The sequence below is a fragment of the Burkholderia sp. AU39826 genome, from assembly GCF_020419965.1.
Lineage (GTDB): Bacteria > Pseudomonadota > Gammaproteobacteria > Burkholderiales > Burkholderiaceae > Burkholderia > Burkholderia semiarida.
In genome coordinates this window covers 1-57,671 of sequence record NZ_JAIZQG010000032.1, presented here as the reverse complement: position 1 = coordinate 57,671, position 57,671 = coordinate 1, and the positions used below count along the sequence as shown (strand labels likewise).

At 67.7% G+C, this 57,671-nt stretch carries 50 protein-coding genes (1 of these 50 running past the window's edge); 32 read left to right on the top strand and 18 right to left on the bottom strand.

Translation table 11 applies throughout. The features are described 5' to 3' along the window. On the top strand, positions 1-12 hold the 3' portion of the coding sequence (locus LGM42_RS31590) for a 3-hydroxyacyl-CoA dehydrogenase (protein ID WP_059578885.1). Its footprint begins 756 nt before the window's first position; the window shows 12 of its 768 coding nt (coding positions 757-768); its start codon lies off the left edge, out of view; the stop codon is at positions 10-12. Between the two features lie 18 nt (positions 13-30). Then, a complete protein-coding gene (locus LGM42_RS31585; RefSeq protein ID WP_226234275.1) occupies positions 31-1,221 on the top strand; it encodes an acetyl-CoA C-acetyltransferase in 1,191 nt (396 codons plus the stop codon). Positions 1,222-1,348: 127 nt separating this feature from the next. On the opposite strand, the gene LGM42_RS31580 is transcribed toward LGM42_RS31585, so the two are convergent. After that, on the bottom strand, positions 1,349-2,041 hold the full coding sequence (locus tag LGM42_RS31580) for a TetR/AcrR family transcriptional regulator (RefSeq protein WP_059644942.1): 693 nt from the start codon (positions 2,039-2,041) through the stop codon (positions 1,349-1,351). A 321-nt stretch (positions 2,042-2,362) separates the two neighbouring features. Between LGM42_RS31580 and LGM42_RS31575 the strand changes: the two genes are divergently transcribed. The 8 genes from LGM42_RS31575 to LGM42_RS31540 all read left to right on the top strand — a co-directional run bounded on the left by LGM42_RS31575 (position 2,363) and on the right by LGM42_RS31540 (position 12,941). Continuing rightward, the gene (locus LGM42_RS31575) at positions 2,363-3,643 is read left to right on the top strand and encodes a Zn-dependent hydrolase (RefSeq protein WP_226234274.1); all 1,281 of its coding nucleotides are present in this window, start codon (positions 2,363-2,365) and stop codon (positions 3,641-3,643) included. Between the two features lie 127 nt (positions 3,644-3,770). Continuing rightward, a complete protein-coding gene (locus LGM42_RS31570; RefSeq protein WP_226234273.1) occupies positions 3,771-5,108 on the top strand; it encodes an NAD(P)-dependent oxidoreductase in 1,338 nt (445 codons plus the stop codon). 53 nt (positions 5,109-5,161) lie between these two features. Next, positions 5,162-6,478, top strand: a complete 1,317-nt coding sequence (preA, locus tag LGM42_RS31565) for an NAD-dependent dihydropyrimidine dehydrogenase subunit PreA (RefSeq protein ID WP_226234272.1) — start codon at positions 5,162-5,164, stop codon at positions 6,476-6,478. Between the two features lie 100 nt (positions 6,479-6,578). Beyond that, entirely contained in the window at positions 6,579-8,087 is a 1,509-nt protein-coding gene (locus tag LGM42_RS31560; protein WP_059578868.1) for an NCS1 family nucleobase:cation symporter-1, read from the top strand. Positions 8,088-8,150: 63 nt separating this feature from the next. Continuing rightward, positions 8,151-9,608 carry a dihydropyrimidinase gene (hydA, locus tag LGM42_RS31555; protein WP_226234271.1) on the top strand — a complete coding sequence of 486 codons (1,458 nt, stop codon included), beginning with the start codon at positions 8,151-8,153 and terminating at the stop codon, positions 9,606-9,608. A 248-nt stretch (positions 9,609-9,856) separates the two neighbouring features. Next, positions 9,857-11,131: a NupC/NupG family nucleoside CNT transporter gene (locus tag LGM42_RS31550; protein WP_059578863.1), complete on the top strand. Its 1,275-nt coding sequence runs from the start codon at positions 9,857-9,859 to the stop codon at positions 11,129-11,131. Between the two features lie 78 nt (positions 11,132-11,209). Then, positions 11,210-12,526, top strand: a complete 1,317-nt coding sequence (gene deoA / locus LGM42_RS31545) for a thymidine phosphorylase (protein ID WP_226234270.1) — start codon at positions 11,210-11,212, stop codon at positions 12,524-12,526. 25 nt (positions 12,527-12,551) lie between these two features. Further along, a complete protein-coding gene (locus LGM42_RS31540) occupies positions 12,552-12,941 on the top strand; it encodes a cytidine deaminase (protein WP_059578857.1) in 390 nt (129 codons plus the stop codon). A 34-nt stretch (positions 12,942-12,975) separates the two neighbouring features. On the opposite strand, the gene LGM42_RS31535 is transcribed toward LGM42_RS31540, so the two are convergent. The 4 genes from LGM42_RS31535 to msrB form a co-directional block, all read right to left on the bottom strand. Continuing rightward, complete coding sequence (locus LGM42_RS31535) at positions 12,976-14,091, bottom strand: aromatic ring-hydroxylating oxygenase subunit alpha (RefSeq protein WP_226234269.1); 1,116 nt, start codon at positions 14,089-14,091, stop codon at positions 12,976-12,978. Between the two features lie 247 nt (positions 14,092-14,338). Further along, positions 14,339-15,082, bottom strand: coding sequence for a peptide-methionine (S)-S-oxide reductase MsrA (msrA, locus tag LGM42_RS31530; RefSeq protein WP_226234268.1), 744 nt, complete (start codon positions 15,080-15,082; stop codon positions 14,339-14,341). A gap of 59 nt (positions 15,083-15,141) precedes the next feature. Then, positions 15,142-17,028: a cytochrome c biogenesis protein DipZ gene (locus tag LGM42_RS31525; RefSeq protein ID WP_226234267.1), complete on the bottom strand. Its 1,887-nt coding sequence runs from the start codon at positions 17,026-17,028 to the stop codon at positions 15,142-15,144. 35 nt (positions 17,029-17,063) lie between these two features. After that, entirely contained in the window at positions 17,064-17,594 is a 531-nt protein-coding gene (gene msrB / locus LGM42_RS31520) for a peptide-methionine (R)-S-oxide reductase MsrB (RefSeq protein ID WP_059578848.1), read from the bottom strand. Positions 17,595-18,093: 499 nt separating this feature from the next. On the opposite strand from msrB, the gene LGM42_RS31515 reads away from it, so the two are divergent. Beyond that, positions 18,094-18,522, top strand: a complete 429-nt coding sequence (locus LGM42_RS31515; RefSeq protein ID WP_060314544.1) for an antitoxin Xre/MbcA/ParS toxin-binding domain-containing protein — start codon at positions 18,094-18,096, stop codon at positions 18,520-18,522. Continuing rightward, positions 18,519-18,992 carry an RES family NAD+ phosphorylase gene (locus LGM42_RS31510; RefSeq protein WP_059578842.1) on the top strand — a complete coding sequence of 158 codons (474 nt, stop codon included), beginning with the start codon at positions 18,519-18,521 and terminating at the stop codon, positions 18,990-18,992. Before LGM42_RS31515 ends, LGM42_RS31510 begins: the two co-directional genes overlap by 4 nt. A gap of 224 nt (positions 18,993-19,216) precedes the next feature. On the opposite strand, the gene LGM42_RS31505 is transcribed toward LGM42_RS31510, so the two are convergent. Genes LGM42_RS31505 through LGM42_RS31495 form a run of 3 tightly spaced genes read right to left on the bottom strand, consistent with a single transcriptional unit; the run spans position 19,217 to position 22,559 of the window. After that, positions 19,217-20,611, bottom strand: a complete 1,395-nt coding sequence (locus tag LGM42_RS31505; RefSeq protein WP_413227436.1) for an aspartate aminotransferase family protein — start codon at positions 20,609-20,611, stop codon at positions 19,217-19,219. Between the two features lie 41 nt (positions 20,612-20,652). Then, on the bottom strand, positions 20,653-21,894 hold the full coding sequence (locus tag LGM42_RS31500; protein ID WP_155644563.1) for a phosphotransferase: 1,242 nt from the start codon (positions 21,892-21,894) through the stop codon (positions 20,653-20,655). Next, a complete protein-coding gene (locus LGM42_RS31495) occupies positions 21,891-22,559 on the bottom strand; it encodes a haloacid dehalogenase type II (RefSeq protein ID WP_060314546.1) in 669 nt (222 codons plus the stop codon). The genes LGM42_RS31500 and LGM42_RS31495 overlap by 4 nt, the downstream gene beginning before the upstream one ends. Positions 22,560-22,903: 344 nt before the next feature. Between LGM42_RS31495 and LGM42_RS31490 the strand changes: the two genes are divergently transcribed. Further along, positions 22,904-23,395, top strand: a complete 492-nt coding sequence (locus LGM42_RS31490) for an Lrp/AsnC family transcriptional regulator (protein ID WP_060314550.1) — start codon at positions 22,904-22,906, stop codon at positions 23,393-23,395. Positions 23,396-23,570: 175 nt separating this feature from the next. On the opposite strand, the gene LGM42_RS31485 is transcribed toward LGM42_RS31490, so the two are convergent. Continuing rightward, the gene (locus tag LGM42_RS31485) at positions 23,571-23,849 is read right to left on the bottom strand and encodes a hypothetical protein (RefSeq protein WP_059578833.1); all 279 of its coding nucleotides are present in this window, start codon (positions 23,847-23,849) and stop codon (positions 23,571-23,573) included. Next, entirely contained in the window at positions 23,843-24,166 is a 324-nt protein-coding gene (locus LGM42_RS31480; protein ID WP_059644908.1) for a hypothetical protein, read from the bottom strand. The genes LGM42_RS31485 and LGM42_RS31480 overlap by 7 nt, the downstream gene beginning before the upstream one ends. A gap of 444 nt (positions 24,167-24,610) precedes the next feature. Between LGM42_RS31480 and groES the strand changes: the two genes are divergently transcribed. The 3 genes from groES (at position 24,611) to LGM42_RS31465 (ending at position 27,035) form a co-directional block, all read left to right on the top strand. After that, positions 24,611-24,928, top strand: a complete 318-nt coding sequence (gene groES / locus LGM42_RS31475; protein WP_034209415.1) for a co-chaperone GroES — start codon at positions 24,611-24,613, stop codon at positions 24,926-24,928. Between the two features lie 80 nt (positions 24,929-25,008). Continuing rightward, positions 25,009-26,631 carry a chaperonin GroEL gene (gene groL / locus LGM42_RS31470; RefSeq protein ID WP_060967312.1) on the top strand — a complete coding sequence of 541 codons (1,623 nt, stop codon included), beginning with the start codon at positions 25,009-25,011 and terminating at the stop codon, positions 26,629-26,631. Between the two features lie 116 nt (positions 26,632-26,747). Beyond that, on the top strand, positions 26,748-27,035 hold the full coding sequence (locus LGM42_RS31465; protein WP_059644964.1) for a hypothetical protein: 288 nt from the start codon (positions 26,748-26,750) through the stop codon (positions 27,033-27,035). Between the two features lie 106 nt (positions 27,036-27,141). Here the strand turns inward: LGM42_RS31465 and LGM42_RS31460 are convergent, their stop codons facing one another. Beyond that, positions 27,142-28,047, bottom strand: a complete 906-nt coding sequence (locus tag LGM42_RS31460; protein ID WP_059578827.1) for a manganese catalase family protein — start codon at positions 28,045-28,047, stop codon at positions 27,142-27,144. A gap of 248 nt (positions 28,048-28,295) precedes the next feature. Here LGM42_RS31460 and LGM42_RS33410 point away from each other — a divergent pair, with 248 nt between their 5' ends. Next, complete coding sequence (locus LGM42_RS33410; RefSeq protein ID WP_413227435.1) at positions 28,296-28,520, top strand: hypothetical protein; 225 nt, start codon at positions 28,296-28,298, stop codon at positions 28,518-28,520. Here LGM42_RS33410 and LGM42_RS31450 read toward each other — a convergent pair. Both LGM42_RS31450 and LGM42_RS31445 read right to left on the bottom strand, forming a co-directional pair. Beyond that, the gene (locus LGM42_RS31450) at positions 28,484-28,765 is read right to left on the bottom strand and encodes a hypothetical protein (RefSeq protein ID WP_059578822.1); all 282 of its coding nucleotides are present in this window, start codon (positions 28,763-28,765) and stop codon (positions 28,484-28,486) included. The two genes, LGM42_RS33410 and LGM42_RS31450, sit on opposite strands and share 37 nt — an antisense overlap. A 538-nt stretch (positions 28,766-29,303) precedes the next feature. Continuing rightward, positions 29,304-29,906, bottom strand: coding sequence for a TetR/AcrR family transcriptional regulator (locus LGM42_RS31445; RefSeq protein ID WP_226234266.1), 603 nt, complete (start codon positions 29,904-29,906; stop codon positions 29,304-29,306). A gap of 415 nt (positions 29,907-30,321) precedes the next feature. Here LGM42_RS31445 and LGM42_RS31440 point away from each other — a divergent pair, with 415 nt between their 5' ends. Both LGM42_RS31440 and LGM42_RS31435 read left to right on the top strand, forming a co-directional pair. Next, positions 30,322-30,909 (top strand): tetratricopeptide repeat protein, encoded by a 588-nt coding sequence (locus tag LGM42_RS31440; RefSeq protein ID WP_226234265.1) that lies wholly within the window; start codon positions 30,322-30,324, stop codon positions 30,907-30,909. Between the two features lie 129 nt (positions 30,910-31,038). Next, on the top strand, positions 31,039-31,866 hold the full coding sequence (locus LGM42_RS31435) for a penicillin-binding protein activator LpoB (protein ID WP_226234264.1): 828 nt from the start codon (positions 31,039-31,041) through the stop codon (positions 31,864-31,866). A 195-nt stretch (positions 31,867-32,061) separates the two neighbouring features. Here the strand turns inward: LGM42_RS31435 and ansP are convergent, their stop codons facing one another. Then, on the bottom strand, positions 32,062-33,552 hold the full coding sequence (ansP, locus tag LGM42_RS31430; protein ID WP_059578910.1) for an L-asparagine permease: 1,491 nt from the start codon (positions 33,550-33,552) through the stop codon (positions 32,062-32,064). Between the two features lie 460 nt (positions 33,553-34,012). On the opposite strand from ansP, the gene LGM42_RS31425 reads away from it, so the two are divergent. The 4 genes from LGM42_RS31425 to LGM42_RS31410 all read left to right on the top strand — a co-directional run bounded on the left by LGM42_RS31425 (position 34,013) and on the right by LGM42_RS31410 (position 36,978). Beyond that, positions 34,013-34,819 (top strand): transporter substrate-binding domain-containing protein, encoded by an 807-nt coding sequence (locus tag LGM42_RS31425; RefSeq protein ID WP_059578913.1) that lies wholly within the window; start codon positions 34,013-34,015, stop codon positions 34,817-34,819. Positions 34,820-34,908: 89 nt separating this feature from the next. After that, positions 34,909-35,595: an amino acid ABC transporter permease gene (locus LGM42_RS31420; protein ID WP_059578916.1), complete on the top strand. Its 687-nt coding sequence runs from the start codon at positions 34,909-34,911 to the stop codon at positions 35,593-35,595. Beyond that, positions 35,592-36,242 carry an amino acid ABC transporter permease gene (locus LGM42_RS31415; protein WP_226234263.1) on the top strand — a complete coding sequence of 217 codons (651 nt, stop codon included), beginning with the start codon at positions 35,592-35,594 and terminating at the stop codon, positions 36,240-36,242. The genes LGM42_RS31420 and LGM42_RS31415 overlap by 4 nt, the downstream gene beginning before the upstream one ends. Then, positions 36,229-36,978: an amino acid ABC transporter ATP-binding protein gene (locus LGM42_RS31410; protein WP_226234262.1), complete on the top strand. Its 750-nt coding sequence runs from the start codon at positions 36,229-36,231 to the stop codon at positions 36,976-36,978. Before LGM42_RS31415 ends, LGM42_RS31410 begins: the two co-directional genes overlap by 14 nt. 200 nt (positions 36,979-37,178) lie before the next feature. Here the strand turns inward: LGM42_RS31410 and LGM42_RS31405 are convergent, their stop codons facing one another. Then, the gene (locus LGM42_RS31405) at positions 37,179-37,715 is read right to left on the bottom strand and encodes a carboxymuconolactone decarboxylase family protein (protein WP_060315345.1); all 537 of its coding nucleotides are present in this window, start codon (positions 37,713-37,715) and stop codon (positions 37,179-37,181) included. A 129-nt stretch (positions 37,716-37,844) separates the two neighbouring features. Here LGM42_RS31405 and LGM42_RS31400 point away from each other — a divergent pair, with 129 nt between their 5' ends. Beyond that, positions 37,845-38,825, top strand: coding sequence for an AraC family transcriptional regulator (locus tag LGM42_RS31400; protein ID WP_059638618.1), 981 nt, complete (start codon positions 37,845-37,847; stop codon positions 38,823-38,825). A gap of 292 nt (positions 38,826-39,117) precedes the next feature. Further along, positions 39,118-40,023, top strand: coding sequence for a LysR family transcriptional regulator (locus LGM42_RS31395; protein ID WP_226234281.1), 906 nt, complete (start codon positions 39,118-39,120; stop codon positions 40,021-40,023). A 211-nt stretch (positions 40,024-40,234) separates the two neighbouring features. Here LGM42_RS31395 and LGM42_RS31390 read toward each other — a convergent pair whose 3' ends face one another. After that, on the bottom strand, positions 40,235-42,304 hold the full coding sequence (locus LGM42_RS31390) for a pyridoxamine 5'-phosphate oxidase family protein (RefSeq protein ID WP_226234261.1): 2,070 nt from the start codon (positions 42,302-42,304) through the stop codon (positions 40,235-40,237). Positions 42,305-42,393: 89 nt separating this feature from the next. Further along, entirely contained in the window at positions 42,394-43,011 is a 618-nt protein-coding gene (locus LGM42_RS31385) for a glutathione S-transferase family protein (protein WP_226234260.1), read from the bottom strand. Positions 43,012-43,562: 551 nt separating this feature from the next. On the opposite strand from LGM42_RS31385, the gene LGM42_RS31380 reads away from it, so the two are divergent. The 3 genes from LGM42_RS31380 to LGM42_RS31370 all read left to right on the top strand — a co-directional run bounded on the left by LGM42_RS31380 (position 43,563) and on the right by LGM42_RS31370 (position 51,051). Continuing rightward, positions 43,563-48,512, top strand: a complete 4,950-nt coding sequence (locus LGM42_RS31380; RefSeq protein WP_226234259.1) for an autotransporter-associated beta strand repeat-containing protein — start codon at positions 43,563-43,565, stop codon at positions 48,510-48,512. A gap of 299 nt (positions 48,513-48,811) precedes the next feature. Then, positions 48,812-49,531 carry a response regulator transcription factor gene (locus tag LGM42_RS31375; protein ID WP_059578940.1) on the top strand — a complete coding sequence of 240 codons (720 nt, stop codon included), beginning with the start codon at positions 48,812-48,814 and terminating at the stop codon, positions 49,529-49,531. After that, positions 49,531-51,051: a sensor histidine kinase gene (locus LGM42_RS31370; RefSeq protein ID WP_060315351.1), complete on the top strand. Its 1,521-nt coding sequence runs from the start codon at positions 49,531-49,533 to the stop codon at positions 51,049-51,051. Before LGM42_RS31375 ends, LGM42_RS31370 begins: the two co-directional genes overlap by 1 nt. A gap of 15 nt (positions 51,052-51,066) precedes the next feature. On the opposite strand, the gene LGM42_RS31365 is transcribed toward LGM42_RS31370, so the two are convergent. Continuing rightward, positions 51,067-52,167 (bottom strand): AraC family transcriptional regulator, encoded by a 1,101-nt coding sequence (locus tag LGM42_RS31365; RefSeq protein WP_060315331.1) that lies wholly within the window; start codon positions 52,165-52,167, stop codon positions 51,067-51,069. A 311-nt stretch (positions 52,168-52,478) separates the two neighbouring features. On the opposite strand from LGM42_RS31365, the gene LGM42_RS31360 reads away from it, so the two are divergent. From LGM42_RS31360 to LGM42_RS31345, 4 genes are all read left to right on the top strand, one after another. Continuing rightward, on the top strand, positions 52,479-54,113 hold the full coding sequence (locus LGM42_RS31360; RefSeq protein WP_060315328.1) for an AMP-binding protein: 1,635 nt from the start codon (positions 52,479-52,481) through the stop codon (positions 54,111-54,113). A 118-nt stretch (positions 54,114-54,231) separates the two neighbouring features. Continuing rightward, positions 54,232-55,278, top strand: coding sequence for an AraC family transcriptional regulator (locus LGM42_RS31355; protein ID WP_059578948.1), 1,047 nt, complete (start codon positions 54,232-54,234; stop codon positions 55,276-55,278). A gap of 417 nt (positions 55,279-55,695) precedes the next feature. After that, positions 55,696-57,486, top strand: a complete 1,791-nt coding sequence (locus LGM42_RS31350) for an acyl-CoA dehydrogenase (protein WP_059638624.1) — start codon at positions 55,696-55,698, stop codon at positions 57,484-57,486. Positions 57,487-57,521: 35 nt separating this feature from the next. Then, the coding region (locus LGM42_RS31345) for an FAD-dependent oxidoreductase (RefSeq protein ID WP_141718724.1) at positions 57,522-57,671 on the top strand (150 nt) is incomplete at its 3' end.

Sequence of the window (57,671 nt, the reverse complement as noted above, 5' to 3'; positions counted from 1 at the left end):
GCACCGCGCTGACACTGGAGGAAGCGAATCATGACGACTCAGGATCCGATCGTAATCGTGGGTGCGGCCCGTACGCCGATGGGCGGTTTTCAGGGCGACCTGGCGGCGGCCAGCGCGAGCGACCTTGGCGCGGTGGCGATTCGTGCGGCGCTCGAGCGCGCGAACGTGCCGGCCGAACGTATCGACGAAATCGTGTTCGGCTGCGTGCTGCCGGCCGGCCAAGGGCAGGCGCCCGCGCGGCAGGCCGCGCTGAAGGCCGGGCTGCCGCTCGCGGCGGGCGCGACCACGGTCAACAAGATGTGCGGTTCGGGCATGAAGGCGGCGATGTTCGCGCACGACCTGCTGCTGGCGGGGTCCGCGGGCGTGGCCGTCGCGGGCGGGATGGAGAGCATGACGAATGCGCCGTACCTGCTGCCGAAGGCGCGCGCGGGCATGCGCATGGGGCACGGGCAGGTGCTCGACCACATGTTCCTCGACGGGCTCGAGGACGCATATGAAAAAGGCCGCCTGATGGGCACGTTCGCGGAGGATTGCGCGCAGGCCTACCAGTTCACGCGCGAAGCGCAGGATGCGTTCGCGATTGCGTCGCTGACGCGGGCGCAGCGCGCGATCGCGGATGGGCGTTTCGCATCGGAGATCGCGCCGGTGACCGTGAAGGCCGGCAAGACGGAAAGCGTCGTGTCGATCGACGAGCAGCCGGGCAAGGCGAAACTCGACAAGATCCCGACGCTGAAGCCGGCGTTTCGCGACGGCGGCACGGTGACGGCTGCGAACGCATCGTCGATCTCGGACGGCGCGGCCGCGCTCGTGATGATGCGCCGCTCGGAAGCCGAGCGCCTCGGCCTCACGCCGAAGGCCGTGATCGTCGGGCATTCGACTTATGCGGACAAGCCCGGCCTGTTCGCGACCGCGCCGATCGGCGCACTGCGCAAGCTGTCGGAGAAAACCGGCTGGAACCTGCGCGACGTCGACCTGTTCGAGATCAACGAAGCGTTCGCGGTGGTGCCGATGGCCGCGATGCGCGACCTCGACCTGCCGCACGAGAAGGTGAACGTGCACGGCGGCGCGTGCGCGCTCGGGCATCCGATCGGCGCATCGGGTGCGCGCGTGATGGTGACGCTGCTGGCCGCGCTCGAGACGCACGGGGTGACGCGCGGTATCGCCTCGCTGTGCATCGGCGGCGGCGAAGCGACCGCGGTTGCAATCGAGCGGATCGCTTGACACGACGCATGACGCGTTGCGTCGTACCCGCGCACGCAAGTGGCAACACGGGCGGCGCGTATCGCACGGGACATCTCCGGGTGATGCGCGCCGCCCGTCTTTTTATTCGGCGGCTCGCCGTGTCGCGCTACGGCTTCGCGTTCGGCGACACCGCGCCGCACGCACGGATCACGAGCTGCACGACCTGCTCGGTCTTTTCGTCGAACGCCTTCTTCGTGAACGCGCGCTTGCCGCTCAGCGCGCGAATCTGCGCATCGAAATCCGCATAGTGTTGCGTGGTCGACCAGATCAGGTACATCAGCGCATGCGGGTCGATCGGCGCGAGCAGCCCGCGTGCGATCCAGCCTTCGATCACCTCGACGCGCGTGTCGAACCACGGCTTCACACGTTGCGACAGGATGTCCTGCATGTGCTCCGCGCCGTGGATGATCTCGTTGGCCCAGACCTTCGAGCCGAGCGGGCGCCGCCGCGACAGCGCCATCTTCGCGCGCACGTAGCTGCCGATCGCGTCCACCGGATCGTCGCCGGCCTCGAACGAACCGGCCGCGCGATGCCAATCTTCGAACAGGTCGTCGAGCACGCGCCGGTACAACGCGAGCTTGGTCGGGAAGTAGTAGTGCACGTTCGCCTTCGGCAGGCCGGCGCGCTCCGCGATCATCGCGGTGCTGGCGCCGGCGAGCCCGCGTTCCGCGAATACGGCTTCCGCGCACGCGAGCAGATGTGCTTCGTTGGACTCGCGTATGTGCGCCTTGCGTCGCCGCAAAGGCGCCGGCGTTTCGTCCCGGTCGGTGGCTTCGATCGTCGCCTCGTCATGTCTCATCGTTACCCTCGCACGGCGGTCATGCCGCGTTGGGCTTCATTCTAGCCGCTGATTCGCGTCGCACGCACAGACAGGAATGTCGTGATGCCACGGCGATGCTGCGTTGCGGTGGCACGGTTCTCGCTCTGCCGCGTCACGCAAGAAAGACGTTGCGCTGGTCATTTTGATCGTCTAAAACCTGTCCAATCGGACAGGATTTGACGTGTTTCGCGAACCGGCGGGCACCTGCACCGCATCCGTGCGGCGTGCCCCGAAAGAGGTCTTGCACGCATCGGCACAGACCGGGCCGACGACATCACCGACCCCACAGGAGCGATACGAATGAACGCGGTATCGGAAACAGTGAAGCGGGCAGCTTTCGACACGTCGATCAAGGTCGACGGCAAGCGGTTGTGGGACAGCCTGATGGAAGTCGCGAAAATCGGCGCGACGCCGAAAGGCGGCGTGTGTCGGCTCGCGCTGACCGATCTCGACAAGGCCGGCCGCGACCTGATCGTCGGCTGGGCGAAGGCCGCCGGCTGCACGGTGACGGTCGATACGATGGGCAACGTGTTCATGCGCCGTGCGGGCCGCGTGGCCGACGCGGCGCCGGTCGTCACCGGCTCGCATGCGGATTCGCAGCCCACCGGCGGGCGCTTCGACGGCATCTACGGCGTGCTCGGCGGTCTCGAAGTGATTCGCAGTCTGAACGATCACGGCATCGAGACCGAGCATCCGGTCGAGGTCGTGATCTGGACCAACGAGGAGGGCTCGCGCTTCGCGCCGGCGATGGTCGCGTCGGGCGTATTCGCGGGCGTGTTCACGCTCGACTACGGGCTGTCGCGCAAGGATGTGGACGGCAAGACGATCGGCGAGGAACTCGCGCGCATCGGCTACGCGGGCGACGTACCGTGCGGCGGGCGCAAGCTGCACGCGGCGTTCGAACTGCATATCGAGCAGGGGCCGATTCTCGAAGCGGAATGCAAGACGATCGGCGTCGTGACCGACGCGCAGGGGCAGCGCTGGTACGAGATCACGTTCACCGGCCAGGAAGCGCACGCGGGACCGACGCCGATGCCGCGCCGCCGCGACGCGCTGCTCGGCGCGGCGCGCGTGGTCGATCTCGTCAACCGGATCGGCCTCGATCATGCGCCGTTCGGCTGCGCGACGGTGGGCATGATGCAGGTCCACCCGAACTCGCGCAACGTGATTCCCGGCCGCGTGTTCTTCACGGTCGATTTCCGTCATCCGGACGACGCCGTGCTCGCGAAGATGGACGCGGCGCTGCGCGACGGCGTCGCGCGCATCGCGGGCGACATCGGGCTCGACACCGAACTCGAGCAGATTTTCTATTACAAGCCGGTCGCGTTCGACCCGGCATGCGTGGCGGCCGTGCGCGACGCGGCCGATCGCTTCGGCTACTCGCATCGCGACATCGTGTCGGGTGCGGGCCACGATGCGTGCTATCTGGCGCAGGTCGCGCCGACGTCGATGGTATTCGTGCCCTGTATCGACGGCATCAGCCACAACGAGATCGAGGACGCGACGCCCGCATGGATCGAGGCCGGCGCGAACGTATTGCTGCACGCGATGCTGTCGCGTGCGTGCGAGCCGGCTTCATGACGGATCGACCGTAGCGGCCGCTAGGCGGCCTAGCATCTGATATTTGCATGCCTAAGCATGACCGCCCCGACTGTGCATCCGCAGCCGGCGGGGACGGCTTTGTCTCCACCCAGTCGAAGGAACGCGTATGACCACTCAGCCAACCGGCGATATCGCCGCGCATCGCCTGTCGTCCACGCAACTCTCGTGCGAATTCGCCGATATCGCGCCGCTGCTCGATCCGACCGCGGCGGCGGCCGCCGCAAGTCGCTGCCACTACTGCTACGACGCGCCGTGCGTGCACGCGTGTCCGACGCAGATCGACATCCCGAGCTTCATCCGCAAGATCGGCAACGGCAACCTGAAAGGCGCCGCGACCGACATCCTGTCCGCGAATCCGCTCGGCGGGATGTGCGCACGCGTGTGCCCGACCGAGATCCTGTGCGAAGGCGCGTGCGTGCGCAATCATCAGGATGCGCAGCCGGTCGCGATCGGCGCACTGCAGCGGCATGCGACCGACTGGGCGATGCAGACCGGTGCGGTGCAGTTCCGGTGCGCGCCCGACACGGGCCGCCATGTCGCGGTGGTCGGCGCGGGGCCGGCCGGGCTCGCATGCGCGCACCGGCTCGCGCTCGCCGGGCATCGCGTGACGCTGTTCGACGCGCGGCCGAAGGCCGGCGGCCTCAACGAATACGGGATCGCTGCGTACAAGACCGTCGACGATTTCGCGCAGCGTGAAGTCGAGTGGCTGCTGTCGGTGGGCGGCATCACGCTGGAAACGGGTATGGCGCTCGGTCGCGACGTCACGCTCGACGCATTGCGTGAGCAGCACGACGCGGTATTCCTCGCGATGGGGCTCGGCGGTGTGCGCACGCTCGCGATCGACGGCGAGCAACTGGTCGGCGTGATGGACGCGGTCGACTTCATCGAGCAGGTGCGGCAGGCCGACACACTGGAGAACGTGCCGGTCGGGCGGCGCGTGGTCGTGATCGGCGGCGGCAATACGGCGATCGATGCGGCGGTGCAGAGCCGCAAGCTCGGCGCCGAACGCGTGACGATGGTGTACCGGCGCGGCGTGGACGCGATGAGCGCGACGTGGGCCGAGCGCGAGTTCGCGCAGAAGTGCGGTGTCGCGCTCGTCACGCACGCGAAGCCGGTGCGCATCGCGGGCGTGAACGGGCAGGTGACGGGCGTCGAATTCGAGGCCGCATCGGGTGAGCGCTTCACCGTCGACGCGGACATGGTGCTGAAGGCGATCGGCCAGACGCTCGTGCCTCGCGGCGTCGCGGCCGAATTGCTGACCGCGGACGGCACGCGTATCGCGGTGGATGCGGACGGGCGTACGGCGCTGCCCGACGTATGGGCCGGCGGCGACTGCGCGGCGACCGACGGCATCGACCTCACGGTGCAGGCCGTGCAGGACGGCAAGCGCGCGGCCGCGTCGATCGACGCGACGCTCGCCGCGCGCGACGCGAAGGCGGCCTGAACGCGCGTCGCATCGTCAGCACACCGAACACGACCCTTCTCACGGAGCCGAACATGGCCGATCTTCGCTGCACCATCGCAGGCATCACCTCGCCGAATCCGTTCTGGCTGGCGTCCGCGCCGCCGACCGACAAGGCGTACAACGTCAATCGCGCGTTCGAGGCAGGCTGGGGCGGCGTCGTCTGGAAGACGCTGGGGCTCGATCCGCACGTCGTCAACGTCAGTTCGCGCTACGGCGCGGTGCAGTGGAACGGCCAGCGCATCGCGGGGCTGAACAACATCGAGCTGATCACCGACCGCCCGCTCGACGTGAACCTGACAGAGATCGCGCAGGTGAAGCGCGACTGGCCGGACCGCGCGCTGATCGTGTCGCTGATGGTGCCGTGCAACGAGCGCGACTGGAAATGGATTCTCCCGCTCGTCGAGGATACCGGCGCCGATGCGGTCGAACTCAACTTCGGCTGTCCGCACGGGATGAGCGAGCGCGGGATGGGCGCGGCGGTCGGGCAGGTGCCCGAATACGTGGAGATGGTCACGCGCTGGGTGAAGGAGGGCACGAAGCTGCCGTGCCTCGTGAAGCTCACGCCGAACATCAGCGACATCCGGATGGGGTCGCGCGCCGCGTACAAGGGAGGCGCGGACGGCGTGTCGCTGATCAACACGATCAACTCGATCGTCGCGGTGGATCTCGACCAGATGGCGCCGATGCCGACCGTCGACGGCAAGGGCACGCACGGCGGTTATTGCGGGCCGGCGGTCAAGCCGATCGCGCTGAACATGGTCGCGGAGATCGCGCGCGACCCGGAAACGCCGAATCTGCCGATCTCGGGCATCGGCGGCATCTCGTCGTGGCGCGACGCGGCCGAATTCATGGTGCTCGGCGCCGGCAGCGTGCAGGTGTGCACCGCCGCGATGCATTACGGATTCCGGATCGTGTCGGATCTCGCCGACGGGCTGTCGAACTGGATGGACGAGAAGGGCTACGCGACGCTCGACGACATCCGCGGCCGCGCGGTGCCGAACGTGACCGACTGGAAATACCTGAACCTGAAATACGACATCAAGGCGCGCATCGACCAGGACCGCTGCATCCAGTGCGGGCTGTGCCACATCGCGTGCGAGGATACGTCGCATCAGGCGATCACGGCGACGAAGGATGGCGTGCGGCATTTCGAAGTGATCGATTCGGAATGCGTCGGGTGCAATCTTTGCATGCATGTGTGTCCGGTCGAGCAATGCATCACGATGGCGCGCGTCGATTCGGGCGGCTACGCGAACTGGACCACGCATCCGAACAATCCGGCGAGCGCGGATGCCGGTGCGAACGGCGGCCCGGCCGCCGCGCCCGAGAAGCACGCGAAGGCGGTCTGACCGGCGTCCGGCGGCGCGGGATGGACTGCGCCGCCGCTTTTCGTTTCACCGGGCCGGCATCGTACGATGCCGGCGCCGACGTTTTCGTGGAGCGCGTTCAATGAAACCAGCAGCGATTCCCGCCGATGCCGACAGCGCCGCGGCGCACGGCGGCAGCCTGTACAACGACGACCTCGCGCCGACGACGCCGGCGCAGCGCACGTGGAAGTGGTACCACTTCGCGGCGCTGTGGGTCGGGATGGTGATGAACATCGCGTCGTACATGCTTGCGGCCGGGCTGATCCAGGAAGGCATGTCGCCGTGGCAGGCGGTGATGACGGTGCTGCTCGGCAACCTGATCGTGCTCGTGCCGATGCTGCTGATCGGCCATGCGGGCGCGAAGCACGGGATTCCGTACGCGGTGCTGGTGCGCGCGTCGTTCGGCACGCAGGGCGCGAAGCTGCCGGCGCTGCTGCGCGCGATCGTCGCGTGCGGCTGGTACGGCATCCAGACCTGGCTCGGCGGCAGCGCGATCTACACGCTGCTGAACATCCTGACCGGCAACGCGCTGCACGGCGCGGCGCTGCCGCTCGTCGGCATCTCGTTCGGGCAGCTCGCGTGCTTTCTCGTGTTCTGGGCGCTGCAGCTGTACTTCATCCTGCACGGCACCGATTCGATCCGCTGGCTCGAAAGCTGGTCCGCGCCGATCAAGGTCGTGATGTGCGTGGCGCTCGTGTGGTGGGCGACATCGCGGGCGGGCGGTGTCGGCTCGATGCTGTCGGCGCCGTCGCAGTTCGTCGCGGGCGGCAAGAAGGCGGGGCTCTTCTGGGCGACGTTCTGGCCGGGCCTGACCGCGATGGTCGGCTTCTGGGCGACGCTCGCGCTGAACATTCCCGACTTCACGCGCTTCGCGCATTCGCAGCGCGACCAGATGATTGGCCAGTCGATCGGGCTGCCGCTGCCGATGGCGCTGCTGTCGGTGGTGTCGGTCGTCGTGACGTCGGCGACCGTCGTGATCTACGGCAACGCGATCTGGGATCCGATCGACCTGACGAGCCGGATGACCGGCATCGGCGTGGGCATCGCGCTCGTGATCCTCACGCTCGACACGATGTGCTGCAACCTCGCCGCGAATCTCGTCGGGCCTGCCTACGATTTTTCGAGCCTGTGGCCGAAGGCGATCTCGTACCGCGCGGGCGGGATGATCACCGCGACGATCGCGATCGTGATGATGCCGTGGAAGATCCTCGCGACGACGGACGGCTATATCTTCACCTGGCTCGTCGGCTATTCGGCGCTGCTCGGGCCCGTCGCGGGCATCCTGATGGTCGACTATTTCCTGATTCGCGGCACGCGGCTCGACACGCGCGCGCTGTTCGACGAGCGCGGCGGCTTCAGCTACGCGCGCGGCTGGAACCCGGCCGCGCTGGCCGCGCTCGCGATCGGCGTGCTGCCGAACCTGCCGGGCTTCCTGCATACGGCGTTTCCGGCGTCGTTCCCGAACGTGCCGGCATTTTTCAACACGCTTTACACGTATGCGTGGTTCGTCGGCCTCGTGCTGGCGTCCGGCGTGTACGGCACCTGGATGAAGTGGCGCGCCGGACAGCGCGCGCAGATCGCGAGCGCATGACGCGCGAGCCGGATGCGACCCGCGCGGCATGCGGCACCCGACAGTCAACGAGGAGGCAACGAAATGGCAATCCTGATTCGTGGCGGCACCGTGGTCGATGCGGACCGCTCCTATCGCGCGGACGTGCTCTGCGCGGACCCGCAGGACGGCGGCACGATCCTGCAGATCGCGGAGCAGATCGACGCGCCGGCCGGCGCAACCGTCGTCGATGCGCACGACCAGTACGTGATGCCGGGCGGGATCGACCCGCATACGCACATGGAACTGCCGTTCATGGGCACGACCGCGAGCGACGATTTCTACTCGGGCACCGCTGCCGGGCTGTCGGGCGGCACGACGAGCATCATCGATTTCGTGATTCCGAGCCCGAAGCAGCCGCTGATGGATGCGTTCCGGGAATGGCGCGGCTGGGCCGAGAAGTCGGCTTCCGATTACGGTTTTCACGTGGCCGTGACGTGGTGGGACGACAGCGTGCACCGCGACATGGGCACGCTCGTGCGCGAGCATGGCGTGTCGAGCTTCAAGCATTTCATGGCGTACAAGAACGCGATCATGGCCGACGACGAGATTCTCGTGAACAGCTTCACGCGTTCGCTCGAGCTCGGCGCGCTGCCGACCGTGCACGCGGAGAACGGCGAGCTCGTGTTCCAGCTGCAAAAGGCGTTGCTCGCGCGCGGGATCACGGGGCCGGAGGCGCATCCGCTGTCGCGGCCGCCGGAAGTGGAGGGCGAGGCCGCGAACCGCGCGATCCGCATCGCGCAGGTGCTCGGCGTGCCCGTGTATATCGTGCACGTGTCGGCGAAGGACGCGGTGGACGTGATCACGCGCGCGCGCAGCGAGGGGCTGCGCGTGTTCGGCGAAGTGTTGCCGGGCCATCTCGTGATCGACGAGGCCGTCTATCGCGATCCCGACTGGACGCGTGCGGCGGCCCACGTGATGAGCCCGCCGTTCCGCTCGGCCGAGCATCGCGAGGCGCTGTGGCGCGGGCTGCAGTCGGGGCAGTTGCATACGACGGCGACCGATCACTGCGTATTCTGCGCATCGCAGAAGGCGATGGGCCGCGACGATTTCACGAAGATCCCGAACGGCTGCGGCGGCGTCGAGGACCGCATGTCGGTGCTGTGGCATCACGGCGTGAATCATGGCCGCATCACGCCGAACGAGTTCGTGCGGATCACGTCGACGAACGCCGCGCAGATCTTCAACCTGTATCCGCGCAAGGGCGCCGTGCAGGTCGGCGCCGATGCCGACCTCGTCGTGTGGGACCCGGTCGCGACGAAGACGATCTCGGTGAAGACGCATCACCAGCAGGTCGACTTCAACGTGTTCGAGGGGATGACGGTGCAGGGTGTCGCGACGCATACGCTCACGCGCGGCGCACTCGCGTGGGCCGACGGCGAGTTGCGCGCGGTGCGCGGCGCGGGCCGCTACCTGAAGCGCCCGCCGGCGGCCGGCTACTACGAGGCCGCGCGGATCGCGAACCGGCTGCGCGAGCCGCATCCGGTCGAACGCGCGGGTTGAACGGCGCGTGTCAGGCGGGACGTGTCCGTTCGAACGGCGCGCCCCGCGCGTGTTTTCGAAGAGTAGGTAGAACAACTGATCAAGCCGGCGAAGGGCAAGAAAGGAAACGATCGATGCCATTGATCGCGGCGATTTTGGCGACGTTGCCTGAGCGCACGTCGACCGAGTAACATCCACCCACCCGATCACGCGGGTCGCGGGCAAGGGCCGCCCGCCGGACAGTTCAAATAGTGAGAAAGGAGCACAAGGTGGATATTCTGCGCAGTCTCCTCGGTATGCTGTTTCTGTTGCTGGTCGCGTATCTGCTGTCGAACAACCGCCGCGCGGTCAGCGGCCGGACCATGATCGCCGCGCTCTTCACGCAGTTCGCGATCGGCGCGCTGGTGCTGTTCGTGCCGTCGGGCCGCGCAGCGCTGGCCGCGGCCGCGAACGGCGTCAATCGCGTGCTCGACATGGGCAACCACGGCATCGCGTTCGTGTTCGGCGGGCTCGTCGATGCACGCATGTTCCAGTTGTTCGGCGACGGCGGGTTCGTGTTCGGCCTGCGCGTGCTGCCGATGATCATCTTCGTCACCGCGCTGATCTCGGTGCTGTACTACATCGGCGTGATGAAATGGATCGTCGCGATCCTCGGCGCGGGATTGGCGAAAGTGCTCGGCGTGAGCCGCATCGAGGCGTGCTCGGCCGTCGCGACGATCTTCCTCGGGCAGAGCGAGATGCCCGCGCTCGTGAAGCCGTTCGTGCGCAACATGACGAGCGCCGAGATCTTCACGGTGATGGCGAGCGGCATGGCGTCGGTCGCGGGCTCGGTGCTGGTCGGCTATGCCGGCCTCGGCGTGAAGATGGAGTACCTGCTCGCCGCGTCGTTCATGGCGGTGCCGGGCGGGCTGCTGTTCGGCAAGCTGCTGTTTCCGACCGTCGAGCCGAGCCGCGTGGTGGTCGACGGGCTCGACTTCGACGACAAGCGCGCCGCCAACGTGATCGAGGCGGCCGCGTCCGGCGCGTCGGTCGGGCTGCGCATCGCGATCAACGTCGGCGCGATGCTGATCGCGTTCGTCGGGCTCATCGCGCTGATGAACCTGATCGTCGGCGGCGCGGCCGCGTTCGCGGGCTTTCCGCAGGTCACGCTGGTCGGCATCATCGGCCATCTGTTCGCGCCGCTCGCGTGGATCATCGGCGTGCCGTGGCACGATGCGACGCTGGCCGGCAACTTCATCGGCGAGAAGCTGATCTTCAACGAATTCGTCGCGTACGGCGACCTGTCGCCGTACCTGAAAGGCGGCGCGCACGCGGCGGCGGCCGGCCTGCAGGTGCTCGACCCGAAGACGCTCGCGATCGTGTCGTTCGCGCTGTGCGGCTTCGCGAACTTCTCGTCGATCGCGATTCTCGCGGGCGGCTTCAGCGCGGTCGCGCCCGAGCGCCGCTCGGACGTCGCGCGGCTCGGCTTGCGCGCGCTGACGGCCGCGACGCTGTCGAACCTGATGAGCGCGGCGATTGCCGGCCTGTTTTTCTCGCTGCATTAGGGCCAGCGCAAGTCCATTATGAGCGTGAACAGGCCTTGAGCCGTGCAGCCAACTCCGACCGATCGAAGCGAGGCAACGATGTTTCTACCGCAGGAATTCATTCGCAGGAAGCGCGACGGGCAGCCGCTCGATCGCGACGGGATGGCCGCGTTCGTGCGCGGCGTGACCGATGGCAGCGTGACGGAAGGCCAGGTGGCCGCGTTCGCGATGGCCGTGTATTTCAACGACCTGAGCACGGACGAGCGCGTCGCGCTGACACTCGCGCAGCGCGATTCCGGCGACGTGCTCGACTGGCGCGCGCTCGATCTCGGCGGGCCGGTGATCGACAAGCATTCGACGGGCGGCGTCGGCGATGTCGTGTCGCTGATGCTCGGGCCGATGGTGGCCGCGTGCGGCGGCTACGTGCCGATGATCTCGGGGCGCGGCCTCGGCCATACCGGCGGCACCCTCGACAAGTTGAGCGCGATTCCCGGCTACGACGTGATGCCCGAGACGGACGCGTTTCGCCGCACGGTGCGCGAGGTCGGCGTCGCGATCATCGGGCAGACCGCGCGGCTCGCGCCGGCCGACAAGCGCATCTACGCGATCCGCGACGTGACGGCGACCGTCGAATCGGTCGCGATGATCACCGCGTCGATCCTGTCGAAGAAGCTCGCGGCGGGGCTCGACGGGCTCGTGATGGACGTCAAGGTCGGCTCCGGCGCATTCATGCCGACGGCGGAGAAATCGGCGGAGCTGGCTCGCAGCATCGTCGACGTCGGCAACGGCGCCGGCATGAAGACGACCGCGATCCTCACCAACATGAACCAGTCGCTCGCGCCATGCGCGGGCAATGCGCTCGAGGTCGCATGCGCGATCGATTACCTGACGGGCAAGTCGCGTCCCGCACGGTTGCATGACGTGACGATGGCGCTGTCGGCTGAACTGCTCGTGACCGGCGGGTTGGCGCGCGATGCCGCCCATGCGCGCGAGAAGTTGCAGCACGCGCTCGATTCCGGCACGGCGGCCGAGCGTTTCGCGCGGATGGTCGTCGCGCTCGGCGGTCCCGCCGACCTGCTCGACGCGCCCGCGCGGCATCTGGCGCGGGCGGCGGTGATCGTGCCGGTTCCGGCGCCTGCGAGCGGCGTGGTGCGGCGCGTCGATTGCCGCGCGCTCGGGCTGGCGGTGGTCGCGCTCGGCGGCGGCCGCACCCGCGCGGAGGACGCGATCGACGTCAGCGTCGGCCTGACGGCGCTCGCGGAGATCGGGCAGCGCATCGAGGCCGGCGAGCCGCTCGGCTTCGTGCACGCCCGCGACGAAGCAACGGCGGCCCATGCGGCGGATGCGATTCGCCGCAGCTATGTGCTCGGCGAGACCGGCGAAGCGCCGCCGACCCTTTACCAGCAGATCGGCTGACCTCTGCTCCGGGAGACATCACACGATGGAACGAGACGAACTGATCGAACAGGCAAAGGCGGCGCGCGAACGCGCGTATGCGCCGTATTCGCGCTTCAAGGTCGGCGCGGCGCTGCTGGCGCAAGACGGAACGGTTTTCCACGGCTGCAACGTCGAGAACGCGTCGTACGGCCTGTGCAATTGCGCGGAACGCACGGCGATGTTCGCCGCGATCGCCGCCGGCTATCGGCCGGGGGATTTCGCGCGGCTCGCGGTCGTCGGCGACACCGACGGCCCGATCGCGCCGTGCGGCGCATGCCGTCAGGTAATCGTCGAGATCGGCAAGCCCGACATCGAGGTGATCCTCGCCAACCTGAAAGGCGCCGTCGAGATCACGACGGCCCGCGCATTGCTGCCGGGCGCGTTCACGCTTTAACGGTGCGCGCGCCGCGGCGAGACCATGCGACGCCTCACGCGCCGTCGCGCGCGTCGCGGATCGGGATCACGGTGCGCGCGCCGCATTGGCGCAGCAGGTCGCGCAGCTCGTTGATGACCGGAAACACCTCGTGGTTCCAGTCGGCGCCTTGGGCGTCGTGCGCTTCCTGCTCGCGCTCGACGATCCAGCGATCCTCGCGGAAGATGCGTTCGGTGAACCACACGAGCAGCGGCCACGCGAGATCGAGCGCGAACGGGATGCCGGGCTTGTGGATCGACAGCAGCCCGAACGTGCGGTTGGTGCGCTGCTCGGCGTCGAGCGGCACGTAGACGATCCACAGATCCATCACGAGCGTGCCTTCGCTCGAGCGGATCTGTAGCGTCTGGTACGGATACTCGGTGCGCACCGTCATCACGCTCTTGTTGGCCTGGTCGCCGGGCTTCTTGCTCGAACCGAACACGAGCGCCTCGCCGACCGGCTGCTTGCCTTCCATCCGCGCGAACGTGTAATCGACCTCGACCCAGTCGTCGCCGCGGCGGCGGCCCACCGAGCGCGCGCGCATCTGGCCCATCTGCTTGCGATGCAGGAACTGATGGTTCATGTCCATCAGGTTCTCGTGCATGAACGAGTAGTGACACTTGACCTCGCGGCCGAAGCGGCGCGTCTTGTACGCGGGATTGTCCGCCGATTCGAGCGCGGGGAACGGCCGTTCCTCGGCGAGCGTGGCGTCGCCCGGGAACACGAAGATCAGCCCGTGCGCCTCGCGGCACGGATACGCGCGCACGCCGTTGGGCAAGCGCTCGCGGCCGAGGTAGGGCACGTCGACGCAGCGGCCGCTGTCGCACGCGTAGGTCCAGCCGTGATAGCAGCAGCGCAGCGTTTCGCCGCTCACGACGCCCGCGTGCAGCGGCACCTGGCGGTGCGCGCAACGATCTTCGAGCGCATACACGGCGCCCGATTCGGTGCGCACGAGCACGATTGGATCGCCGGCGAAGCGCACGCCGAGCGTCTTGCCGCGCTTGAGCTCGCGCGACCACGCGAGCGGGTACCAGTGATCCGGGTGAATGGGCACGCGGCGCAGATCGCGCACGAGCGCGCCGGTGGACGGTTCTTCGAGGGTACTGCTGTCAGGCAAAGGCACTGCGCGCATGCGTGACGCCTCCTGGCTGGGCGGTTGGTCCGGGTGCCGCATGGTGCGGCGAGGATCAGGAGAAGTCTACGCGAAGTTGCCGGCCACCGCGGACGCGATGCGGGTTTGCCCCGGCATCGGGCTCGCCGATTCGTTGACGTGGCGCAAGGCGGCCGCCGCCGATGCATGGCGGCCGGGGCGCCGCCGTGCGGCGGGCGGCGCCGCGTCACACGCAGCCGCGCGGGTCGGCAAGCGGCTCACGAGCGGCTCACGAGCGCGCTTCGCGCCACAGCACCGCGTCGGCACGGTACAGCGCCGGGAAGCGCTGCTTCAGCCCGGCGACCTTCGGCAGGTCGTTGAATGCGATATACGGCGCATCGGGATGCAGTTCGAGGTAGTTCTGATGATAGGCCTCGGCCGGATAGAAGCCCTTGTAGGCTTCGACACGCGTGACCACGGGCGCCGGAAACACATGCGCGCTGCCGAGCTGCGCGATGTACGCGGTCGCGACCGCGCGTTGCTGCGCGGTGGTCGGGAAGATCGCGGACCGGTACTGCGACCCTTCGTCGGGGCCCTGCCGGTTCAACTCGGTCGGGTCGTGCGCGACCGAGAAGAACACCTGCAGCAGCCGGCCGTAGGTGATCTGCGTCGGATCGTAGACGATGCGCACCGATTCCGCGTGCCCCGTCAGCCCCGAGCCGACGAGCGCGTAGTGCGCGGTTTCGGACGCGCCGCCCGCATAGCCGGCGGTGACCTGGTTCACGCCTTTCACGTGCTCGAATACGCCCTGCACGCCCCAGAAGCAGCCGCCGGCGAGCACGGCCGTCTCGTCGTGCGACGCGCCGGGCGTTTCGTCGAGCGTGGGGGCAGGCACGGTGCGCATCGGTTCGGCGGAATTGACGATGCGCTGGTAGCCGAACACGGCGGCCGCCGCGACGGCGACGGCGCCGATGCGGCGCAGCAAGGTCGCGCGCCGTCGCGCCGCGGCTTCGCGGGTGGAGATCGGGTTCATCTTTTGCTCCTGTTCAAGGGTGAGAAAACACGGCGGCCGAATGGCGGCGGCGCGCGCGATCAACCGAAAGTGAATGCATACGCATCGACGCCCGGATCGAGAAATTCGATCGAGAACGTGCGGTCCGCAATCGCGCCGGGCTGCCGGACGAGCTGGTACAGGCGCTGGCCGGTGACGGTGCCGTAGCCCTGCGCGTCGACGTCGGCGCCATGCGCGGCACCGGGTGCCGCGCCGTCGAGCGTCACGCGAAAGCGCACGGGCCGGCCGTTCGCGCCCGGGCCGAGCACGAGGTGCAGATCGCGCGCATGGAAGCGGTAGACGATCCGGCCGTCCGGCGCGGCGAGCGACGCGCGCTCGGCGCCGACGTTCCACGTGCCCGCGAGGCCCCAGTCGTTGAGATCCGGGCGGGTCGGTGCGTCGTAACGGTGCGTCGCATCGCGGACGGCGCCGCCCGGCGACGCGAAGCTCTCCGCGCGTGCATAGCCGACATAGGTTTCGGGCGAACGGACGTCCGCGCTGTCGGCCGCCGCGAGCGCGCCCTTCGCGGGCGCGCCGGCGAGCCCGAGCGGCACGTTCAGCGCGTCCGGATGGCCGGCTTCGGCCAACAGCGACTGGATCGCGCGTTCCGATTGCGCGTATTCGCCTTCGCCGAAGTGGTGATGGCGGATCCGCCCTTGCGCATCGATGAAGTAGTGCGCGGGCCAGTATTGGTTGTCGAAGGCGCGCCAGATCGAATAGCCGTTGTCGATCGCGACCGGGTAGTCGATGCCGAGGTCGTGCACGGCCTTCCTGACGTTGCCGATGTCGCGCTCGAACGCGAACTCCGGCGCGTGCACGCCGATCACGACGAGCCCGTACGGCGCGTACTTGCGTGCCCAGGCGGTCGTGTACGGCAGCGTGCGCAGGCAGTTGATGCACGAATACGTCCAGAAATCGACCAGCACGACCTTGCCGCGCAGCCCGGCCGCCGTCAGCGGCGGCGAATTCAGCCACTGCACCGCGCCGTCGAGCGACGGCAACGTGCCTTCGACCGGCAGTGCGGCTGCGGTGGCGCCGGCCGTCCGCATCATCGCGCCGCCGGCCAGCGCACCGCCCCCGGTCTGCGCGCCATTGGCTGCCGCGGCCATCATCGCGCCGCCCGCCGTGATGTCGGTGGTGTCGGCGGCGCCGGTCGCGGCCGCTGCTGTCACCGTTGCCGTTGCAGCCGGCGCGCCGTTCGCGCGCCCGCCGAGACGGTCGACGAGCTTCGTTTCGAGCCCACCCGTGGTGACGGTCGACAACTGCGCGAGGGCGCCCGTGTCGAGGCCGAGCGCGATCGCGCCGACGCCGGCCAGGAGCGTCGCGCCGATCCCGCGCCGGATCCATTCGCCGGCGCCGAGCGAGCGCTTCATCGCGGCGAACACCTTGCCGCCGATCACGAGCGCGACGCCGAGCGAGGTCGCCGCGCCGGCCGCATACGCGACGAGCAGCAGCGTCGTGCCGACGCTCGCGCCGCGCAGCGCGGCGCCGGTCAGCACGAGGCCGAGGATCGGGCCGGCGCACGGCGCCCACAGCAGGCCCGTCGCGACGCCGAGCAGCAGCGACGACGCCGGGCCGGCCGGGCGGCCGTCGCGTTGTGCGAACCCGGTGAGCCGGTTGCCGGCGGCGACGAGCGGGCGCGTCAGGTGTTCCGCGAAACGCGGCATCAGCAGCGTCAGGCCGAACACCGCGAGCAGCACGATCGCGATCCAGCGGCCGGCCTGGTTGGCCTGCGCGACCCAGCCGCCGCCGACGGCGGCGAGCGTCGCGACGACGGCAAACGTGAGCGCCATGCCGGCGAGCAGCGGCAGGCCGGTGCGTACGAACGGCTGGTCGGCGCGCGCGAACACGAACGGCAGCACGGGCAGGATGCACGGGCTCAGGATCGTGAGCACGCCGCCGAGATAGGCAAGGACGATGAGCAGCATGATGCGTTCTCCAGTCGGACGGGAGCGGGGCCGGATCAGGCGGCGGCCGGGTGGAAGACGAGCGCGACGCCGTTCATGCAGTAGCGCAGCCCGGTGGGCGCCGGGCCGTCGTCGAACACGTGGCCGAGATGGCCGCCGCAGCGGCGGCAGTGCACTTCGGTGCGGACCATCCCGAACGACGCGTCGGTGTCGGTGCCGACCGCGTGGTCGAGCGGTTTCCAGAAGCTCGGCCAGCCCGTATGGCTGTCGAACTTGGTGGCCGACGAGAACAGCGCGAGGCCGCAGCCGGCGCACGAAAACGTGCCGTGCCGGTGCTCGTCGTTCAGCGGGCTGGTGAACGGCCGCTCGGTGCCGGCCTCGCGCAGGACCGTGTATTGGGCCGGTGTGAGGCGGCGATGCCATTCGGCGTCGCTGTGCGTGATCTCGAACGGGGCGGCCTTCGGCGAGCCGGCCGGCGGCGCGGCGAATGCGCGGCCTATCAGCGCGCGGCGGCCGGCGGACGACAGCGCCGCGAGCGCGGCGAGGCCGGTGGCGCCGGCGAACAGCAGATGTCTGCGGGTGGGCATGATGGGCTCCTGGAAGCAGGTCCTGAAAACATGCGCCCATCGTAGGCGGCGGCCGGTGTCGAAGTCCTCACGGAAAGTTAAATGAATCGTGATGTTTTCCGGGTGATCCGGGAAGATCCGATGAAATCCGTCCAAGCCCTGTCTGACAAGGGTTTGCCGAGAGCTGGCGGTTCGCCAAGTTCCACGGAAATCCGCCACGAGCCGCAACTTTTTAGTGTTCGCGATGTGGGGTAGGCTCTGCGTACCAAGGTGCGGGCCGACCTAGTTGCGATATCAAAGGAGGGTGATCAGGCGGGAGCCGTTGACCGTGTGTCCGTAGTCCGCGTGCAGCCGGCGCGCGAACCATGCCTCCGTGCAAAATCCATAGCGAGAGGCCACTACAGCAGGGTCGCACTGGGCTTCAAGTGCCTCAATTCAACCCACCGTCGGGGAATTCGCCTCGGTCTGGTATCAAATGGACTATAATCACGTATCATCTGATACCAGATTGGGAGCTGCCATGTCACTCGTTACCCCTGAAGCCGTGGCTGCGGTCATGGGACTGCGACCGGTCCCGCACACACTGGCGGAATTAGAGGCGCTCGTGCGCGACGGCCTCCCGAAGTCTGCGCTGCGTGCCGGCGTCGAACATGCGACGCAAGGTGCCGACGCCCGCCGCGCACTGCTTGCACGCATCATCCCCGAGGCGACCTACAAGCGGCGCCGCGATCGGCTGACGCAAGACGAATCGGAGAAAACCGAGCGCCTGGCCCGGATCGTTGCGACGACCACCTACGTCTGGAACGACGAAGAGGATGCACGGGAATTTCTGTCGGCGCCCCACCCTGAGCTGGAGGGACGGGCACCGCTCGATGTCGCGCTGACCGAACTCGGTGCGCGCCGGGTCGAAGAACTGCTCTGGAAGCTGTTCTACGGGCTGCCGGCATGAAGTTGTTTCGCATTGCTGATACGCGACACACGATCTGGAGCGGCACCGGCGCGATGCTTGTCGGTGGCCGCTTTAACAGTCCGGGGCGGCCCGTCATCTACGCGGCGTCGACCTTCGCAGGTGCAATGCTCGAGGTACTCGTGCATGCGCGAATCGGGAAGGTGCCGAAAACACACGGTTGGGTGGAAGCAACTGTACCCGACGATGTCAGCGTCGAACGCCACACGGCAGAAACGTTGCCGAGAGCATGGGATGCGGCGGCACTGCAGGTAGCACGGCACTTCGGCGACGCATGGCTGACCGAATCGAGGACAGCGCTCCTGATCATCCCTTCAGTCGTCGTCCGGGCAGAATTCAACGTGCTGGTGAATCCGGCGCATCCTGACGCGGCGCGAATCGTCGTGACAGATCCTCAACCCGTGGTGTGGGACGAACGCCTCTTTATCATGCCACCAGCCGGGCAGTCATAGCGCCTCGATGGAGGTCCGCTTGCGGATCATCTCAACACCCGACTCACTGGCTTCGCACAGAACTTGAGCCGCCCGTCGCGGTTCCTCACTTGCTCACTGCACAGCCACGATTCAAAGTTAAATGATTCGTGATGTCTCGCCGGTGGCGGACGGCCAGGAGGCGCCTGAGCGATTTCATGCGCCGCCCGGAGCGACCCCCTGCATCGAGTGCCGAATACGACCGACTACAGCGTGGAGAGCACCGCATCCAGCTCCGTCAGCAGACGGTCGGCGTCGTTGGCGCCAAATACCAGCGGCGGCCGGATCTTCAGCACGCTCGCGTCCGGTCCGGTTGCCGAAATCAGCACGCGACGCTGGCGCAAGCCATTGACGATCTCCAGTGCGGTCGCGATGTCGGTGTCCTTTTTCGCGCGGTCGCGTACGATCTCGACGCCGAAATACAGGCCCGTGCCACGCACGTCGCCGATACATTCGTATTTCCGTGCCAGCGCGTTCAACCCCTCCAGCAGGATCGCACCGACCCGCTGCACGTTGTCCAGCACCCGTTCGTCGCGCAGCACGTCGAGCGTGGCCTGCGCGGCGGCGATGGCCACCGAATTGCCGCCGAACGTGTTGAAGTAGCGCATGTCCTGGCCGAATCCCGCGACGATCTCGGGGCGCACCACCAGCCCGGCCACCGGATAGCCGTTGCCCATCGGTTTGCCCAGCGTGACGATGTCGGGCTCGACCGCGTGACGCTCGTGCCCCCACATATGCGTACCGCTGCGCCCGAAACCCGACTGCACCTCGTCCGCGATGAACAGGCCGCCGGCGCGGCGTACGACTTCTGCCACCGGCGCCAGCACGTCGGTCGGGTACGCGAATACGCCATCCGACGAGAAGAACGAGTCGGCGATGAACGCTGCCAGACCGCCGCCGTGGCGGCGGATGTCCTCGATCTGCAACGCGACCTGCTCGGCCATGCGCCGGCCGATCTCGGGCAGCGGGACACGGTAGGAATCCGGAGCAGGCACCGTTCGCACATAGGGGCCGAGCAGCGCCTTGCGACCCAGCGACGGCGAAAAGCCCGAGGTGAGATGCGAGTTGCCGTGATACGCCTCGCTGGTCACGATGACGCCCGTCTTGCCGGTGTAGTGCATCGCGATGCGCATGGCCAGGTCGTTGGCTTCGGAGCCCGTGCAGGTGAACATCATCTGGCCGTCGCGAATCGACGTATTGAACGTCGCGCGCAGGGCCTCGGCGTAGTCGAGGATCGGCTCCTGCATGTAGCGGGTATGCGTGCAGAGCGTCGAGAGCTGACGGGCAATGGCGTCGACGATGCGCGGGTTGGCATGCCCGACGCAGACGACGTTGTTGTAGGCATCGAGATAGTCGTTGCCTCGATCGTCGTACAGATAGACCTTCTCGCCGCGCACGATCTTCACCGGCTCGGCGTAGAACAGTCGATACGACGGGCTGAGCAGCCGTAGCCGGCGAGCGATGTGCGCCTGCGTGGCGGCGTCGAGGTGAGAGATCGCCGACGGATTGAAGCCGTTCGGCATGTCGCCGCGCAGCGCGTCGGGGGCTTTGCTCGTATCGGCGGCTTCGGCCGGCGTGGTCGGTGTCGATGTCGTGTTCATAGGTCGATCAGGGCGGGTGAGGTGAGTGGGCGAAGGAAAAACTAGAGCAACGCACGCGAAACGGTTTCGTGGTCGCGCTGCATGAACCAGCGCAGATGCTCCCATCCGGGACGAGTGAAACGCAGGATGTACGCTTCGTTTTCCGGAAACAGCATCGCACGCCATGAAGTGAGCAACGCGCGCGCCGCGACGCGCGCCATGGCCAGGTGTGGAATCAGAGCCAGTTCTTCCGCACTCAGTTGAGTGTGCGCGAGATAGCCACGCAGAAGCTCGCGTGCCTGAATGAACAGGTCATGCGGCGCGTCGGCGTCGAAGTCGAGCGGAAACTGGTTCATGACCGCGGTGGCGACGTCGATGGCGACCGCGGTGTGCACGGTGTCGCCGAAGTCGATGATCCCGTTGACGAATTGCGGGCCGCCCGGGTTTGCGACGATGTTCGAGCGGTTGAAGTCGTTATGTACGACCTGCGTGCGACAACGCCGAAGGGCAGGCTCGATCATCGCGAAGCGGGCGAATGCCTGCTCGATCAGCGAGCGATGCAACGGGTCGGCGATATGGGTTTGCAGCCCTTTCAGGCTCGACAAGTGCTTGACGTCCCACGCCAGTACCCGATGCTCGTTTGGATGACGAAAACTGGAGAGCGCCCGTTGCAACTGCGCCAGCACTTCACCGATTTCGTAATAGTCGACCGTGTCGGCATGCAGCTTGTCGAGCGGCATGCCCTCGAGGTAGCTGTAGAGCCTCGCCGTTCGATGCGGATGCGCCGGTAACGCGAGCGGGACGACAAGCTGCCCCGCCGTACCGGGTATCACGCGCGGCACCGGCAACCGCGGCGCGACCGCGCCGACGTGCCGCATCGCGGCGACCTGCAAATCCAGCTCGTCGGCTGTCTCGCCCGGATTGGAGACCTTCAGTACGTACCGCGCGCCGTCGCGGGCATCGATGCGAAAAGTGTCGTCCTTCTCGGTCGAGAACCGTGTGGCCGATCCGTCGATGCCATAAATGCGGCGTGTGATCGCGACCGCGTCCGATTCGTCCAGACGGGTGAAGCCCACCGACAGGCCGCTGCCCGGCAGTGTGTCGGCGGCAGCCGAAGCAGCGGGATGCGTGCCGCCGGAAGCAGGGGACGTGGACAACGGCGGCTCCGTGCGAGAGAAGTGGACGACACTGGTGCGGGACATTTTTGACGAGCGATCGGCCTGGGGAACGGCATCATTGGAAACGTGCGAGGCGAGCCCGCGGCAACCGTCGGAGACGGCGCCGGGGCGGTGCGACTTGCTCACAGGCCGAGATGCTCGGCCAGTTCGATGATGCTTTTGACGGGCGTGTAACCGTATTCCGGCGCTTCCGGCTCATGGCCGCGCAGCACATGGGCCTTGTGGACGATACCGAGATCGTGCGCGGTCATCAGGTCGTAGCGCGGGCTGGACGAGACATGCAGGATTTCGTGAGGCTGCACGTCGAGCTTCCTGAACATGTATTCGAATCCTTGCATTCGCGGTTTGTAAGCGCCGGCGTCTTCCGCCGTGATGACCGCATGAAACGGCGCCCCGAGCTTCTCGATGTTGCTCATGATCTGCGAGTTGTCCGCGTTGCTCAGACCGACCAGCCTGTATTTCTTCGCGAGGCGCGCGAGCCCTTCGGGCACGTCCGGATGCGGTCCCCAGGATGGCACGGCCAGATAGAACTGCTCGGCCTCCCGTTCGACGAAGGCGACGCCGGTGCGCTCGCACGTGCGGCGCACCGAATTGACGACGACGTCGCGAAACGGTTTCCATGCGCCGAGCACTTCGTCGCGACGATAGGCGGCGAACAGCTTGACGAAGTTTTCCATGGCGTCGCCGTGCAGACGATCGCCATAGATTTCCCGAGCCGTGTCGGCCATTCGGAAGTTGACGAGGGTGCCGTAGCAATCGAAAGTTATGAACTTCGGCTCGAAGTCGATCATGTCGTCAATCTCGATGAGTGGCGAATCCCCATGAGGAATTCTTGAGTGAGGAGGATTGCCGCGAGCCGCTTCGGGCAAGCGTCGGTGGCAACGTCGATACGTGAAATTTAAACGGGGGCGACTGCGCTATTCAGCCGAATTGCGCGGCGAGAAAAACAAGATTCCACGCGTTTTCGACGCGATCGACGGCAGCTTCTGCGGTGTGAAACGGCGCGCTGCCGGGTGCCGGGGACAGAACGCAAGATCGTAATTTCGTCATGCCGGCCGGTCGGCTACTATCCGTCTTGGCGCGAGTGCGCAGGCACTCGTCCGGAGGCACCCGACTGAACGAACGCAGGGCGGAGATGAAAGCGGATTGCACACTTGACCGGCTGGACTTGCGCATTCTGGCCGAGTTGCAGGATCACGGTCGCATGACCAACGTCGAGCTGGCCGACGCCGTCGGGCTTTCGCCCAGCCCGTGCCTGACGCGCATCAAGCGGCTCGAGAACGCGGGATTCATTACGGGCTACGGCGCAACGGTGCGGATCGAGAAGATCGGCGCGTTTCAGATCGTGTTCGCCAAGATCACCCTCACCGACCATCGTCGCGAAGACTTCGTGCGTTTTATCGACGCCATCAGCGACATCGACGAGATCATGGAGTGCCATCACGCGACGGGCGGCTACGATTATCTGCTCAAGTTCGTCACACGCGACGTCGACCACTTCCGTGAGCTGATGGAAGGGCTGGTGAAACGCGATATCGGTATCGAAAAGTATTTCAGCTACGTGATCATTGCGTCGCCGATCGTAAAGAGCGGCTTTCGTCTGGACGCGATCTCCGCCGCGGAGTGAAGCAAGCGGTGCACGATCCGTGGCTGAACTGAACGGCAGCGCGGGTTTGCTTCGAGCGAAGTAGCGTGGGGGCGGCCGGTTGCCGGATCGCGTGCCGCTCGTGTCGAGCGGCACGTGTCGACCGGAACCGCGTTCGGGCGCCGCCATGCTACCCGTCTGCCATCCGGGCACCGCATCATCCGGCCTCGTCCGATAGGGCGACAGGCGTTTCGCCTTGACCGCCGCGCTGCGCGGTAGGCCCGTGGCCCCGGCGCGAATGGATGTCGGCCCCGAGCGCGTGGAGAATCGATCGGCCTTTCTTCGTCAGATACGCGCGTCGGCGGCCGGGGGCGCCGTGCTCGAGCATGACGAGTTGCCGTTCGAGCAACGCATCGAGTTCGGCGCGATTCATGTCGAGCTGATCCGGCGCCTGGCACACCAGCATCAGCGTCGCGAATTCGTGCGGGCTCAGCATGGCCGCCCCCCGTCGCGCGCGGAGCCGCCCCCGGCGAGCGTGACGCGGAAAAACGAAACAGGGTGCAGCAGGCGTCCGGGCGCGGCGACCCGACGGCGCGGCGGCTTCGGCCGGCCGATCGCGGCGGGTTGGCCCGCGCCGCGCAACACGAATGGCTTGCGTGTCAAACGTATGCGGGCGCCCGTCGGCGCGAAGCGACCGGTGCCGTTGCGCGCTATCCGCAGGCCGGCCGGCAGACCTGTGACGACGCGGGCGGCGCGTCGCGGTCGGCGGCCGACCCCCGGCAGCCGATCGAAGATGAAGAAAGGATCGTTCATGATTCGCTCCCGGTTGGACCCCGCACGGAGGACGAACCGGACCACGCGCTCCAGTTCGTCGATCCGCGAGCGGTCTCGCTGACAAACAAATCGAAACACGCAGCGCGTAAGCCGCGGCTGCTTGAGCGATACCAAAATAGGACGGGACGCGCGGATTTCAAGCGCCGTCGCGCGACGATTCGCGTGGCCCGGAGCGCCGACCGTCGACGCCGTGTCGACGCTCGTGACGGGGGCGTCGCGGGAACCCCGACCGTTGCGCGAACGTCGCTTTCGTCATGAAACATTTTGTTACATATGCGCGTTCATCGCCCTCTTGAAGCGCGCCGGCCACGCCACTATTTCGCTTTTCGCCAATCGACGGCACGCCGGCGCAGCGCAGCCGTTGCGCGTGCGGGCGCCGGCGGATTCCCTTTTTCAGGTGATCTCATCGCTCAGGAGATGAAAATGCAGATTCGTCCCCTCTACGACCGGGTTATCGTCAAGCGAATCGAACAGCAGCGGACGACGGCCTCGGGCATCGTGATTCCCGATTCGGCCGCCGAACGGCCCGAGCAGGGTGAAGTGATTGCGGTCGGCAGCGGCAGGCTGCTCCAGGACGGCTCGCAGCGCCCGCTGCAGCTCCAGGTCGGCGACCAGGTTCTCTTCGGCAAGTACGCAGGCCAGACCGTGAAGGTGAACGGCGAGGAACTGCTCGTGATGCGCGAAGAGGACGTCATGGGCGTACTCGAACCCGAATCGCAGGCCGCCAGGAAAGCGGCCTGAATGCCGATTCGACCGCGTCGCACGGGTGTCTGCCCGATGCGCGCGGCATCCCGTTCAACGACTGTATCCGGAGCAAGAAAATGAGTGCAAAAGACGTGAAATTCCGCGACGGCGCCCGCCAGCAGATCGTCAAGGGCGTGAACGTGCTGGCCGACGCGGTGAAGGTGACGCTGGGCCCGAAGGGCCGCAACGTCGTGATCGAACGCGGCTTCGGCGCGCCCGTGATCACGAAGGACGGCGTGTCGGTCGCGAAGGAAATCGAGCTGAAGGACCGCTTCGAGAACATGGGCGCGCAGATCGTCAAGCAGGTCGCGTCCAAGACGGCCGACGTGGCCGGCGACGGGACGACCACCGCCACCGTGCTCGCGCAGGCGATCGTGCAGGAAGGCATGAAGCACGTCGCGGCCGGCATGAACCCGATGGATCTGAAGCGCGGCATCGACAAGGCCGTCGGCGCGGTGCTCGACGAGTTGCGCAAGCTGTCGCGGCCGATTTCGACGCACAAGGAAATCGCGCAGGTCGGCGCGATTTCCGCGAACTCCGACGACGCGATCGGCAAGATCATCGCCGATGCGATGGAGAAAGTCGGCAAGGACGGCGTGATCACCGTCGAGGACGGCAAGTCGTTGGAGAACGAACTCGACGTGGTCGAAGGCATGCAGTTCGATCGCGGCTACGTGAGCCCGTATTTCATCAACGACCCGGCGAAGCAGGCGGCCTATCTCGACGACGCGCTGATTCTGCTGCACGACAAGAAGATCTCCAGCGTCCGCGACCTCCTGCCGATCCTCGAAGCGGCGTCCAAGGCCGGCAAGCCGCTGCTGATCGTGGCCGAGGATGTCGAGGCCGAAGCGCTCGCGACGCTCGTCGTGAATTCGATGCGCGGCATTCTGAAGGTCGCCGCCGTCAAGGCGCCCGGTTTCGGCGACCGACGCAAGGCGATGCTCGAGGATCTCGCGATCCTGACCGGTGCGACGGTGATCTCGGAGGAAACCGGCAAGCAGCTCGACAAGGCCACGCTCGAGGATCTTGGCAGTGCGAAGCGTGTCGAGGTGCGCAAGGACGATACGATCATCATCGACGGCGCGGGCGATGCGGCGCGCATCGAGGCGCGCGTGAAGTCGATTCGCGTGCAGATCGACGAAGCGACGAGCGACTACGATCGCGAGAAGCTGCAGGAGCGCGTCGCGAAGCTCGCGGGCGGCGTGGCGGTGATCAAGGTCGGCGCGGTCACCGAGGTCGAGATGAAGGAGAAGAAGGATCGCGTCGACGATGCGCTGCATGCGACGCGCGCCGCGGTCGAGGAGGGCATCGTGCCGGGCGGCGGCGTCGCGCTGCTGCGCGCGCGTGCGGCGCTGTCGGACATCCGCGGCGCGAATGCGGACCAGGACGCCGGCATCCGGATCGTGCTGCGCGCGCTGGAGGCGCCGCTGCGCGTCATCGCGGCCAATGCGGGCGACGAACCGTCGGTCGTGATCTCGAAGGTGCTCGAGGGCAAGGGGAACTTCGGCTACAACGCGGCGACCGGCGAGTACGGCGATCTGGTCGAGGCAGGCGTGGTCGATCCGACCAAGGTCACGCGTACCGCGCTGCAGAACGCCGCGTCGATCGCGAGCCTGGTGCTGACGACCGATGCGACCGTCGCGCAAGCGCCGAAAGAGGACAGCGCCGAGCCGGCCTCCGCGCCCGAACTCGGCTACTGACCTGCGTCGCAGGCCCGCCTGCGATGGTCGAACAGCCGCTGGCCGGAGCGGCTTTTGCCGGCGCGCGCGACAGCGGGGGCGCGTCGCGCCGTTTTTTCATGTTTGCGAGACCGACGATGAAGCTCGAACTTTCGATCGATTCCAGGCCGCTGAACGTCGAGATCGACGACGTGATCGCGGGCCTGCTCGCCGCGCGGCTCGGCCTGCCTCCGGACGGCGACCATCGCGGCGCGATCGGCCGCTACCTCGGCGACGCGGCGGGGCCGTGGACGCTCGACGACGACCATATGCGCAAGCGCGTGATGCGCCGCCTGATTCTCGACATCGCCGATCCGACGCTGGTCATCCAGTATCTGATGGCGGACCAGGGCGACCAGAGCCGGTCGGGCGAAACGGGCGCGTGATGCGCGCCGAACGCGCCCGCCCGTTCGGCGAGGCGTCGGGCGCGCCGTTGTTCCTGCCGCTTCGCCGGCGCGTCGGCGTCCTCGTCGTACGGCCGGACACATCCGTTCAGGCACTGTCCGGCTTGCCCGGCTTGCGGCCCTGAGGGGCCGGCTGCCCCGCGCCGAGCTCGGCGCCCGTCACCGGGTCGCTGTCCGGATCGGACGCGAGCCGCTGCGCCATCGCCTCGATGGCCTCCGCTTGCTGCGCGTCGAGCATGCCCTCGGCAATTCCGCTGCCGCCGTCGACCGCCGGTTCCGCGGGACGGATTTCCAGTTCGCCGCCGTGGTTCCACGGGCCGACCAGCGGCGCGGCATCCGGCTGCATCCGGAAGTACACGTGATCGTACGGCGCCTTCGGCGGCAGCTTGCCCGGCGGGAAATTCGCGGTGATCGCATACAGCGCCTTCTCGAACGACATCTGGTGCGACACCTCGCGTGTCATCAGGAAGCCCAGCGCGTCGCGAATGTCCGGATCGTCGGTCACGTTGATCAGCCGCTCGTAGATGATCTTCGCGCGTGCTTCGGCCGCGATGTTCGAGCGCAGGTCGGCCGTCGGTTCGCCGATCGTGTCGATGTAGGCGGCCGACCATGGCACGCCGCCCGAATTGGTCAGCGGCGCGCCCGCGCCGTACAGCACCTGCGTCACGTGGCTGTCGTTGCCCGCGCCGTGCAGCTTGCGGTACAGCTCGGCCTGTTCGTCGACCGCTTCGGCGAGTTCGCCCTTGGCGCCGCGGTTCAGCATCGCGGCCATCGAGCCGATCACTTCGAGGTGGCTCAGCTCCTCGGTGGCGATGTCGAGCAGCATGTCCTTGCGGCCCGGGTCTTCCTCGGTGATCGCCTGCGTGAAATAACGCATCGCGGCGGCGAGTTCGCCCTGCGGGCCGCCGAACTGCTCGAGCAGCAGATTGGCGAGGCCGGGATTCGGCGCGCCGACGCGCACCGTGTACTGAAGCCGTGTGTTGTGGATGAACATGGCATCTCCGTGGAAAGGATTGCGCGGGATTCGCCGAGTCCAACCAGCACGAACCGATCCCGTTGCCGGCCGGAAGTCCCCGGTATGCGCGATGCCGGCCGGTGCGGGCGGTGGAATGGGAGCGGGGGAGCGGCTTCCGGCGGGCGCTGCTGGCGCTCGTTGCGCGACACGCGCGCATCGCGTGACCTGCACCTTTCGTTGCCGGATTTTCAAGCGGTTGTCATTTGTCTGCGCGACGGCCCCGGCAGATGATCGTGCAGGGCTTCGTGGGACCCGGGATTCCGGTCTGGTTGCGCACGTTCGTCACGATGTCGCCCGCGTTGGTCGTCGGGACGGGCATCGATTCGGTGCGGGCGCTGGCGATCAGCCAGGTCGTGCTGTCCGCCGTCGCCGCGCTGAAAGCCGTTTGCAGGCGGGGGCCGACCGGCGTGCCGGTTCATCGCGCTTTCAGCATTTCGTCGGCGAGCCGATAGGCGCTCACCGCGCGCTTCGATTCGTAGTCGGCGATCGTCGACACGTTGCGCCCGGCGTCGCGCGACAGCAGTCCTTGCAGCGCGGCGGCGGCGAAGAAATCGCGCAGGTCCGGCGTTGCGGATTTCGGCTCGGGCGGCGCGGCTTCGACGAGCGGCCCCGCTTTCCAGAACACGGGCGACGGAGTGGCCGCCTTGGAGACGGCGGCGGTTTGCTTGATGCTCACATCCTGGGAAAACGGCGTCATTTCTTCCCCTTCGATCACGTATCTGTTGGCGAAACAGCGTAACGTCCCCGACTGCATGAGCGAGCATCGTCTCGTGTTGTTTTTGAGCGGTACTAACTGCTTGATCGACGCGAATATTCGCTGGTAATACGGTATCCGTCAAAGAAAATAAATTGGATCCGGGTGGCTGGCGTGCGAGCACGATTCGTTCCTGCGCGCGAGCGATGGGAGGCGGTGCGTTTCGCGAACCGAGGTGGATGGTAGGGCAGCGACAATGACGTTCCGGTGAAACGAAAAGCGGGCGACGCATCGATCGGGACGCGAACGCGCAGCCGCCTGGCCGTTTATGTTTCCGCTGCCCGCTGCCCGCTGCCCGCTGCCCGTGAGGCCGTTCCGATTCCGCTGCCGGATGTCATATCGATCGACATGCACCCGGTTTGCATTCGGCGCATGCGATTACCGCACTCGCGCGAAACCGGTCAGCGCATCCGGTCATGCACGTCGTGCCCCGGCGCCCCCGACCGCGGTTGGCGCGCCACACGGCGGTGTGCGGCGGGCGTTACGTCGGGCTGCTCGCACTGTCCGCGGACGAGCCGGCCGCGTGAATCGCCTGTTCGAGAAGGGCATGCGCGGCCTGCCACGCGCGGCCGGCCGCCGCGGAGTCGTTGAACGCCCGGGCTTCGACCGTGGCGCCGTCCAGCAGCATCATGAAGACGGTCGCCAGCTGGTTTGCCGTTTCGGGCGGCACGAGCGCGGCGATCAGTTCTCCGATCCATTCGACCATCTTGCGGCGATAGCGAATCGCGACGTCCGAGATCGGCGCGTAAGCGGTGCCGAATTCGGCCAGCGCCCGCTCGAACAGGCAGCCGGCGAATTCGGGCGTCCTGAACCACGCCGCGTACCAGTCGAAGATGGTCTTGACGCGTTCGACCGGATCGACGACGTGCTGCAACTGCGCGTCGATGCTGCCGACGATCAGGTCGTAGCGCTGGACCAGCACTTCGCGGATAAGCTCGTCCTTGCTCGCGAAATGCCGGTACAGCGTCATGCGGGCGACACCGGAATCGTCGATGATCCAGTCGACGCCCACCGGGTGGAATCCGTGCCTCGAGAACAGTTCGGTCGCTTTGTCTACCACCAGCTGGCGTTTGTTGGCTCGCACGAACGGCTTCCTCCTCGATGTTTCAGCAGCATAGACCGATTATTCTAGCATCATGCTGCTCGATGAAATCGCCTCCCGCTCCTGTCCGACGGTACTTCCGGCTCGGCATGCTTCACGCGGCAAACGTGTTATCGAGTCGTCTTGATTATTGGATAGACCGATATGTATCATTTGAACCGAGTGAGCCGTGGTCGATATTGCGTGGATCGAAGAGACGGAACCGGGGTGGATTTCCGTTTGCGCTTTCCGCCCCATCCCACGCTGCAACGATGCGTCAAGCCGAAAAGAGAACCTGAGAGAGCCTTGGCATGGGGCCCGCGGACGATCTTCACCGCGCCCCGCACCGGCCGGGGGCATGCTCGCGGGGCGAGCGCGCAAAGCAATACGGCGCCAATAAAACTTGAGGATGGTACCCATGTATCGCCGTTTACTCGCACCGGGGCTGCTGTTGCTGTTGGCCGCCTGCGCGCAGGATCCGTCCGTCACCAGCAGTACGGTACGGATCTGCGACGACACGGGGTGTTCCGATCGCCCTAAAGATCAGGTCTCCTATCAAAAAAGGGACGATGCGGACGACCGCGAAGATCCGCGCATCGCCGCGCTCAAGCAAACCGCGAAGACCCAGCCGAAGGCCGCCTACGACCTCGGCCTGCGCTATTTCCGCGGCGACGGCGTGCGCCAGGACAGCTACCAGGCGCTCAAGTGGATGCGCGAGGCCGCCGAACGCGGCGACCTGAACGCGCAGAAGGCGCTCGGCAGTTTCTACCTGTTCGGCCTCGAGGAAATGGGCTCGGATGCGCGCGAAGCGGAGAAGTGGCTGTCGATCGCGGCCGGCCGCGGCGACAAGGAATCGAAAAAGCTGCTCGATCTCGCGCGCAAGGCGAAGAAGGAAGACGAAGAAGACTGGAAATGGCGCACGCAGTGGCGTGACGTCTATTACGGCTACTGGTACTCGGGCTATCCGTACTACGGCGTCTGGCAGCAGACGTACTGGTACTACTGACCGGGCATCGGGCCTGAAGCAACGGGGGCAGCCGCGGGGAGACCACCATCGCGCGCCACGCCGGGGGGGCTTATCGAAGTTCGCACGGACCCATAAGCCGAACAACGACTCTAATCGATCGACAACGACATGAAGACCAACTTTTCGCAACGTCTGATTCAAGGTGCGCTGGTTGCAGCGCTTGGCGCGTCCGTCGCGGGGTGCGGCGGCATGGTGACGCCCGGCGGGCAGAACGCCGGGGTGACGGGCGCAGCGGCCGGCGGCGCGAGCGCCGGCGCCGATTCGCAGTTGCAGCGCTGCGCGTCGCCGCTGGGCACGATCGCGGTCGACGACGGCCGCAACGCCGACTGGTGGGGCCCGTTCGGCAGCGCGACGAAGGTGACGAGCATCGACCCGCTGCTGCGGCTGGCCGTGCAGCAGTCGAACTGCTTCGTGATCACGTCGATCGGCAACCAGAAGAGTGACGCGCGCCTGTCGCGCATCACGCAGCTGCAACGCAACTCGGGCGAATATCGCGCGGGCTCGAAGCAGCAGAAGGGCCAGCGTGTGGCGGCCGACTACTACATGGAGCCGCAGATCGTGATCAACGATTCGCCGATCGGCGGGATCGGCAGCATGATCGGCGGGCTGATCGGCAACAGCGCGGTGGCGGCGGTGGCGGGGCACCTGCAGACGAAGGCGTCGGTGGTGACGCTGACGCTGTTCGACGTGCGCTCGGCGGTGCAGATCGCGGCGTCGGAAGGCAGCTCGACGGCGACGAACTACGGCGCGGCGCTGGGCGGCCTCGGCGGCGGGGTGGGCGGCGGGCTGGCCGGTTTCTCGACGACGCCGGAAGGCAAGGCGACGGTCGTCGCGTTCATCGATGCGTGGAACAAGATGGTCGTCGCGCTGCGCAGCTACAAGGCGCAGGACGTGAAGGGCGGGCTGGGCCGCGGTGGCCAGCTTCAGGTCAACTGACGCCGACGGGCCGGCGGGATGCCGCCGGCCGCTTGTCGCGTGCGTCCCACTCATTGCGAGCGCCTTGCCGGTCGGTGAGCCATGCCGTGCGGACGTGGCGTCCCGGGTGCTCATCCCCGATCGTTGCCACACGGCGTCGTCGGACACCCGGCACGACTCGGCGGGAACGGTCGCCGAGTCGCGCCGGGCCGGGATTCAGTCGTCTCCTTTCTCCAGTACGTTCTGCGTGAGCGTGACCGACGGAATCGTCGGCTTGAGCAACGCGCGGCGCGCGCGACGGCTCAGCCACTTCCAGCCGGCCACGAGCAGCAGCGCGACCAGCGGGATCGATGCGATCGTCCACGTGCCGTTCGGGTAGTCGAACGCCATCAACACCAGCACGCCGAGCAGGAACAGCAGCGTGAGCCACGACGTCACGGGTGCGCCCGGCATCCTGAACGATACGTCGTCCACCTCGCCGCGCCTGACCGCGGCGCGGAACTTCATCTGGCACACGACGATGAAGCCCCATGTGCTGACGATGCCGAGCGACGCGATGTTCAGCACGATCTCGAACACGCTCGACGGCACGAGATAGTTGAGCAGCACGCCGACCACATAGATCGCGACCGTCACCAGAATGCCCGCGTACGGCACGGATTGCGCGCTCATTCGCGCGAGGAACGCGGGAGCAGAGCCGCCCATCGACAGCGAACGCAACACGCGCCCCGTCGAATACAGGCCGGAGTTGAGGCTCGACAGCGCGGCCGTCAGCACAACGAGGTTCATCACCGAGCCGATGCCCGGCACGCCGAGCGCGCCGAAGAACGTGACGAACGGGCTCTGGCCCGCCTTGTACGCGCTCCACGGCAGCAGGCACACCAGCAGCACCACCGACGCGACGTAGAAAATCGCGATGCGCCAGATCACGTTGTTGATCGCGCGCGGCAGCACCTTGCGTGCATCCTTGCATTCGCCGGCGGCCGTGCCGACGAGTTCGACGCCCGCGAACGCGAATACCACGCCCTGTACCAGCACCAGCGCCGGCATCAGTCCGTGCGGAAAGAACCCGCCGTTGTCGGTGATCAGATGCATGCCGGTGTCATGGCCGGCGACCGGCATGCCCGTGCCGAGGATGACCGAACCGATCACGAGAAACAGCACGATCGCGGCGACCTTGATCAGCGCGAACCAGAACTCCATCTCGGCGAACCACTTCACGCCGATCAGGTTCATCGTCGCGACGATGCAGAGCGCGACGAGCGCGAAGATCCACTGCGGCACGGCCGCGAACGGCGCCCAGTAATGCATGTAGAGCGCGACGGCGGTGATGTCGACGATGCCGGTCATCGCCCAGTTCAGGAAGTACATCCAGCCGGCGACGAACGATGCCTTCTCGCCGAGGAATTCGCGCGCGTACGACACGAAGCTGCCGCTGCTGGGGCGATGCATCACGAGCTCGCCGAGCGCGCGCAGGATCAGGAACGAAAACGCGCCGCATACCAGATAGACGATCGCGAGCGACGGGCCGGCGGCCTGCAGCCGGCCGCCCGCCCCGAGAAACAGCCCGGTGCCGATGGCCCCGCCAATCGCGATCATCTGCACCTGTCGATTGCCGAGGGTCTTGTGATAGCCGGCTTCGTGCGATTCGAGCCAGCTGCGTTTGTCGGTTTCGCCGGTTGTCGACGGTTCGGGAATCGATGCCATGACGGTATCCTCGCGCACGGATGGGATTGAATTCATCCCGATCGCGAGGCGATCGGGACCACCGGTACCGGCGGACGAGGGCGCGGAATCAAGCGCACCTGTCCTGATTGCGATTCGCCGGGCGTGGCGAACGGCACGGTACGTCGCGAACGTATTCAGCCGTAATTCCCGTCACAAACGGAATGCAAATTTCGACTGGGCCTGTTCGAATCCGTGCATAGGGGCCGGGCGGCGGGTGAACCGGTCAGTTAATTTGGTGCGCCGGCGCGCCCTGTGAGGGCAACCGCCGCCGCCGGCGCCGGCTCATGCACCGAAATGAGGAATGCGGATCGACGGGTCGCCCGGCTGGGTCGGTGCGGCAAGCGTTGCACGGGGCGTGGCCCGGTTCTTGCTGGAGTCGTGTCGGGCCGCGCAACGGTTGCGCGCGCCCCGACGACATACCAGACAAGGAAGATTCACCGTGAGCCCGACGACCCGACCGTTCCCCCGACGCACCTGGCTGGCTGCGTTGATCGCCGCACCCGTGATGGCGCTGTTCGCCGCCGCGCCGGCCCATGCCGATGCGCTCGACACCATCGCGAAAAACGGCACGCTGCGCGTCGCGGTGCCCGAGGACTATCCGCCTTTCGGCTCGGTCGGCACGGACATGCAGCCGCAGGGCTACGACATCGACATGGCCGGCCTGCTCGCCAAGGCGCTCGGCGTCAAGCTGAAGCTGGTGCCCGTGAACAGCGCGAACCGGATTCCGTACCTGACGACCAACAAGGTCGACATGGTGATCTCGTCGCTCGGCAAGACGCCGGAGCGCGAGAAGGTCATCGATTTCTCGAGCGCGTACGCACCGTATTTCCAGGGCGTGTTCGGCCCGTCCGACGTGAAGGTGAGCGCGCCCGCCGACCTGACCGGCAAGACGGTCGGCGCCACGCGCGGCGCGCTCGAGGAGATCGCGCTGTCGCAGCTCGCGCCGAACGCGACGATCAAGCGCTTCGAGGACAACAACGCGACGATCCAGGCGTTCCTGTCGGGGCAAGTGCAACTGATCGCGGCCGGCAACATCGTCGCGGCGGCGATTCTCGCGAAGAATCCGCCGCGCCGCCCCGAGGTCAAGTTCGTGATCAAGAATTCGCCATGCTTCGTCGGCGTCAACAAGAACGAACCGCGCCTGCTCGCGAAGATCGACGATGCGATCGCGCATGCGAAGCAGGACGGCACGCTGGGCGAGATGTCGCGGAAGTGGCTCGGCCAGCCGCTGCCGGCCGGACTGTGACGAATCGTCGTGTCGCCTGATACGTCGCCGCTGCCGGCATGCCGGGCGCGGCGCGTGTCGTTGTCCGAACCCGAATTCATTCCGTTCCCATGAGCTACCAGCTTCAATTCGGCGAGCTCGCCGAATACGTCGGCGTGTTCGCGAGCGGCGCGGCGATCACGCTCGCGCTGACCGCGGTCGCGACCGTGCTCGGCGTGGCGGTCGGCGTGCTCGGCGCGGCCGCGTACAGCGCCGACGCGCGCGCGGCCGTACGATTGCGCCCGCTGATCGGCGCGTACGTCGAGGCGATCCGCAATACGCCGTTCGTCGTCCAGCTTTTCTTCATCTTCTTCGGCTTGCCGGCGCTCGGCGTGCACATCGACGAATACACGGCCGCGATCCTCGCGATGACGCTCAATCTCGGTGCGTACTCGGTCGAGATCGTGCGCGCGGGCGTGGCCGCCGTGCCGAAAGGGCATCTGGAGGCCGCGTCGGCACTGGCGATGTCGCGCGCGCAGATGCTGCGCCACGTCGTGCTGCCGCAGGCGCTCGCCAAGGTGTTTCCCGCGCTGTCGAGCCAGATCGTGATCACGATGCTCGGTTCGGCGGTCGTGTCGCAGATCTCGGTGGCCGACCTGACCTATGCGGCCGGCTACATTCAGTCGCGCAACTTCCGCGCGTTCGAGACGTACTTCGTGATCACGCTCGCGTATCTGGCGATGGCGCTGCTGCTGCGCGCCACGCTCGGCGCGATGGGTCGCCGCCTGTTTTCCCGTCGCCTGCGAGGTGCGCGATGACCGATTTCACGTTCGCGCAGATTCTCGCCAACCTGCTGCTGGCCGCGCGCTGGACGATCGTGCTGTCGATCGTGTCGTTCGTGACGGGCGGCCTCGTCGGCCTCGGGCTGCTCGTGATGCGCGTATCGCGTTCGACGCTGCTGCGCGGCGTCGCGAAGCTGTATATCGAAGTGTTCCAGGGCACCCCGTTGCTGATGCAACTGTTCATCGTGTTCTTCGGCCTGCCGCTCGTCGGGCTCGACGTGCCGCCGTGGGTCGCGGCCACGGCAGGGCTCACGTTCTTCACCAGCGCGTATCTCGCGGAAATCTGGCGCGGCTGCGTCGAGGCCGTGCCGAAGGGGCAATGGGAGGCATCGGCGAGCCTGGCAATGAGCTACGTCGAGCAACTGCGTCACGTGATCCTGCCGCAGGCCGCGCGCATCGCGATCGCGCCGACGGTCGGCTTCGGCGTGCAGGCCGTGAAGGATACGGCGCTGGTGTCGATCATCGGCTTCACCGAGCTGACGAAGGTCGGCATCGCGATCTCGAACGCGACGTTCCGGCCGTTCGTCGTGTACGGCCTCGTCGCACTGATCTATTTCGCGCTCTGTTATCCGCTTACCCGTTACGCGCGCACGTTGCAAAGGAGATGGCATGCCGCTCGTTGAAACCCGTGGTCTCGAAAAGAACTTCGGCACCCATCATGTGCTCAAGGGCATCGATTTCTCCGTCGAGCGCGGGCAGGTCGTCTCGATCATCGGCCGCAGCGGCTCGGGCAAGAGCACGCTGCTGCGCACGCTCAACGGGCTCGAGAGCATCGACGCGGGCTCGATCTCGGTCGACGGCGAACGCGTGGATGCGCGGCATGCGGACCTGCGTGCGCTGCGGCTCAAGGTCGGCATGGTGTTCCAGCAATACAACCTGTTTCCGCACCTGAGCGCCGGGCAAAACGTGATGCTCGCGCAGTCGGTGGTGAAGAAGGCGCATCGTCAGCAGGCGCGCGCGATCGCGGAACTGATGCTCGAGCGCGTGGGCCTCGGCGACAAGTTCGACGCGTTTCCGGAACAACTGTCGGGCGGCCAGCAGCAGCGCGTCGCGATCGCGCGTGCGCTCGCGATGAAGCCGAGCGTGCTGCTGTGCGACGAAATCACGTCCGCGCTCGATCCCGAGCTCGTCGGCGAGGTGCTGGGCGTCGTCGAGCAGCTCGCGCGCCAGGACATGACGCTGATCATGGTCACGCACGAGATGAACTTCGCGCGTGCGGTGAGCGACAGGATCGTGTTCATGCACCAGGGCCGCGTGTGGGAGAGCGGAACGGCCGACGAGATCTTCGAGCGGCCGCAGACGGTGGAGTTGACGCGGTTTCTGGGCAGCGTCCGGAACCCGGAGGCTGCCGCGCGCTGATACGCGGTGCCGGCGCGGCTGCGCATGTCGATCGACGACTTCGGAACGGGTCATTCGAGCTTGCTGTACGTGTGCACCCGGCGTGGCGGCAGCGCACGCCGGCGCCCGTGTTCCGGGCGCGTCGGCGAGTATCCGTTCCGATGAAGGCCGACGGATGAATCATCCGGATTCGGTTGCCGACGCCGCGCACGGACGCGCCGTTACTCCACGGCGGGAAAATCGAGCGTCGTGTCGTTCACGCGGTTCACGAGATTCGTGAACGTGATCGACGCGATGGCAAGATTGATCTCGATCAGCTGACGTTCCGTATAGCCAGCTGCACGTACTGCATCGACGACTGCACCGGGGACCGTCCCGTGCGTGCCGACGAGCGTACGGACATACGTGACCAGCGCATCCCGCGCGGCGTCGCCGGTTGCCGCGCCCGCGCGCACCTGCTTCATCTGATCGCTCGTCAGGCCGGCCAGCTTGCCCATCAGCGTGTGAGCCGCGACGCAGTAGTCACAGCCCGCGTATTCGCTGACCGCCAGCTTGATGACTTCGATGTCTGCCTTGCCGAGCGTGCTCGACGCGACAGCGGCATCGAACGCCAGCGCCGCGCCGAGTGCTTCGGGGCTGTGCGTTCCGATGGTTGCGTACGCATTGGGCACCTTGCCGACGGCCTTCTTGATCTTCGCGAATACTTCGGCGGCCGGGCCGGTTGCGTCTTCGGGGCGAATGGTGGTGAGACGGGACATGATCGACTCCTTCGTTCGGATTGAGGGTTGAACCGCTTAGCCATGTCGTATGGCATGGGAGTCAGTGTAGGGGTGCGCGGCGAGTTCTTTAATGCCATAATTCCGCAACTTCATGCCCAAACGTCTCATATGGAACTGCTGGACCGACTGCTCGCGCTGATGCCGGTCACCGGACGGCTGGATGTGCGATGCCACTTCGGCTCGCCGTGGCGCATCGACCATCCCGAGTCGAGCGAGTGGGAATTTCCCTATCACGTGCTGTTGCGCGGCGAGGCCGTGGTGGAAGGCGACGCCGGCGCGAAAGGCGAACCCGCGCTTCGAATGAAAGCCGGCGATATCGTGCTGTTTCCTTCCGGCAGCGCGCACAGCCTGCGCGACGGCAGCGGCAAGCCGCCCCGCCCGGCACGCGAGCGGCATCAGGACGGCCTGACCATTGTCACGAACGGCCGCACACGCGATGGCGCCGATGTGCTCTGCGGCCGCTTCATCCTCCCGGCGGTGCCGCAGCAGTTGCTGCGCGACCATCTGCCGGGGCGTTTGCTGGTAAGCAGCGTGAGCGAGGGCGACGGACCGGCGCGCGACGCCGCATTCGCGGCCACCAGGCTCGCCCGCGTCATCGAATTGATGCGCGAGGAAGCGTTCGAGCAACGACCGGGCAGCGCGACGGTCGTGAACCAGTTGTCGGGCGCGCTGTTTGCGTTGACCCTGCGATGCGCGTCCGATACCGGCCACGCGCCGCGCGGCCTGCTGGCGCTTGCGCAGCGTCAGCGGCTGCAGCCGGCGCTCGCGGCCATGTTCGATGAACCAGATAAGCCGTGGACGCTTCCGCAACTGGCCGCGCTCTGTCACATGTCGCGTGCCACGTTCGCACGCCACTTTGAAGAGGCAATCAGCCGCTCGGCGAGCGATGTGCTGACGGAAATCCGCATGGCGCTGGCCGGCCGCAAGCTGGCGCAAACGACGATGTCCGTCGCGGAGATCGGCGAATCGGTCGGATATCGATCGGAGGCCGCATTCCAACGGGTGTTCAAACGGCAAGTAGGCATGACGCCAGCGAAGTGGCGCATGCGGTCGTCGCAAACCGCGGAGCCGCAGGCGCGTTCGGCGTGACGGACGATGCGTACGCTGCGTTCGCCCGTCGGTTCCGCCCGGGCACGGCGTTCGCGTAATTGCCGGGATGCGGATCGGCCGCGCCATGTTGCCGCGTCGACCGTGGCCGGCCGGCGACCACCCATCCGTCGACGACGCTCGTGCATGCACGGACCATGATCGTCGTGCCGATGTCGCACGCGGAGCGGGTTCGAAACTTTGCTATGCTGGCCGCCGCCATGCGGCGACATGGATGCGCACGATACGCACTGCGCGTGAGGACACGTTCACTTCACCCGGATATCTTTCAGACATGGACAGGCTCCAGGCCATGACCACCTTCGTCACGGTGGTCGAGACGGAAGGGTTCGCATCGGCGGCGCGCAAGCTGAACGTATCGCCGTCGGTAATCAGCCGCGTGATGACGGAGCTCGAGGAGCATCTGGGCGTGCGGCTCTTGACGCGGACGACGCGCGTGGTCCGCATCACCGATGCGGGCGCGTCGTTTTACGAAGACTGCCGGCGAATCCTGGCGGACATCGACGCGGCAGAGCTTTCCGCCACCGGCACCGGCAATACGCCGCGCGGCCAGCTCACCGTCACCGCGCCCGTGCTGTTCGGCAAGACCTACGTGACGCCTATCGCGCTCGAGTATCTGGAGCAGCATCCTTTCGTCAATCTCAACTGCTGGTTTCTGGACCGCGTCGTGAATCTCGTCGATGAAGGCGCCGACGTGGCCGTGCGCATCGGCGAGCTTCCGAATTCGTCGCTGCAGGCGATCTCGGTCGGCAAGGTGCGGCGCGTGCTGTGCACTTCTCCCGCTTATCTCCGTGCGCACGGCACGCCGCGGCATCCGGACGATCTCGCGGCTCACGTCACGATCCAGGCGACGGGCATCACGCCGGCGCCGGAATGGCGCTTGCGCGCGTGGGACAAGACGCTCACCGTCCCCATCCAGCCGCGCCTGGTGACCACGACGAACGATTCCGCGATCGCCGCGGCGACGGCCGGCCTCGGAATCGTGCGCCTGCTGTCCTATCAGGTGGTCGACGAGCTCGCGCAAGGCACGCTGTGCGTGCTGCTGGCCGAGCACGAACTTGCCCCGCTTCCGGTTCATGTCGTGCATCGGGAGGGCAGGCACGCGAACCGGAAGGCGCGCGCCTTCATCGATCTCTGCGTCGAAAAGCTGAGAGCCAAGGCGCCGATGTGGTCGGCATAGCCGACAGCGGCGAGTCGGCACGGCGCGTGCGACGGAACCATCCCGAACGGCGCGCGTAGCAAGCATCGCATTCCGTCTGCAAGCAGGCCCTGCAGGCCGAGATCGCTCAGGCCGGGATGATCGTCGGGCCTGCGCCCGAGCACGACGTTGACGTCTTTCCGGATCGAACGCCTTTCGTTGGCAATCGTCGCCGCGTGACGCGGGTTCTGAATTACGCGTCGAGCAGCGGACGGTCGCCGCCGCCCGATTCGCGATGCGCGGGCACCGCGCAGCAGATCAGCGCTTCGTCGTCCGATACCTTGAATGCCGGCGCGACCGGATACGTCACCGCGCCTTCGACGATCCGGGTGCGGCAGGTGCCGCAACTGCCTCCCCGGCACCCGTATTCGGGCGTCAGGCCGCGCGCCTCGGCCAGCTCCAGCAGCGAGCCGCCGCCCGGTTGCCAGCGCGCTTCCTTGCCCGACTTGACGAATGCAACGGGTGTCGGCGTATCCGCCGGCGCGCGCAGCGGGGCACGTGCGCCCGGATCGGCGCGACGCTCGAGCCCGGAAGGGCCGAACGACTCCGCGTGGATTCGGTCGTCCGCCACGTTCAGGTCGCGCAGCCCGTCATAGACCGCTTGCATGAAGCCCGACGGTCCGCACAGATAGAAGTCGTAGTCGTCGAACGGCAGCGTGGCGCGCAACAGGTTCGCATCGATGCGGCCGACGACGTCGAACTCGTCGCCCTCGCGCGCGCCGCTCGCGTCCGACAGGACGCGCACCACGTTCACCGCGCCGTTCGCCGCCGATGCGAGCTGGGCGATCTCGTCGCTGAACGCGCGTTCCTTCACGGAGCGTGCGGCGTGAAAGAACCAGGTCTTGCGCGTGCCGCGCTTGCGCGCGCCTTCGTAGACGATGTGACGCAACATCGCCAGCATCGGCGTGATCCCGACACCGGCCGCCAGTAATACGGCGGGACGGCGCTCGAGCGCATCGATCGTGAATTGCCCGGCGGGCGCCCGGACGTCGATGCGGTCACCGACCTGCACCATGTCATGCAGATGCGACGACACACGTCCTTCGCGCTTGACGCTGATGCGATACACGCCGTCTGACGGCGCGCTCGACAACGTATAAGTGCGGATGAGCGGAGCGCCGTTCTCCGACAGGTTCACGCGAATCGGCACGTGCTGGCCCGCCAGATGCGGCACCAATCCGGCACCGTCCTCGGGATCGAGCTGAAAGGAGCGGATCAGCGTGCTCTCGTCGGTGATTTTCGCGACCCTGAACGGACGCCACGCCCGTGCCAGTTCGGCCGCTTTCAGGCGGCGCGCGGCCTCGTCCCAGCTTCCCGTCATCAGCGAGTTGGGCGACCAGCCTTCCGCCCGGAACGTCCAGCGCAACGGCAATGCGCCGGCGCGATAAACGATGCGGCGCGGCTTGAAGCGCCACAGTCGCTCCGCGCCCTGAAATGCGGCGATCTCGGGCGAATCGAGGTCGACTTCGGCTTCACCGGTCATCTGCAACACGTCGCCGGTCTCGAAGTCGGCGAACACGATGCCCGCGCGCGGATTGACCAGGAAATTGCCGAGTGTCGCGAAGAACAGGTTGCCGGCGAAATCGGGGATCGTCAGCACGCCGTCGTCGCCGATGCGCACGAACCCCGCCTTGCCGCCGCGATGCGAAACGTCGACCTGACGCTCGGCGCCGTCGCCGACGTAGGACGCAACGAACAGCGTGTCGGCAGCCGCGACGATCGCGCGGGCGCGAGCGTCGAGATGATCGCTCTGCTCAGGTGCGATTGCGGAAAACGTATCGGGTTCGCGTACGAACGCGAAATCGCGCAACTGGATGTATTGCGGGCAGTTGCCGAAGCTCTGCACGACGTCGAGATCGAATGCGCGCGTCTCGCCGCGGCGGATCACGCCGTTCAGCCGATTGCGCCGCCGCGTATGCAGTTCGATGCCGAGCAGGCCGATCGCCGCGCCGTCGCGCGTGCCGCCGGCAGCCGGATCGTTCGGATCGAATACGGTGTCGATGCGCAGACGCTTGTCGTTCGGCGACTGCATGAAGCCGGGTTGGCCGAATGCGAACGTCGCCCATACGTCGCCGTCGTCCGCCACCGCACCGACGACGACGAAAGGCAACTGCGCGAAGAACGCTCGATGCTGGTCGGGCATGTGGTTCCTGACGAAGCGCCGTCCCACGCTGTCCATCTTCTGCATCACGCCTGTCTTTTCCTGCAGCTTGAGTTCGCCCCGATGCCACGGCGAGTTCGCTTCATTCGATACCGTGCTCACGATGTGTCTCCTCGACGGAATTTGCACATGACGCGTTGGGTGCGCCGGCGTCGCCCGTCGGCCCGCACGGGGCGACGGGCCGACTTCGCTCACGCAGCCGCCGCGAGCCCGACCGGCGTCTTCACGAACTCGACGAAGCCCGGCAACGCTTCGATGCGGCGCAGCCACGCCGCGACGTTCGAATAGCCCGACAGATCCACGTTGCCTTCGGGCGCGCGCGCGACGTAGCTGTACAACGCGACGTCGGCGATGGTCGGCTTCGGCCCGACGATGAAGTCGCGCGCTGCGAGTTCGGCGTCGATGAGCGCGAGGATGCGATGCGCACGGGCGATCACTTCGTCGGCGTTGAACGTCGCGCCGAACACCGTGATGAGCCGCGCGGCGGCCGGGCCGAATGCGATCTCGCCGGCCGCGACGGACAACCAGCGCTGCACGGCGGCTTCCTGTACGGGCGATGGCGGGAGGAAGTCGCGGTTGCCCGACGTGCGGGCGAGATACACGAGAATGGCGTTCGAATCAGCGATCACGGTGTCCCCGTCGACCAGCACCGGCACCTGACCGAAGCGGTTCAGCGCCAGAAATTCAGGCGACTTGTGCGCGCCGGCGGCCAGGTCGACTTCAATCAGTTCGTGCTCGATGCCGAGCAGCGAGATGAGCAGACGTGCGCGGTGCGAATGACCGGAAAGCGGGTGAACGTAGAGCTTCATGACGGTGTCCTTTGGGGCAGGTGCGACGAGCAGGTCTCATCGCTTGCGGTAAGTCTAGAAACTCGTCGGCTGCGGCAGAATCCCCGCTGCCGAGAATTGATCGTTCTCGTTTCGAGACGAGTCGGACGAAAGCCGGTGTGGTCGTCAAGGCGCGTGACGGGCGTGTTGGCGTTGTCTTCCGTGTCGGTCCCGAACCGGCTGGCAGGCCGGCGGGCACGTGGAGACCGAGGGGCGGTCGCGCATTGAAAGACACCGTGTGTCAGGCGTACGGACGGAAGACGTCGGGTAGCCGGGGTCGACCACGAGGCGTGGTCGACCGCGTCGTGTCTTCCACTCACCGCTGGGGGGGACGGGGCCACGACAACCTGGATGTGCTGCCGACGTCGGTGTTATATTGCGCGCGCATGCGCCCCGACCGATGAACCAACACAATCAGTATCCGCGGACCGGCGCGCCATAGAAAGACAACTAGAACGGGTCCGTCGCGCCATCGGGGCAGCCTCTCCGTGACCGGCGCCGGGCCCATCGGTCTATGCACCGAGGGGATCGACATGAACCGGGTCTATCGGCTGGTCTGGAGCCGCAGCTTGCATGCTCCGCAAGTGGTATCCGAACGCACGAGGGCGTCGCACGGCGGAGTCGACGCCGGCCATGGCGCCACGCCCGCGCGCCGCCGCGCCTGGCTCGTTTCGATCGGCGTGTCGCTCGGTCTGGCCGGCGCGGCCGTCCCGGGTTGGGCCGCCACGTGTTCGGCGGGCACCATTGCGAATTGCAGCGCGCCCGGCGGCGACGGCATCCCGGACCGAAGCGGCAACGGCGGCAGCGGTAACGGCGGTGGCGGGGGTTCGTCTACGTTGGGCGGAGGCTCGGCCACGGTGCAGGTCCCCGGCGGGGCCACGTCAGGCGGGACAGGCGGCACCGGTGCGACGAACGACAGCGGCCAGGGCGGCCCCGGCGGAGCGCCGGCGGTGGTGCTCGCCGGCGATGCGGTGGTCAACGCGAACGCGCAAGGCGGCGCCGGTCAGGCCTTCGATGGATTCAATTTCGCCGGCGGTGCCGGTGGCGGTGGCGCGGGCGTGTATTCGACCGGCACCAGCGTGACGGTTAACAACGGCGTGACGGTGCAGGGCGGCACCGGCGGGAATGGCGGAGCCGGCACGTCGGGGCCTGCGTCGAACGGCGGCGGTGGAGGCGGCGGGGGCGCTGCGCTCGTCATGGTGACGCCGGCGGCCGACGTGACGAACCAGGGAGCGCTCGTCGGCGGAAACGGCGGCAACGGGGGCAGTGGCGGAAACCCGGGCGGCGGCGGCGGGGGCGGCGACGGGCTGCTGACCTTGGGGCCCGGTTCGCAGGTGACCAACCTCGGAACCATCACCGGCGGTGTGGGCGGCGTCAGCGGCGGTGGCGCAAGCACGGCCGGAGCCAGCGGCGCCGGTGTCAACCTGGCCGGCGGCTTCACCGTGCTGACCAACGTCGGCACGATCGCCGGCGGCGCCGGCAACGGCGCGGCCGCCGGGGCCGGCGTCATCGTCAATGGCGGCGATTTCGTCGTCAACGGCGGTACGATCTCGGGCGGCTTGTACGCGGACGGCGTGACGCGCGCGGCAGCCGTCCGGTTCAACGGCGCGAACAATACGCTGCAGTTGGTGACCGGGTCCAACATCGTCGGAAACCTCGAGGTGGCTGCTGCGGCGGCGGCCACCATCGCCGCGGGTTCCGCCGGGCTCACACTGTCCAACCAGGTGACGCTGGGCGATGCCGCGTCCCGGGTGACTTTCAATTCCGGCGCGACTGGCCTAGTGGTTTCAGGCGTGGTATCCGGGGCGGGCAGTGTGGCCGTGAGCGGCGGCCGAACGATCACGCTGACGGGAGACAACACCTATACCGGCGGCACCACCATCAGCGCCGGCACGCTGCAGATCGGCAGCGGCGGGACCACGGGCTCCGTCGTCGGCAACATCGTCAACAATGGCACGTTGGCGTTCAACCGCGGCGACACGGTGTCGTATGGCGGCACCGTCAGCGGGGCGGGCGGCCTCGTGCAGGCGGGTACCGGCACGCTCGCGATATCCGGCGCCGCCAGCTATACGGGGAGCACCGCGATCAACGGCGGCACGCTCGCGCTGATCGGCACGGGCAGCATCGCTGCTTCCAGCGGGATTGCCAACAACGGCACGTTCGACATCTCGGGGACGACCTCGGGCGCCACGATCAATGCGCTCACGGGTACGGGCACGGTCGCGTTGGGCAGCCGGACGCTGACGCTCGCCAATGCGGCCGGCACGTTCAGCGGTGTGATCGGCGGTACCGGCGGGCTCAACGTGGCGGGCGGCACGCAAACGCTGTCGGGCGCCCACGCCTTTACCGGTGCAACGTCGATCAACACCGGCACGCTCGCATTAACCGGTTCGGGCAGCCTGGCCGCCTCCAGCGGGGTCGTCGACAACGGCACGTTCGATATCTCGGGGACGACCGCCGGGGCGACGATCAATACGCTCACCGGCGCGGGCACGGTGGCGCTGGGCGGTCGCACGCTGACGCTCGCGAATGCGGCCGGCACGTTCAGCGGCGTGATCGGCGGCACCGGCGGCCTGACGGTTGCGGGCGGTACGCAGGCGCTGTCCGGTACGAACGGCTTTACCGGTGCAACGTCGATCAACGCCGGCACGCTGGCATTGACCGGTTCGGGCAGCCTGGCCGCCTCCAGCGCAATCGCCAACAACGGCACGTTCGACATCTCGGGGACGACCTCGGGCGCCACGATCAATGCGCTCACGGGTACGGGCACGGTCGCGTTGGGCAGCCGGACGCTGACGCTCGCCAATGCGGCCGGCACGTTTAGCGGGGCGATCGGCGGTACCGGCGGGCTCACCGTGGCGGGCGGCACGCAAACGCTGTCGGGCGCCCACGCCTTTACCGGTGCAACGTCGATCAACGCCGGCACGCTGGCATTAACCGGTTCGGGCAGCCTGGCCGCCTCCAGCGGGGTCGTCGACAACGGCACGTTCGATATCTCGGGGACGACGGCCGGGGCGACCATCAATACGCTCACCGGCGCGGGCACGGTGGCGCTGGGCGGTCGCACGCTGACGCTCGCGAATGCGGCCGGCACGTTCAGCGGCGTGATCGGCGGCACCGGCGGCCTGACGGTTGCGGGCGGTACGCAGGCGCTGTCCGGTACGAACGGCTTTACCGGTGCAACGTCGATCAACGCCGGCACGCTGGCATTAACCGGTTCGGGCAGCCTGGCCGCCTCCAGCGCAATCGCCAATAACGGCACGTTCGACATCTCGGCGACCGCCGCCGGGGCGACGATCAATGCGCTGACCGGCACGGGCACGGTGGCGCTGGGCAGCCGCACGCTGACGCTCGCCAATGCGGCCGGCACGTTCGGCGGAACCATCAACGGGACGGGCGCACTGACCGTCGGCGGCGGTACGCAAACACTGTCGGCGGCGAACGCCTATACGGGCGCTACCACCGTCAATGCCGGAACGCTGGTGCTGACCGATTCGGGCAGCATTGCGGCCTCCAGCGCGGTCGTCGACAACGGGACGTTCGATATCTCGGGGACGACCGCCGGGGCGACGATCAATGCGCTCACGGGTACGGGCACGGTCGCGCTGGGCGGTCGCACGTTGACGCTCGCCAATGCGGTCGGCACGTTCGGCGGTGTGATTGACGGCAGCGGCGGGCTGATCGTGGCGGGCGGCACGCAAACGCTGTCCGGCGTGAACACATACACCGGGGCGACGACGGTCGACGCGGGCACGCTCGCGTTGTCGGGCGCCGGCCGGCTGGCGTCGTCCACGTCGGTCACGCTCGCCGGCCAGGCGGCCGCGCTCGACCTGTCCGCGGCCGGCAGCCAGACGGTCGCGCATCTGTCCGGCGTGGCAGGCAGCCGCGTGGTGCTGGGCGGCAGCGCGCTCACGCTGGCCGACGACTCGTCGCAAACCTTCAGCGGCAGCCTCGTCGGCACCGGCGGCCTGGTCAAACGAGGCGCGGGCATGCTGACGCTGAACGGTATCAGCAACGCGTTCTCCGGAACGACGACGGTGGCGGGCGGCACGTTGGTCGTTGGCGACGCGGCGAATGCCGGTGCAGTGCTGGGGGGCAATGTCGTGGTCGATGCGCTCGGCACGTTGCGCGGCCATGGCACGGTGGCGGGCGCCGTCAGCAGCAGCGGGGTGGTCGCGCCGGGCGGTTCGATCGGAACGCTGACCGTGGGCGGCAACTACACGCAGGCGGCGGGCGGCACGCTGTCGATCGAGGTCAGCCCGACGGAAGCATCGCAATTGCGCGTGGGCGGCGCCGCGACGCTCGGCGGTTCGTTGGCCGTTCTGTTCGATCCCGGCACCTATACCGCCCGCCGCTACACCGTGCTGAGCGCGGCCAACGGCGTGACGGGCCGTTTCTCGAACGTCGGCACCAGCACGGCCGGCGCGAATCTCGGCGCGTTGCAAACGTCGGTGGACTACGGCGCCAATGCGGTCGACCTGCTGCTCGCCGAGCCGGCCGGGCCCGGCACGCCGGCCGGCCCAGGCACGCCGGCCGGCCCAACGGTCATCGCGCCGACCAGGACGTCGATCTACACGGCGCTCGGCACGACGGCCTTGCTGCAGGCGCAAGACGCCAGTTCGACGCTGCTCGGGCGTCTCGCCGGCCGGCAGGATGACGCGGCGGGTGCCAGCAACGTGTGGGCCGTGGCCAATGGTTCCAGCACCAAGGTGGGCGGCACGGGCGGCGCGCCGGGCTTCCTCACGCACGCGTACGGGTTCCTGGCGGGCGCACAGGGGCGGCTCGGCGAAGCGACGGTCGGTGCGGCGGGCGGCTACACGCACACCACGCTGGCCGAAGACACGACAGGCGCATCGGGCGCCATCGACACGCTGCGCGTCGCGCTGTACGGCGCACGGCCGATCGGCGCCGTCAACCTGTCGGCGGCGCTCGGCTACGGTCTCGATTTCCTGTCGCAGAAGCGGCCGTTCGGCAGCGTGGGTACCGCCGAAGGCGACCATCTCGGCCACGAATTCACCGCCGCCACGCAGGCCAGCCTGCCGATGGACGCCGGCGGTTTCCGGTTCACGCCGCACATCGGGCTGCGGTATGCGTACGTGCGCGGCAGCGGCTTCGGCGAGAACGGCGCCAACGGCCAGAACCTGAACGTCGGGCCCGACAGTGCGAGAAGCCTTCAGCCTTACGCGGGCGTGTCGCTCGACAAGGCGTTCGGCGACGCCGTGCGCCCGGTCGGCGTCCAGCTTCGCGTCGGCTATGCGCACGAGGTGCTGCGCGGCAGCCGCGTCGTCCAGGTGCAGAGCCAGGACGGGACCGTGTTCGCGGCGCCGGGTACCGATCTGCCGCGCGCGTTCCTGACCACGGGCGCCAGCGTCACGCTGCAGGCCGCCAAGACGACCACGGTATCGCTCGGGCTGGATGCGACGATCGATACGAGCCGCGTGTCGGCGCAGTCCGCATATGTGCGCGTCAATTCCCGGTTCTGACCGCATGGGAGCCGAGATGGCGAAACCGTGCCGTCTTTTCGAACCGGCCTTTTGGCGTTTGCGCCGGAGCGCGTCGAATCGAGTTCGAGGGGCCGGAGCGGGAAGCCTCGCCGAGATTGGCTCACATCACGAGTACGATCCAGATTTAAACGATTTGTGATCACTCTCCGCCGCAAAATTTTGCACAATGACGGCAGCGCGGCCTTTCGCCGGGCGGCGTTCCGGGCGACCGAGCGCCGCCCGGCAACCGCCCGACAACCCTCACCGAGCGTCGCGCCGACGTGCCGCCGCCCACCGCCATGGACCAACCGAAACGCATCCTGATCGTCGAGGACGACGCCGACATCGCCGACGTGCTGAGCCTGCACCTGCGCGACGAGCGCTACGAGGTCGTGCACAGCGCGGACGGCGCCGAAGGGCTGCGCCTGCTCGAACAGGGCAACTGGGACGCGCTGATCCTCGACCTGATGCTGCCGGGCGTCGACGGCCTCGAAATCTGCCGGCGCGCGCGGGCGATGACGCGCTACACGCCGATCATCATCACGAGCGCGCGCTCGAGCGAGGTGCACCGGATCCTCGGCCTCGAACTCGGCGCCGACGACTACCTCGCGAAGCCGTTCTCGGTGCTCGAACTCGTCGCGCGCGTGAAGGCGCTGCTGCGGCGCGTCGATGCGCTCGCGCGCGATTCGCGGATCGACGCGGGCACGCTCGACGTCGCCGGGCTGGCGATCGACCCGATCGCGCGCGAGGCGAGCGTCGACGGCGTGCGCATCGACCTCACGCCGCGCGAATTCGACCTGCTGTATTTCTTCGCGCGGCACCCGGGCAAGGTGTTTTCGCGGATGGACCTGCTCAATGCGGTGTGGGGCTACCAGCACGAAGGCTACGAGCACACGGTCAATACCCACATCAACCGGCTGCGCGCGAAGATCGAGGCCGATCCGGCCGAGCCCGTGCGAATCCTCACCGTCTGGGGCCGCGGCTACAAGCTCGCCGCGCCGGGCCAGCGGGACGCATGATGAAACTCACGCTCACGCGGCGGCTGTCGCTCGTGTTCTCGATCCTGCTGCTCGCGTGCTCGGGCGCGTCGGCGTGGCTGCAGATCCGCGCGAACGACATGCGCGAGAAGGAAGTCGTGCAGGCGCTGTCGCGCGATCTGGCCGCCAACATCGCGGGCAGCGCGCCGCTGATGGACGCGAACGGGCTGCGCCCCGACGCCGTGCGCACGCTGTTCGGCCAGTTGATGGGCGTGAACCCGAGCGTCGAGGTGTACCTGCTCGACAACGCGGGGCGCATCAAGGGCGACGATGCGCCGCCGGGCCACGTAAAGCGCGACCGCGTCGATCTCGCGCCCGTGCAGCGCTTCATCGCGGGCCAGCCGCTGCCGATTCTCGGCGACGACCCGCGCAGCCCGGACGCGCGCAAGGTGTTCAGCGCCGCGCCACTGCAGCGCGCGGGGCAGCCGCCGTCGGGCTACATCTACGTGGTGTTGCTCGGCGAGGCGCATGACCGGCTCGCCGCGCGCGTCGACGCCGGCAACGTGCTGCGCACGACGCTGTGGTCGATGGCGATCGTCGCGCTGCTCGGCCTGCTCGCGGGCCTCGTCGCCTTCAGCTTCATCACGCGCCCGCTGCGCCGGCTGACGGCCGCGATGCGCGGCTTCGACGCGAGCGGCGCGCCCGGCGCGCCAGCCATGCCCGCCATGCCCGATACGCAGCCGCCGGTGCTGCGCTTGCCGCCGGGCCGCCGCGGCGACGACATCGCGGTGCTCGAATCCGCGTTCGCGCAGATGGCCGACCGGATCGGCGAACAGTGGCGCGCATTGACGCGCCAGGACCAGCAGCGGCGCGAACTGATCACGAACATCTCGCACGACCTGCGCACGCCGCTCACGTCGCTGCATGGCTATCTGGAGACGCTGTCGCTGAAGGCCGACACGCTGGCCGAGCCCGAACGGCGGCGCTACCTGTCGATCGCGCTCGCGCAGAGCGCGAAGGTCGGGCGGCTCGCGCAGGCGTTGTTCGAGCTCGCGCGGCTCGAATCGGGCGGCGTGCAGGCCGAGCGCGAGCCGTTCTCGCTCGTCGATCTCGTGCAGGACGTGTTCCAGAAGTTCGAGCTGACCGCGCAATCGCGCGGCGTCGCGTTGCATGCACGGATCCCGCCGCGCGTGCCGGTCGTGTCGGCCGATCTCGGGATGATCGAGCGCGTGCTGACCAACCTGCTCGACAACGCGCTGCGGCACACGCCTTCGCAGGGCGAGGTCGAGATCGCGCTCGAGCCTCGGGAAGACCGTGTGGTCGTGACGGTGTCGGATACCGGGGAAGGGATTCCGGCGGCGCGGCGCGAAGGGCTGTTCCAGCGGCCGCAGCGGCCGATCAGCGGCGGCACGGCGACGAGCGGCGGGCTCGGCCTGTTGATCGTGCACCGGATGCTGGCGCTCAACGGCAGCAGCATCCGGCTCGTCGACCGGGCCGGGCACGGCGCCGTGTTCGAGTTTGCGCTGGCGGTCGCGTCGCCGGCCGCGGGCGACGCGCGCTGACCGCCGGCGGCGGCGTTACCCGCCGCGCTTGCGCCGCACGTCGGTCGGCGTCGTGCCGGTCCAGCGCTTGAACGCGTGGCGGAATCCCACCGCATCGCTGAAGCCGAGCGTCAACGCAATGTCCTCGATGCTGAGCGTGGTCGTGCCGAGGTAGTCGATCGCGAGCGCCTTGCGCACGCTCGTCAGTAGCTCGCTGTACGACGTGCCTTCGGCTTCGAGCTTGCGGCGCAGCGTGCGCGAGGTCATGCAGAGGATTTCGGCGATCGCGTCGATGTCCGGGAATTGTCCCGGCGTGCGGGTGAGCTCCTCGTATACGCGTCGCGTGATGCCGGACTGGCTGCGCAGTTCGTCGAGCAACCGGGCGCAGTGCGACGACATCTGCGCGGCGGTGATCGGGTTCGCGAGCTGCGGCGCGCGCGCGAGCCATGCCGCCGGATAGCTGAGCACGTGATGCGGCTGGTCGAACGCGATCGGGCATTCGAGCGCATCGGCCAGCAGCGCCGCGTGCGGCGGCCGCGGCTGCGCGAACTGCGCGCGCGCCGGCACGCACCATCCGCCCATCACGTCCTTGATGACCGTCACGTGCAGCGCGAACTGCATGTCGATCAGGAAACGGTACAGCGGCGCGTCGAGATCGGGCAGCGTGACCTCATGCCGGGCCGGAAACAGCCACGACGCGGTATCGCCCTGTTCGACCCAGCGGATCGGCAGCATGCCGTTCGCGAGCCGGTGATACTTGACGGCCGAATCGAACGCGCGCGCGAGCGATTCCGAGCACAGCATCGCGTAGCCGTACATCCCGTAGCTCGACGCGTGCAGCCGGCGGCCGACGCGCACGCCGAGGTCGGTGCCGTCGTACCGGCCGACCGCATTGCGCGCGGCCGTCAGGAACTGCAGCGGCGACGTGAGCGTGAACGGGTCCGAGACGTCGGCCGGCGTGAGCCCGGTGCCGGCGAGCACCGTGGCCGGATCGACGCCGGCGTGCGCGGCCACGTCGACCAGCACGGCCAGCTTGGCCGGCGTGAAGCGCTGCGCGCGCAACGCGTGGGCGGCCTCGGCGTCGCGCAGCCGGGCGGGACGGGCGTCGGTCGGTTTCAACAGCGCGCTGCGCGGCATGGCGGGATCCTGCGTCCGAATCGATATCGTTGACGGCCCGCAATTCTGCTCGGGAACGGTCCCGTCCGCCACAGGGTTCACCCTGATGCAGCGATGGAAAAGGCCGGCCGGACGGGTGTTCGCGGTGTGAGTGGCGCAGGCGCGTGCGTTCGCGTGTCCGTTTCGATCATGTTTTCGGCCGCGCGGATCATTTGCAACGCGCATCGCGCGGGCGATAGTCGCCGGTCAGGCGGCGTCCCGCGTCCTTTCGGCGTGCAGGCCGCCGTGAGAGCGGTACGCACGCTGGCGTGCCGCGCCCAGAGGAGTGAGACATGACGAAGAGACACTGGATCGGGTCGTATGGCTCGATCCCCGCCGAGATCGACGCCGATCGCCATCCTTCCGTAAGCGCGCTGCTGGACGACGCGATGCGCCGCTTCGCCGATCGCCCGGCGTTCCATGCATTCGGCCGCACGCTCACCTATGCCGACGTCGAGCACCTGTCGACCGCGCTGGCCGCGTATCTGCAGCAGGTCGTCGGCGTGCGCAAGGGCGACCGCGTGGCCGTGATGCTGCCCAACGTGCTCGCGTTCCCGGTCGTGTTCGTCGCCGTCGCGAAGATCGGCGCGGTGCAGGTCAACGTGAATCCGCACTACACCGCGCGCGAGCTCGAGCATCAGCTCGACGACGCCGGGGTCGAGGTGGCGATCGTCTGCGGCGGGTCGATGGGCACGTTCGCGGACGTGGTCGGCCGCACGCGCGTGCGCACCGTGCTCAGCGTGGGCCGGGAGGACCTCGGCGTCGTCGATGCGCCGGCCGGCACGTGCGACACGCTGCCGCCCGGTTCGACCGCGCTCGCGCACGCCATCGCCGCCGGGGAATCGCTCGCGTGCGAGCCGGTTGCGCTGAGCGGCGCGGACCTGTTGCTGCTGCAATACACGGGCGGCACGACCGGCCTGTCGAAGGGCGCGGCGCTGTCGCATCGCAACCTCGTCGCGAACATCGCGCAGTTCGCGGCGATCGTGCCGGATGCGCGCCGGCCGGGCGAGGAAGTCGTCGTCACGGCGATCCCGCTGTATCACATCTTCGCGCTGACGGTGAACTTCCTGTCCTACTTCGCGATCGGCGCGCAGAACTGGCTCGTCGCGAACCCGCGCGACATGGACGGGTTCATCGACGTGCTGAAGGCCGCGCGGCCGACGGTGTTCGTCGGCGTGAACACGCTGTACGCGGGGCTCGCCGGCCATCCGCGCCTGAAGGAGGTCGACTGGTCGCGGCTGAAGCTGTCGGCCGGCGGCGGCGCGGCGGTGATCGACGTGATCTCGTCGCGCTGGAAGGCGGTGACGGGCAATTTCATCCGCGAGGGCTACGGGCTGTCGGAAACGTCGCCGGTCGTGTCGTTCAACCCGCAGTCGATCGACCGCTTCACGGGCACCACGGGCGTGCCGCTGCCGTCGACCGACGTGAAGCTGCTCGACGACCAGGATCGCGAGGTGGCGATCGGCGAAGCGGGCGAGATCTGCGTGAAGGGGCCGCAGGTGATGGGCGGCTACTGGCGGAAGCCGGACGCGAACGCGGCCGCGTTCACCGCGGACGGCTATTTCCGCACCGGCGACGTCGGCGTGTTCGACGCGGCCGGCTTCCTGCGGATCGTCGATCGCAAGAAGGACATGATCATCGTGTCGGGCTTCAACGTGTATCCGAACGAGATCGAGGCGGTTGCGACCGCGCTGCCGGGCGTCGCCGAATGCGCGTGCATCGGCGTGCCGGACCCGCGCACGGGCGAGGCCGTCAAGCTGTTCGTGGTGTGCGCGCCGGACGCCGACGTGACGGAGGCGCAGCTCGTCGCGCACTGCCGCGCGAGCCTGGCCGCGTACAAGGTGCCGAAGCTGGTGCGCTTCGTCGACCGGCTGCCGAAGTCGACGGTCGGCAAGATCCTGCGCCGGGAACTCGACCGCACCGACTGATGGCGGCCACGCGCCGCGCGGCCGCGGCGGCCCGGCACGGCCCGGTGCGCGTCCAACCCCGAAGGTCGCGCGCGGGCCGCTCAAGTACAATGCGGTCGGTTTGATCGACGGGGACGCGATGACCGGCTCAGATTCACTTTCCGCCCGGCCCGGGCGTGCGCTGCCGTCGCCGAGCGCGACGGTGCCGATCTCGCTCGTCAACGGCTTTCTCGCGAGCGCGGGCGCGCGGCGCGACGTGGTCGAGCGCTACCTGCGCGGCGCCGGCATTCCGATCGAACTGCTCGGCGAGCCGCATGCGCGCGTGACGGAGGAGCAGTTCTCGACGCTGTACCGCACGCTCGCGATCGACCTCGACGACGAGATGCCCGGCATCTTCTCGCGTCCGTTGCGCGGCGGCACGCTGAAGTACCTGTGCCTGAGCCTGCTCGATGCGCGCAACCTCGAAACGGCGCTGCATCGTTTCGGGCAATTCTTCCATATCCTGCTCGACGACTTCTTCGTCGAATCGAAGCGCGACGAGCTCGTCGCGCAGGTGCTGCTGCGCCCGAACGACGCCATCGGCCCGATCGGCGCGCTCGGCCAGGAGCTGATGCTCAAGCTCGTGCACGGCGTGTGCTCCTGGCTGATCGGGCAGAAGATTCCGCTGCTGCAGATCGAGTTCGCGTGCCCGCGGCCGCGCCATGCGGTCGACCACCTGTACTTCTTCACCGGCGCCGTGCAGTTCGACTGCGCGCGTACGCTGATGCGCTTCAGCGCCGATTACCTCGACGCGCCGATCCGCCAGAGCAAGCGCAACCTGCGCAAGTTCCTCGCGCGCGCGCCGGGCGACTGGATCTTCGAATCGTTCAGCGAACAGCTCGTGTGCCATCGCGTGCGGCAGTACCTGTCGGCGGCGCTGCCCGACCTGCCCGCGATCGACCAGGCAGCCGAGCACCTGCATTGTTCGGTGCGCACGCTGAGCCGTCATCTGGCCGCCGAAGGGACGACGTTCCAGGTACTGAAGGACGAGCTGCGGCGCGATATCGCGATCCAGCGGCTGACCGACACGCCCGACACGATCGCGGCGATCGGCGCCGATATCGGCTTCGACGATCCGAGCGCGTTTCATCGCGCGTTCCGGCACTGGACGGGCAGTACGCCGGGGACGTATCGGCGCCGGGCGTGACGCGGGCGCGGCGCCGGGTATCACCGATTCGCGGGGCCGCGGATGGAATCCCATAACCGGACACCTTGGCGGTTTTCATCGCCGGTTTTTCAGAGGACACTCCCATAACCGGCTCCCTTTGCCGCGCCGAGCGGGGCGGCCGCGCGTGCGCGTGGCCGTTTTTTTGGCGCGCTTCACCGCAATCTCCGATACGGGCGGATCGGGCGCCGACGCCCGCGCGACGGGCTTCTCCGCCGGGCGGCAGGGTCGCCGCCGGTGCGCGGCGTGGCCGATTTTGTCACCATGTGGGCCGGATATGACAATGAAAATCCGGACCCGCGGCGTTAGGATGGCCCATCACGTCGCCCGGTTCTGGCCGGTTCTGCCGTATCGGACCCCGTGGCGCCCCCAATTCACCGCCTGATTGGAACATCGACCATGAGCTATAACGCCCCCGTCAAGGACATGCTGTTCGTGCTGAAGGAACTCGCGGGCATCGACGCCGTCGCGCAGTTGCCGGGTTTCGAGGATGCGGGTTACGACACGGCGCAGGCCGTGCTCGACGAGTCCGCGAAATTCTGCGGCGAGGTGCTGGCGCCGCTGAACGTCGAAGGCGATCGCAATCCGAGCAGCTGGAAGGACGGCGTCGTGACCGCGACGCCGGGCTTCGGCGAAGCGTTCCGCCAGTTCGTCGAGGGCGGCTGGCAGGGGCTGCAGCATCCGGCCGAATACGACGGCCAGGGGCTGCCGAAGCTGATCGCGACGCCGTGCATCGAGATGCTGAACGCATCGAACCTGTCGTTCGCGCTGTGCCCGCTGCTCACCGACGGCGCAATCGAGGCGCTGCTGACGGCCGGCACCGACGCGCAGAAGCAGCGCTACGTGCCGAAGCTGATCTCCGGCGAATGGACGGGCACGATGAACCTGACCGAGCCGCAGGCAGGCTCCGACCTCGCGCTGGTGCGCTCGCGCGCGGAGCCGCAGGGCGACGGCACGTACAAGGTGTTCGGCACGAAGATCTTCATCACGTGGGGCGAGCACGACATGGCGGACAACATCGTCCATCTGGTGCTGGCGCGCACGCCGAATGCGCCGGAAGGCGTGAAGGGTATTTCGCTGTTCATCGTGCCGAAGTTCCTGGTCAACGACGACGGATCGCTCGGTGCGCGCAACGACGTGCACTGCGTGTCGATCGAGCACAAGCTCGGGATCAAGGCGAGCCCGACGGCGGTGCTGCAATACGGCGATCACGGCGGCGCGATCGGCTATCTGGTGGGCGAGGAGAACCGCGGCCTCGAATACATGTTCATCATGATGAACGCGGCGCGCTTCGGGGTCGGGATGCAGGGGATCGGCGTGGCCGATCGCGCGTACCAGAAGGCGGCCGCATTCGCGAAGGAACGCGTGCAGAGCCGCCCGGTGGATGGCTCGGCGAAGCAGTCGGTGACGATCATCCATCACCCGGACGTGCGCCGGATGCTGGGCACGATGCGTGCGCTGACCGAAGGCGCCCGGGCGCTGGCCTATGTGGCCGCCGCGCACAGCGACATTGCCCACCGCCATGCGGACGACGCGACGCGCGCGCGTCATCAGGCGATCTACGAATATCTGGTGCCGGTCGTGAAGGGCTGGAGCACGGAGATGGTGAACGACGTGGCGAGCCTCGGCGTGCAGGTGCATGGCGGGATGGGCTTCATCGAGGAAACCGGCGCCGCGCAGTACTACCGCGATGCGCGGATCCTGGCGATCTACGAAGGCACGACCGCGATCCAGGCGAACGACCTCGTCGGCCGCAAGACGCTGCGCGACGGCGGCGCGGTCGCGAAGGCGCTGATCGCGGAGATCGGCGAGACCGTCGCGGCGCTCGGCAAGATCGACGGCGCGGCGGCCGCGTCGATGAAGGCGCAACTGGAGAAGGGCGCGCGCGCGTTGTCGACGGTGGTCGACTACGTGCTCGCGAACGCGAAGCAGGACCCGAACGCGGTGTTCGCGGGCAGCGTGCCGTATCTGAAGCTCGCGGGCGTCGTGCTGTGCGGCTGGCAGATGGCGCGTGCGCTGCTGGCCGCGCACGCGAACCGTGCGAGCGACACGGCGTTCTTCGACGCGAAGATCGCGATCGCGCAATGCTATGCGGAGCACGTGCTCGTGCAGGCGGGTGCGCTCGAAGCGTCGATCGTCGGCGCGAAGGGCAACGAGAGCGTGCTCGCGTTGACGGAAGACCAGTTCTGACCGCTGACGGTCGGGACGCAGCAGGAGACAGGATTTTGACCACACAGGACTTGCTCGCGCAGTACGGCCCGCGCGAATCGATGGAATACGACGTCGTGATCGTCGGCGGCGGCCCCGCCGGGCTGTCGGCGGCGATCCGGCTCAAGCAGCTGGCCGCCGAGAAAGGCGCCGAGATCGGCGTGTGC

Coding starts and splice junctions, on each gene's coding strand:
- LGM42_RS31465 (WP_059644964.1), top strand. CDS start 26,748: ATGAAGCTCGAACTTTCGATCGATTCCAGGCCGCTGAACGTCGAGATC.
- LGM42_RS31375 (WP_059578940.1), top strand. CDS start 48,812: ATGGACCAACCGAAACGCATCCTGATCGTCGAGGACGACGCCGACATC.
- LGM42_RS31580 (WP_059644942.1), bottom strand. CDS start 2,041: ATGAGACATGACGAGGCGACGATCGAAGCCACCGACCGGGACGAAACG.
- LGM42_RS31495 (WP_060314546.1), bottom strand. CDS start 22,559: ATGATCGACTTCGAGCCGAAGTTCATAACTTTCGATTGCTACGGCACC.
- groES (WP_034209415.1), top strand. CDS start 24,611: ATGCAGATTCGTCCCCTCTACGACCGGGTTATCGTCAAGCGAATCGAA.
- msrB (WP_059578848.1), bottom strand. CDS start 17,594: ATGCCCACCCGCAGACATCTGCTGTTCGCCGGCGCCACCGGCCTCGCC.
- LGM42_RS31490 (WP_060314550.1), top strand. CDS start 22,904: ATGAAAGCGGATTGCACACTTGACCGGCTGGACTTGCGCATTCTGGCC.
- LGM42_RS31415 (WP_226234263.1), top strand. CDS start 35,592: ATGACCGATTTCACGTTCGCGCAGATTCTCGCCAACCTGCTGCTGGCC.
- LGM42_RS31385 (WP_226234260.1), bottom strand. CDS start 43,011: ATGAAGCTCTACGTTCACCCGCTTTCCGGTCATTCGCACCGCGCACGT.
- ansP (WP_059578910.1), bottom strand. CDS start 33,552: ATGGCATCGATTCCCGAACCGTCGACAACCGGCGAAACCGACAAACGC.
- LGM42_RS31510 (WP_059578842.1), top strand. CDS start 18,519: ATGAAGTTGTTTCGCATTGCTGATACGCGACACACGATCTGGAGCGGC.
- LGM42_RS31485 (WP_059578833.1), bottom strand. CDS start 23,849: ATGCTGAGCCCGCACGAATTCGCGACGCTGATGCTGGTGTGCCAGGCG.
- LGM42_RS31535 (WP_226234269.1), bottom strand. CDS start 14,091: ATGCGCGCAGTGCCTTTGCCTGACAGCAGTACCCTCGAAGAACCGTCC.
- LGM42_RS31460 (WP_059578827.1), bottom strand. CDS start 28,047: ATGTTCATCCACAACACACGGCTTCAGTACACGGTGCGCGTCGGCGCG.
- LGM42_RS31370 (WP_060315351.1), top strand. CDS start 49,531: ATGAAACTCACGCTCACGCGGCGGCTGTCGCTCGTGTTCTCGATCCTG.
- LGM42_RS31410 (WP_226234262.1), top strand. CDS start 36,229: ATGCCGCTCGTTGAAACCCGTGGTCTCGAAAAGAACTTCGGCACCCAT.
- LGM42_RS31360 (WP_060315328.1), top strand. CDS start 52,479: ATGACGAAGAGACACTGGATCGGGTCGTATGGCTCGATCCCCGCCGAG.
- LGM42_RS33410 (WP_413227435.1), top strand. CDS start 28,296: ATGATCGTGCAGGGCTTCGTGGGACCCGGGATTCCGGTCTGGTTGCGC.
- LGM42_RS31540 (WP_059578857.1), top strand. CDS start 12,552: ATGGAACGAGACGAACTGATCGAACAGGCAAAGGCGGCGCGCGAACGC.
- LGM42_RS31515 (WP_060314544.1), top strand. CDS start 18,094: ATGTCACTCGTTACCCCTGAAGCCGTGGCTGCGGTCATGGGACTGCGA.
- groL (WP_060967312.1), top strand. CDS start 25,009: ATGAGTGCAAAAGACGTGAAATTCCGCGACGGCGCCCGCCAGCAGATC.
- LGM42_RS31380 (WP_226234259.1), top strand. CDS start 43,563: ATGAACCGGGTCTATCGGCTGGTCTGGAGCCGCAGCTTGCATGCTCCG.
- preA (WP_226234272.1), top strand. CDS start 5,162: ATGGCCGATCTTCGCTGCACCATCGCAGGCATCACCTCGCCGAATCCG.
- hydA (WP_226234271.1), top strand. CDS start 8,151: ATGGCAATCCTGATTCGTGGCGGCACCGTGGTCGATGCGGACCGCTCC.
- LGM42_RS31575 (WP_226234274.1), top strand. CDS start 2,363: ATGAACGCGGTATCGGAAACAGTGAAGCGGGCAGCTTTCGACACGTCG.
- LGM42_RS31400 (WP_059638618.1), top strand. CDS start 37,845: ATGGAACTGCTGGACCGACTGCTCGCGCTGATGCCGGTCACCGGACGG.
- LGM42_RS31350 (WP_059638624.1), top strand. CDS start 55,696: ATGAGCTATAACGCCCCCGTCAAGGACATGCTGTTCGTGCTGAAGGAA.
- LGM42_RS31480 (WP_059644908.1), bottom strand. CDS start 24,166: ATGAACGATCCTTTCTTCATCTTCGATCGGCTGCCGGGGGTCGGCCGC.
- LGM42_RS31585 (WP_226234275.1), top strand. CDS start 31: ATGACGACTCAGGATCCGATCGTAATCGTGGGTGCGGCCCGTACGCCG.
- LGM42_RS31435 (WP_226234264.1), top strand. CDS start 31,039: ATGAAGACCAACTTTTCGCAACGTCTGATTCAAGGTGCGCTGGTTGCA.
- LGM42_RS31440 (WP_226234265.1), top strand. CDS start 30,322: ATGTATCGCCGTTTACTCGCACCGGGGCTGCTGTTGCTGTTGGCCGCC.
- LGM42_RS31420 (WP_059578916.1), top strand. CDS start 34,909: ATGAGCTACCAGCTTCAATTCGGCGAGCTCGCCGAATACGTCGGCGTG.
- LGM42_RS31450 (WP_059578822.1), bottom strand. CDS start 28,765: ATGACGCCGTTTTCCCAGGATGTGAGCATCAAGCAAACCGCCGCCGTC.
- msrA (WP_226234268.1), bottom strand. CDS start 15,082: ATGAACCCGATCTCCACCCGCGAAGCCGCGGCGCGACGGCGCGCGACC.
- LGM42_RS31405 (WP_060315345.1), bottom strand. CDS start 37,715: ATGTCCCGTCTCACCACCATTCGCCCCGAAGACGCAACCGGCCCGGCC.
- LGM42_RS31395 (WP_226234281.1), top strand. CDS start 39,118: ATGGACAGGCTCCAGGCCATGACCACCTTCGTCACGGTGGTCGAGACG.
- LGM42_RS31570 (WP_226234273.1), top strand. CDS start 3,771: ATGACCACTCAGCCAACCGGCGATATCGCCGCGCATCGCCTGTCGTCC.
- LGM42_RS31365 (WP_060315331.1), bottom strand. CDS start 52,167: ATGCCGCGCAGCGCGCTGTTGAAACCGACCGACGCCCGTCCCGCCCGG.
- LGM42_RS31355 (WP_059578948.1), top strand. CDS start 54,232: ATGACCGGCTCAGATTCACTTTCCGCCCGGCCCGGGCGTGCGCTGCCG.
- LGM42_RS31505 (WP_413227436.1), bottom strand. CDS start 20,611: ATGAACACGACATCGACACCGACCACGCCGGCCGAAGCCGCCGATACG.
- deoA (WP_226234270.1), top strand. CDS start 11,210: ATGTTTCTACCGCAGGAATTCATTCGCAGGAAGCGCGACGGGCAGCCG.
- LGM42_RS31525 (WP_226234267.1), bottom strand. CDS start 17,028: ATGCTGCTCATCGTCCTTGCCTATCTCGGCGGCGTGCTCACGATCCTG.
- LGM42_RS31560 (WP_059578868.1), top strand. CDS start 6,579: ATGAAACCAGCAGCGATTCCCGCCGATGCCGACAGCGCCGCGGCGCAC.